Here is a 57,671-nt window from a genome sequence, read left to right as displayed (position 1 = left end):
TGCTCTAACTGTGCTTTGCCAAACTCGTCGGCAATATTACATACAAAGCAATACGATTTGATATGAATAATATCAAAGTCTTCTTTATACCAAGGGCGATACTCTTCATAGAGTCCAAAGGCTTTAACTACACTTATTTGTTGTGCACCGGTTTCTTCGCTTAGTTCGCGAATTAAGCCTTGTTCAATACTTTCGCCTTCATCTACTCCACCACCAGGTAAGCTGTAATCTTCATAGCGGCTTGTATACATTAAAAGTATTTTATTATTTTTAATAACAATGGCGCGAGCTGTTAAGCGCGTAAACTGACTACCGTGGTCAATATTAATACCTGAATGAATTAAGGTTTTTAATTGCTGCATTTCGTCTCCTTTTTTAGGTTTTTGATAATAACAGTTGCTACCATTCTATAAATAGAAACGATTTTAATTATTTTTATATTTTATGATCGATTTTTTTAAGCATACGTAAATATAAGGTTGTTAAAATAAATAGCATTGGATTAATTAGCTATTTAAGTAATTAGATTCTAGGCATGCCTTTAAATTAATATTTAGGATGCGTAGAATAAGAAAAAAAGCATAGGGATTTATCATGTTAGACATACTTTTAGTAGACGATGACGTTGAATTTAGTGACGTTGTTTGCCACATAGTCGAATTCCTCGGCCACAATATAAGTACCGCCACCAGTTTAAAAGAAGCACATCAATGGTTTGAAAATAATACCTTTGACCATGTGCTACTTGATTTTATGTTACCTGATGGTAGCGGTTTGCACTTACTTGATCATTTAAAAACGATTGGGCAATCCCCAAAAATTACACTTATATCGGGTCATCCTTCAGTTAAAGGCATTTTAGCTGAAATGTGTGAGCCAAATGTAGGGCATTTATTAAAACCATTACAACGCGAAGATTTAGAACTCGTTTTAAATGGCCCTAAAAAAACAGTTAAAAAAGCCAAGTCGAGCGGTATTACACGTCACTTTGGTGGGTTAATTGGTGAGTCTGAGCCAATGCAAAAACTATACAACATGATTGAACGCGTAGCTAAAACAAACGCTAACGTGATGCTTATGGGTGAAAGTGGTGCAGGTAAAGAAGTAGTGGCTCAAGCTATTCATAACGCAAGCCAGTGCGAAGGCCCATTAGTTGCTAGCAACTGTGGCGCACTTTCAAAAGAGTTAATTGGTAGTGAGTTATTTGGCCACGAAAAAGGCGCATTTACAGGCGCAATAGCACGTAAAGAAGGTGTGTTTGAGCAATCAAATAACGGTACTTTGTTTTTAGATGAAGTAACCGAAATGCCAATTGATATGCAGCCAAATTTACTGCGAGTGCTTGAAACTAAAAAAGTAACACGCGTAGGTGGTAACAGAGAAATACCAACCAATTGTCGTGTTATTTCAGCCACTAACCGCTCGCTTACTGATTTAGCGCAAAATAATATTATTCGTGAAGATATTTACTTTAGGTTGGCTGTTTTTCCTATTGATATACCGCCACTTCGCGATAGAAAAGAAGATATTCCTTTATTAGCTAAAGCATTTTTAGATCAACTTAATGATGAAAACGGTACCCCATTTAGTTGGACGCCAACGCAGCTCAAAGAACTGCAAAGCTATGAATGGCCCGGTAATGTGCGAGAGCTTCGCCACGCTATACACCGTGCATTTATTATGAGCGATCCGCAAACCAGCGACATTACTCTACCTGATAGCTTAGAGTCGCCTTTTTCGCGCGTTAATAACCAAGCGGCCGAAAAGCCAGTATCAGCAGGACAAACCATTGAAGAAGTTGAAAAAGAACTTATTCATGCAACGCTTGATAAGGTGCAAGGTAATAAAACGCTTGCTGCACAAATGCTGGGTATTAGCACCAAAACACTTTATAACCGCCTTAATGCATATGGCGGTATTGGCGAATATAAATAGATTTGAGGAAGGGCATGACATCCGATAACCAAACAGAGCAACTAAACAAATTAGTACACGATGCAAGAGCGCCGCTTAATCGTATATCGATGAATGCAGAGCTTATTAAGTTGGTACTTGAAAACGATATGCCAAAAGAAAAAGCGCTAGATGCACTTGATAAAATTATTAACAATTGCCAACAGTGTAGTGAAAGTTTACAAAAAATAACTGACTCTCAATAAATAGTAAGTGTTGTACAAACTCTAATTCGGGAAGCTAAATGAGCAAGCAAAAACAGCAAGGTAAAGCGAATGTTACTTGGGCAGCTTTTATAGTTGTTGTGTTAAGTATTATTGTAGGTAACGCAGTTTTAGCATTGAATACGATTCAAGGTTTAACGCAAACCCAAAAGAGTTTAGACAATACTAATATGCTGACAACGGGAATTGAGCAACTGCATTTATCAGTAGTTCAGGCTGAGTCGGGTCAGCGCGGTTATTTATTAACAGAAGAGACTGATTATTTAACGCCTTATTACGATGCTATTGGACAAATTGAAGCGCAAACAGATCATGTTAAGTCACTACACTCTGAGATTGACGGCCAAGCTGAGCGTATTGCTCAGTTGTTAGTACTAGTTGATAGCAAAATTAAAGAGCTAAAACAAACGGTTAATCTTGCTTTAGATGACAAAGAGCGACGTGCAATTTATGTGTTAAATACACATAAAGGTCGGGAGCTTTATAAGCAAATTAGAGAGTATGTTAATGAAATTCAAGACCGTGAATTACTCTTTAAAGTGAGCCATTTTTCAAAGTTAGCGCAAATTAAGAATGAAGCTAAAATCACGTTTGCTATTACAGCAATCACAAGCTTATTACTTATTATTGGTATGTTTGTAATGACACGTCTTAATTTAAGAAATGCAGCTAAGTATCGTTTTGAGCTTGAGAAACAAAACGAGACTTTAGCAACTAAAGTGTCTGAGCGTACGCAAGAATTAACGTTGTATTCTGACGAACTGAGCCGAAGTAACCGAGAGCTTGAAGAATTTGCTTTTGTAGCAAGTCATGACTTACAAGAACCGCTTAGAAAAATTCAAGCCTTTAGTGACCGCCTAGAAACAATGTTTAAAGATGAGCTGGGTGAAAAAGGGATTGATTACATTGGCCGCATGAAAAATGCAGCGCAACGCATGTCTAACTTAATTAATGACCTATTAGAGTTCTCGCGTATTACAACACGCGGTAAAGACTTCGATGATACAAATTTAAACGAAGTAGTAACCGATATATTAAGTGATTTAGAAATTGCGATAAAAGAGTCAGATGCACAAATTGATGTAGAAGACTTACCGGTTATTCAGGCTGATAAAAGCCAAATGCAGCAGCTGTTTTTAAACTTGTTGTCGAACGCTGTTAAATTTAGGCGCCCAGGTGTAAGTCCACATATAAAAATTAGTTATCAAGATAAAGATATTTTTAGTGAGGATCATAATACCAATTTGAGCTTTCAAGTTATTACTATAGAAGATAACGGTATTGGTTTTTCACAGGACTATGCCGATAAAATATTTGTACCGTTTCAACGTTTGCACGGTCGCTCACAATATAAAGGCACAGGTATTGGCCTTTCTGTATGTAGGCGTATTGTGGAGCGCCACGGCGGAACAATTACAGCAAAAAGTAAAGACGGTGAAGGTGCAACCTTCATTATAAAACTACCTGTGGAAGCTGCGCTTTTCACATTGCAAGGAGAGGCTTAAATGCCCTATTCAAAAGTAAAACCTATTACTATTTTAATGGCAGACGATGATGAAGATGATCGTTTGTTAACACAAGATGCCCTTGCCGAAAGCCGTGTACTTAACGAGCTTCATTTTGTTGAAGATGGCGTTGAGTTACTTGAATATTTAGAACGTAAAGGTAAGTTTGAAGACAAAACAGTGTCGCCACGACCAGGATTGATATTACTTGATTTAAACATGCCAAGAATGGATGGTCGTGAAGCGCTTGAAGCTATAAAAGGGAACCCTAACTTAAAGGGAATTCCGGTTGTTATTTTAACTACGTCTAAGCAAGAAGAAGACATGGTTAAAGGGTATAACTTAGGTGCTGCATCTTATATTACAAAGCCTGTGACGTTTGATGGTTTAGTTGATTTGATGAAAACGCTAGGAAAATACTGGGTAGAGTTTGTAGAGCTACCGACAACATTTAACGATTAATGGAGATTGTATGTTAGATAAAGTGACTCAGTTGCTGCTTGTAGAAGATGATGAAGATGATTACATACTCACCTGCGACTATCTGGACCAATTGGATTCACACACGTTTAACATTCAATGGATAAGTTCCCCAGAGCAGGCAATTGCAACGCTTAGCAAAAACGAGCATGACATTTGCCTGCTTGATTACCGCTTGGGTGCATCTAATGGTTTAGATGTACTAAAAGAAGCCATTGCTAATGGCTTTAGCGGCCCAATTATTATGCTTACCGGGCAGTCAAACGACGAGTTAGACTCGGCGGCGCTTGATGCCGGTGCAGTAGATTATTTAATAAAAACAGAAATGAGTTCGAGCCGCTTTGCGCGCGCTATTCGCTATGCACTTGCTCGTAAAGATGTTGAAGGTGAGCGAGTAGAGCGTTTAAAAGCCGAAGCCGAAAATCGCTCAAAAGACCGCTTTCTAGCTCATCTAAGCCACGAATTACGTACTCCTCTATCGTCTATTTTAGGTTACACCGAACTGTTAATGCAGAGCGACTTCAGTCAGCAAGCAGAAAATGAACTAGGTGTTATTTATCGAAACGGTAAACATTTATTGAGCCTGTTAAACGATGTGCTCGACTTATCTAAAATAGCCGCCGATAAACTGGAGCTGACCTTAAGCGAAGTTAACCTTGATAGCATGCTAGCCGATGTATACACGCTAATGCGCGTATCGGTGCTTGATAAGGGCCTTACGCTGCGCTTTGAATCTCATCAGCCATTACCTTTGGTTGCACGACTTGATGCAACAAGAGTTCGCCAAATTTTAATAAATCTAATAAATAATGCGGTTAAATTTACCGATAAAGGCGAAATTGTTGTTAATGCGTGGACGCAGTGGGTTGATGATCGTGAAATGCTATTTTTTAGCATTAAAGACTCAGGCATGGGCATTGCCCCTGAAAAACAAGAACTCATATTCAAGCCATTTGAACAAATAGCTGATGTAGAATCACGCTCTGTAGGTGGCGCAGGCTTAGGCTTGGCAATATGTGCTGAATTGTTAGCACGTATGCACGGTGATATTAGTTTGCATTCTGAAATTGGCAAAGGCTCTACGTTTACTATTTCGGTTTACCCAGGTGATATTAGCGAAGTAGAACGACAGGTACTTAATTTTAGCAGTGCGCCGCAACTACAAAGTAAATCGGCTCCATGCAAAGTGCATGGGCGAGTATTAGTAGTTGATGATTTACGTGATTTACGCATGCTAGTTGGTCATATGATCAGTACCTGTGGTGCGCGCGTAGATTATGCCGAACATGGCCAACAAGCGCTTGAAAAAGTGCGTATTGCAGATGCGTATAAAGCGCCTTACGACATTATTTTTATTGATATTCATATGCCTGTAATGGGCGGCAAGGAAGCTACCATAGAGCTTAGAAAAATGGGTTACAAAGGCCCAATAATCGCGCTCACTGCCGCTACTATGAAAGGCATACATGAGGAGCTTGCTGCACTTGGCTTTAACGATGTAATACCAAAACCTGTTGATAGCGCGGCATTATATCAATGTTTGCAAGATTATTTGGTAGCGCCAGAGCATGCACCGCAAGCTAAAGATATAAATTGTAGTAAGGGCTTAACCGAGAAAAAGCAGCGCTTTTTACTTGTTGAAGACGATCACGATGCTGCGCAAATTACGCAGCTACTTTTAGAAAGTCTAGGCGTTGAAACCGTCATTGCGTCTAGCTGCGCACAATGTTTGCAAATACTTAATCACGACCAGCAATTTAATAAGGTATTGTTAGACATGCATTTACCCGACGGGCGTGGCATTGATTTAGGCCAGCAAATTAATGAACGATACCCTGAATTACGTTTAGTAATTGTAAGTGGCGCAGAGCCAGACCCTAGAGAAATAAAAGATTTAAATATTGACCGAGTTTTACTTAAACCTATTAATTTGAGCTTACTTGAAACGCTTATTAGCTAGGGCCTGTTTATCTTTCGAGGTTAAATTTGCAGCAGTATGTTTGGTATTTAGGCAAGGCAGAGCCTGTGTAGTGTGGTTATTCCCCATAAATAGGCGATAACGTAGCACAAATGCCAAACATGCGCTGCCCGAAGGGTTCTGCCCAGGGGCTATTTACTCTTTGTTGCCTACATGGATTTAGGTAAGGGGCGTGAGCAGGACGCGGAAGCTTTACTCGGTTTTTACTTATTCTTACATGGATGTAAGCCAGTAGGGTAACGCAGGAGCAGTTATCGAGCCCACTAGGTTACAAACCTCGCGCCGCGATTAAATAGCCCCTAGATTGAACGAATTTTAATCCTGAAAGGTCAACAGGTCCAATAACTGAGACATTATTTATATGCATTCAATAAAGTTAGTATCTGAGAAATTAACACCATCAAAAGTAGTCTGTGTTGGTCGAAACTATACCGCACATATTGCAGAGCTAAACAACGAAACACCAGATCAAATGGTTTTATTTAACAAACCAAATAGCGCGATTACAAATACGTTATTTGCGGCTCATAACGGCGATACACTGCATTATGAAACCGAGCTATGTTTTGTAGTTAAAAATAAAAAATTTGTGGGGGTTGGACTCGGCCTTGATTTAACTAAGCGTACTGTGCAAAGTAAATTAAAAAATAAAGGGCTTCCATGGGAGCGCGCTAAAGCGTTCGACGGCTCTGTAATTTTAACTGATTTTGTAGCGCTAACAGATGCAATGAAGCACTTTAGCTTTGAACTTAAAATTAATAATAAAGTAATTCAGCAAGGCGATACTCATTTTATGCTGCATAACCCGGACTCAATTTTACAAGAAATTAGTGAATTTATGAGCTTAGAAGATGGTGACGTAGTAATGACAGGCACACCGTCGGGCGTAGGTGAGGTAACAGCTAAAAGTATTTTTGCTGTTGCGCTTTATGCTAATGATCAGTGCTTGCTTGAGCATCAGTGGCAAGTAAGTAAAAATTAATAACTTGCTGTTGGTAGTGTTGATCAAAGTCAGCAAAGGTAGTTTTAAGCCAATTATGCTGACTTTGTTGATACTCAGGCGATTGTAGTACATTATTTTTTAGCGCGCGGTTGATTTTTTTAAGCGCTTGCTGTGCAAAATTATTAGGTGCGTTAGCCGCACAACCTATTGCTCCTCGTATAAATTGAATGTCATTTTCTGCAATTGGTACACTCTCTATATTCGTATATTCCCCTTGTTTATTAAAGTAATCGGCCATAAACGGGTAATCAATTGAGTAGTCTAAAAAGCCATGACTCAAGCGTGCTATAACAGCCTGACTTTCATTTTCGCTACTCCAACTTAACGACGATTCTTTATCTTGTTTTGTGTTTTCAATAATTGTATTAATTTTAGTTGTAAATTTACGTGCAGCAGCTTGCCCGTATACGTATTGCGGGTCGGTTAATAAATTAATAAGGTGAATAGGCGAGCCGTGCTTTTCTTCTAATTTGGGCTTTAGCTCTTTAGTCGTGATAATTGAAAATGGGGGATATACCGTTGTTGGATTTGAGTAGTTAAGCAGTTGGTTATTATGTTTTTTATAAATAACACACGGGAAGCATACGCTTTTTCCTTCACTTAAATATTTATTTATACGCTGCTGAGGGACAATTAAGCGGGTATGTTTTACATCTGTTATGGTTTTAATGAGTTGCTCGGTTAGGTTGTCGCAAATACCGCCTTGTGGTGCACTTTCGCTTTTAGCTATATGAAAAGGGGGCGTGTAACTTTGCAGCCAAATAATTTCTTCTAGAGGCTGTAATTTTTGTTCAACAGCATGCGCGTTAAATACAATTAATAAGCAAAATGCATAGTATCCGTTTTTCAGCATTGATAAGTGTTCGTTGAATTAAGAAAACTTAATAAAAGTATAGTGTTGGTTGTAGTAGGGTCAAATATTTTAGTTAAAAGCAGCCTTGTTCAAGGCTGCTTTTAACTGGTACATGCTTAATAAGGCATAGGATAGTTTTTAAATATAGTGTTAATTTCACTAAGAATTTCGTCGCTTAACGTGATGTTAAATGCATCAATATCTTCTTTTAATTGGGCTATGCTTGTTGCACCAATAATTGAAGAGGTTACGCCATCTACTTGGTTACACCATGCGAGTGCTAGTTGTGCTGGAGTAATATTGTTTGCATGAGCCAGCTCAACATACTGCTTAGTGGCTTGCTCTGCATTGGGTGTATCTCTAAAAATACCGTTGCGCTGCATGAAGGTCCAACGAGATCCTTCTGGGCGCGCGCCGTTTAAGTATTTACCCGTTAATAAACCAGCTGCTAAAGGCGACCACGGTAAATACGCAATATCTTCATGAACACATTGTTCTATTAAATACGGCCAATCTTTAGCGTGCGCTAGGCTAAACTCATTTTGAATAGATACCATACGCGGTAAGTTATGCTCTTTGGCCAAACTTAAAAACTGGCTTATACCCCATGGCGTATCGTCAGATAAACCGCAGTGCTTAATTTTACCTGCTTTAACACATTCATTAAGGCCCTCTAGAATATCAAGCATACTAGCTTGCTGCTCTTGTGTATTTACGTCGGTAAATTTAAGAGTGCCGGGCCATTGTCTGCCAAAGTGCGGGGTAGAGCGGTTTGGCCAATGCAGCTGATATAAATCAATGTAGTCGGTTTTAAGGCGCTTAAGTGAATCGTCTACGGCTTCTATTACCGTTTGGCGCGTAATATTGCCACCATCACGTACCCACGATAATCCATTGCCTGCAATTTTTGTAGCAAGTACCACATCGCTGCGCTTTTGCTGATTACGCGATAGCCAATCGCCAATAATTTCCTCAGTTTTTCCATAGGTCTCTGGAGAGGGCGGTACTGCATACATTTCGGCTGTATCAATAAAGTTTACGCCTTGCTCTAGCGCATAGGCTATTTGTTCATCAGCATCGCTTTGAGTATTTTGTTTACCCCAAGTCATACTGCCTAAACATACTCTTGAAACGTTAATACCACTGCTGCCAAGTGGGCTGTATTGCATGAGAATTCCTTATTGCTCGTCTTGAGAGTAGCTAACTAACGCCGATAAAAGAGGCTCTGCAATGAGGGCTTTTTGGCCTGTTTCAAAATCAAACATAACCACTTTTGAAGTGCCTGTGGTTGTTATAGCGTTTTGTGCGTGACTAAATACGGTGTAATTCATAACAAACCGGTCTGTTTTTATATCAGAAATAGTAACACCGACTGTAAGCGTATCTGGGAATGTAACTGGGCGTTTATAACGAATGTTATTTTCGCTTATTACCGGGCCCACGCCATTAGGGCTTATTGTATCGAACAGATTTATTTTATTTAAGAAGTCGATTCGGGCTATTTCAAAGTAACGTAAATACACTACATTATTTACGTGTTGTAGTGCATCCATATCAGCCCACGCTACGGTGATGTCGGTATGGATAGGGTGCTGATCTTTAAACGTTTGCATTATTTATTGGCCCTTAATTTTAAAGTACTTAGATTATCAACATGGGGTTACGAGCTCAAGGAAATTAATGGCATGTTTTTTTATAAGATGATTGTACCTATTTAATTTTAGGTCTACAGTTAAATTACACAGACAAACACAAAAACACACAGAGGTAGAAATATGCAGAACATAATTAATTGGTCCTTAGCTTGTTTGGTTTTTATAGCCTCTTTTACCTGTTACGCAATGGGTAACGAATCAGGCGCTATTATTTTGATGTTAGCAGGGTTTTTTTTCGAGGTTATGTTTTGGTTGCGCGGTTATAAAGAGCAAGAAGGTAATAAGCGCTTTTTTTAATAGTTAACTAGGGCCTGTTGACCTTTCAGGATTAAAATTTGTTCAATCTAGGGGCTATTTAATCGCGGCGCGAGGTTTGTGACCTAGTGGGCTAAGTAAAAACCGAGCAACAAAGAGTAAATTGCCCCTAGGCAGAACCCTTCGGGCAGCGTATGTTTGGCATTTGTGCTACGTTATCGCCTATTTATGGGGAATAACCACACTACATAGGCTCTGCCTTGCCTAAATACCAAACATACTGCTGCAAATTTAACCTCGAAAGATAAACAGGCCCTAGGCTTGCTTATCACATTTGATTCTATAATAATGACTGTATAAATAACCAGTTATTGTTGTGGTGATGAAGAAGTTTATTCACATAGACATGGATTGCTTTTATGCAGCAGTAGAAATGCGAGATAATCCAAAACTTGCATGTGTACCGCTTGCTATTGGAGGCAATAGCCGACGAGGCGTGCTCTCAACCGCTAACTATATAGCGAGAGAATATGGCGTGCGATCGGCTATGTCGAACTATCATGCTAAACAATTATGCCCCGATTTAGTTATTGTCCCAGGGCGCATGGCTGTATACAAAGAAGCTTCAAATCAAATACGTGAAGTATTTAGCCGCTACACAGATTTAGTTGAACCTCTTTCTTTAGACGAAGCCTACCTAGATGTAACAGACAGCACCGCTTGTAAAGGCAGTGCCACACTTATTGCACAGCAAATAAGAGCCGATATTTACAATGCCACCGGGCTCACTGCATCAGCAGGCATTGCACCGATTAAATTTATTGCCAAAATAGCCAGCGACGAAAAAAAACCGAATGGTCAATTTGTCGTTTTGCCTCATGAGGTTGATGACTTTTTAGCGCAATTACCGCTGGGGAAAATTCCGGGGGTGGGTAAAGTAACGCTCGAAAAGCTAAATTTAAAAGGCTTATATACCGGCAAGGATGTACGTGAAAAAGGCGTTAACTGGATGCAGCAACATGTGGGTAATTTTGGTGTGTCGCTTTATCAAAAATGTGCAGGTGAATATGTTGGTAAAGTATCAACAGATCGCATCAGAAAGTCGCTGAGTGTTGAGCATACCTACGAATACAATAAAACAAGTTTGCAAGAGTGCTTAGATGAGCTGCCAAAATTGTTAGACGAATTAGTTTTAAGGCTTAATAAACAGCAATTACAAAACCGTATTAATAAGCTGAGTGTTAAAGTGAAGTTTGCAAATTTTGTAGTGACCTCAGCCGATCAGGCATACCACGAGCTAAACACAGAAATATTTATTCAACTCCTTACTAAGGCCTATCAACGAGGGCTACAACAACCTGTAAGGTTACTTGGCATAGGCGTTGGCATTAAAAGCGAGCCAGAACAAAACTTCCAACTGAGTATTCTCGATTAAGCTGTAAAGCCTGTAACCCCAAGTTGCCATTTATTGGCAAGTTGTATAATTAGCTCATCGCACCTTGCTGGTCTTCAATATTTAAATCGACGATAATAGGGGCTTATGTTTTCTAACAGGACTTTATTTATGGCATACCCTCAAGCGGTTAGTGCAAGCCTTGAATGCACATCTCATGATGCGCTTATTATTATTAGTGATGACTTTTCTTTATTACCAAATAACTCATTACGTGATGCTATTTTAGACCAAGCAAAAGTTGATTCTCGTATTGGTAAACAAGTTACTTTATTAGTGATTGAAAACAAACGCGTTGTACTTGCGCCAACGGGTCCGTTAAATAGAGATTACGACGATGTTCGCCGTTATTTTGATGCTGCTAAATTAGCAATTAACGAAGCAAAAGCGTCGGGTAGTGTTAACCCTGCATTATTTTTACCAAATTTAAATGGCGATAGCCGTTATCAGCATGCTTTAGAAGTTGCTTATTTAGGCGCTTGCCAAGCCTTATGGCAGCCATTAGAAGCACGTGAATATCACGGTGAAAGTATTGAACCTATTACTCAAATTGGTTTAGTTGGCGCAAGCGAGCAAACAATCAAAGCTGTTAATGCAATTGCTGCAGGCCAATATGCCGCGCGTGACTTGTGTGGCACCGAACCTGAGCGTATGGCTCCACCACGTTTTGCTGATTACTGCGTTGATTTATTTAAAGGCTCAAGCATTGCAGTTGACGTAATTGATGATATTGCAGCTATTGATAAAAACTACCCAATGCTAAGCACTGTTGCTCGTGCATCGTATGCAGTTGAGCGCCATCACCCACGTGTTGTTAAGCTTGAATATGTACCAGAGGGCGAAATTACTCGTACACTTATGTTTGTAGGTAAGGGTCTTGTATACGATACAGGCGGTGCAGATTTAAAAGTAGGTGGCCATATGGCAGGTATGAGTCGCGATAAAGGCGGCGCTGCTTCTGTTGCGGGCTTTATGAAAGCCGTTGCGGATTATCAGCCTAAAGGCGTTAAAGTAGTATCGTACTTGGCTGTTGTTCGTAACTCTATTGGCTCGGATTGTTTTGTGCCAGATGAAATTATTACTAGCCGCGAAGGTATCCGTGTACGCATTGGTAATACCGATGCAGAAGGGCGCTTAGCAATGGGCGACCTGCTTAGCGAAATGAAAGATTTAGCTAAAGGCGAAATAAACCCAACGTTGTTTACTGTTGCTACATTAACGGGTCACGCGGCACGTGCAATGGGTCCTTACGGTGCGTATGTTGAAAACGGTCCAGCTCGTAGCGCTGGTGTTTCACGTCAAATAGCTGACCTTGGAGATTTGTGGGCAGATGGCGCTGAAGTATCGCGCTCTCGCCGTGAAGATTACGACTTTATTAAACCACGCACGCTAGCAGACGATGTACTCTCTAGTAATAATGCGGCATCTGCAGTTACTGCGCGTGGACATCAGTTCCCTATGGCGTTTATGGCTATTGTTGGTGGGCTTGATAAGCACGGTAACGACTCTGCACAGCCTTTGCCTTATGTGCATATGGACATTGCAGGAAGCGGTGTTGAAGGCGGTGATTGGCAGCATGGCAAGCCAACGGCTGCATCAGTAACGAGCTTGTTTGCACGTTACTGTTTGTAAGCTAAAAACTTACATGCAATAAAAAAGCCCTGTTAATTCAGGGCTTTTTGCATTTTATGAGAACGGTATCGATTAATCTAATTTAAAACGATTAACTACGCTCGAAAGCTCTTGGCTACTTTGTTTAAGATTATCGCTGGCATCGGTAAGCTGTTTAGTATTATTTAATGATTGCTCAGTTGATTGAGATAGCTCATTAATACGCAAATTAACCTCGTCGGCAGCTTGAGTTTGCTGCTCTGTGGCGCGTGCGATTTGGCTGTTCATTTCGGTAATAATTGAAACAAGTCGTTCTATTTCATTAAGTGAAGTATTGGCTGATGACGCCTGATCTACGGTAGAAACTGAAAGTGCTTGGCTTGATTTAACTGCTTCTACTGCTGCTTTTGCACCTTCTTGAAGTTTAGTGATCATGGTTTGAATTTCGTCGGTACTTTGGCCTGTACGACTGGCCAGTGTTCTTACTTCATCTGCAACAACAGCAAATCCTCGGCCATGCTCTCCTGCGCGAGCAGCCTCAATGGCAGCATTTAATGCCAGTAAGTTTGTTTGCTCCGAGATGCTTCTTATTACATCAAGTACAGAGCCTATATTATGGCTCTCGTTGGCTAAATCTTCTGTTACACGACTGACTGTTTCTATGTTGCTTGAGAGTGTTTCTATTGCTGTAATTGTTTGCGCAACCACATTTTTACCCGTTGATGCGTTTTGTGCTGCATCTTTAGCTGCTTGCTCTGCGGCTTCGGCGTTACGGCTTACATCATGTATTTGGTGAGTCATTTGCTCCATGGCAGCTGCAACTTGGGTTGAGCTATCGTTTTGAAGCTCAATAAACGAGTGGCTTGTTCTACTTGAATCATCAACTGTATGCGCATGCTCGCTTACATCGTTTGCACTTTGTGATACATGAACAAGAGACTCTCGCATTTTTAAAACAAATAAATTAAATGAGTGTGATAGTTCAGATATTTCATCGTTACCGGATTCATTTAATGTACGAGTTAAATCGCCTTCACCTTGTGAAATATCTTTCATCATATCGGCTGCTAAACGAGTAGGTATTAAAATGCTCTTGCCTATAAAGTAACTAAGTAAAATAACAGCAATAATCATAATTGTTGCACTGACGACTATTAGATTACGTTGCTCGCTAAATGCTTCGTCAATTGAATCAAGATAAACACCTGAGCCAATAATCCATTGCCATTGATTAAAACCTTTAACAAATGCGATTTTTTCAACGGGTTTTTCTTTACCTGGTTTTGGCCATTTATAAGGAATAAATCCCTCGCCAGAGCGTTTAACTATATTAACCATATCAACAAACAATGCTTTGCCGTCAGGGTCTTTATTATTGGTTAAATCTTTTCCTTCAAGCGCAGGTTTTATAGGATGCATAACCATTTTTGGCTGGTAATTGTTAATCCAAAAGTAATTGGTTTTGTCGTAGCGCAGAGCTCTTATTGCATTAAGTGCTTGCGATTGAGCTTGTTGTTGAGTGAGAGTATTATTTTGCTCAAGGTCATAAAAGTGCTCGATTATACTGTACGCAGTTTCTACTACATTTTGTGTTTTAAGGTACTGCTCGTTTTTAAGAGAGCTATATTGGTGAGTTAGGCTGGCTACACTAAGCGCTATAAGCCCAAATACAACAATAGCTATGAGCAGCGAGAAACGTTGGAATATACTAAAACTACGTAGACTAGGCATACATTTATCCTCAAAAAGTGTGCGCTTTAGCGCATAGAATAAGCGTAGCTAAAAAAAGAGTTTAATATAGGCTTAACGCCCATTAATGCAAAAAAAAGGCTGATTTATCAATCAGCCTTTAGTCTGTTATTACTTTACTTGCTTATTTAACATCAAAATGACGATTAAAGAAGTTTGTAATTGTTTGATGTAAGTGTGTTTGCACTTGTTTACCACGTAGGCTGTGCTTAGAGCCTGGGTAGGTCATCATTTCAAACTGTTTTTCGTTATCTTGCAGTTGTTTAAACAATTTAGTTGAATGAGTAAACAGCACGTTGTCGTCAGCCATTCCATGGTAAATCATTAATGGGCCTTTTAAGCCATCAGCATATGGAAATACTGCGCTGTCTTCATACCCTTTAGCATTCGTATCAGGGTGACCTAAATAACGCTCTGTGTAATGCGTATCGTATAGAGCCCAATCGGTTACAGGAGCACCCGATACGCCGGCTTGAAAGTAATCGCCTGCTTTAAACATAGTCATAAGTGCCATGTAGCCGCCGTAGCTGTGGCCATAAACACCGATGCGTTGTGGGTCTACGTAATCAAGTGTACGTAAAAACTCTACGCCTTTAATTTGATCGGCAACTTCAACCACGCCTAGGTTTTTATAAATAGCATCTTCAAACTTTTTACCACGGTTGTACGAACCACGGTTATCTAGTTGAAAAATTACGTAACCTTGTTGCGCCATGTACTGAAAGTACAAGTTTTTACTGCGCCAGCTATTCGTCACTCGTTGAGCATGCGGGCCGCCGTATACGTTAACAATAACAGGGTGCTTTTTGCCATCACTAATGTTGCTAGGCTTAAATAAACGGTAATGCATAACTTGGCCATCTTCGGCTTTAATTGTGCCGTATTCTGGTTTTGTTAAGTCGCTTAAATAAGGAGTAAGCGGATGGTTACTATCTAGCTTATTTTCTTCAAGCCATGTAATAAATTCGCCGTTTACTTTACGAAGCGCTGCTGAGTTTGGTTTATTATCAGACGAGCTATTATCGATAAAGGTTTTGCTGTCTTTTGCTAGCACAACATTATGGTACTGACCTTTTTCGGTGATACGTTTGGCATCGCCTTTTTTAAATAAAGGCGCGCTGTATAAATGGCTTTCAAGCGGTGTATCTTTTCGACCGGCAAAGTAAACAATGCCTTTTTTCTCATCAATACCTTTTAAGCTATCAACAGCCCAATCACCAGAGGTGATTTGACGTACAAGTTGACCGTTTGTGCGATACAGATATAAGTGTTTAAAACCGTCGCGCTCAGATGCCCATACAAAATGTTTTTTGTCTTTTAAAAACTCAAGATCAAAATGTAAGTTAATCCACGTTTCGCTGTTTTCGATTAATGCTACTTTTTGGACTTTAGTTTCGCTGTTATAAAAACGAAGCTCTAATTTATGTTGCGAGCGATTTTGCCATTGGTAAGACAGTGTATTGCCGTCTTTTAGCCATTTAGCACGCGCGATATAAATGTCTTCATCTTTACCTAAATCAATCCAATCTACTTTTTGGTCATTTAGCTTAACCACACCGAGTTGAATTTTTACGTTATCAGTACCTGTAAACGGGTAGCGTTGGTTAAATAATTTAACTTCATCAGCGTAAATTTCGTTACGGATAGCTTCTTTTACTGGAGTTTCGTCAACGCGGGTATAAGCAATTTTAGTTTCATCACCTGACCACCAGTAACCCGTCATGCGGCTCATTTCTTCTTGAGCTACAAATTCGGCCATGCCGTTTTTAATTACGCCGCCGCCATCTTTACTAAGCTGAATCTCTTTACCTGATTCAAGCTCTAAAGCGAATAGGTTTTGCTCTCGAATAAACGATACGTAGTTACCTTTAGGTGAAAAGCGTGCATCGGTTTCAAATGCTTCAGTGTCGGTTAGTTTTTTACTTTTAGCAGAGGCTAAATCGTAATAGTAAAGGTCGCCGTTAAGTGGGAATAAAAGTGCTTTACCGTCTTTAGACCATTTGTATTCTAATATGCCTTTACCAAAAATACGTTGGCGTTCGCGGCGTGCTTTTTCTTCATCAGATAGGTTTTCTGGGCCTGAAAATAACTTTGCCGAATCAACTAGCACACGGTTGGTGTTATCTTTTAGATTGTATTCCCATAAATCGTAGCGGTTGTAGTCATCGCTTTTGCCTTGTAAATAAGTTACACGGCTGCCGTCAGGCGAAAATTTAAGTTGTACAGGTGATTTACCTGAAAGGCTCGGATCGTCAAAAATACGCTCCAACGATAAAGGTTTTGCTTGAACACTAATAGCGCCAACCATTAATGGGAGGGCTAGTGAGAGGTGTTTTATTTTTTTTAGCACAAGGTTGCCTTAGCTTATTATAAATATTGCTTTGATGGTAAAGCCAAGCGTGTGCAACTGCAACTAAATGCTATAAAGTGGCGATTATTAAAGACAAAGTAGGACATAACAATGACTAACCCTGAATTTAAACTAGCGCCAGAACTTAAACGCGACTGTATAGAGCTTGCCGATTGGCCACTGTGTAAAGTACTTTTATTGAACGACAGCCAATATCCGTGGTTTGTATTAGTGCCTAGGCAGGCTAACTTAAAAGAGATAATTGATTTATCTGAGGATGATCAAATTGTGTATTTAAAAGAGTCAGCCAAGCTAAGTAAATTATTAATGGATGTGTTTAGCCCTGATAAGTTAAATATAGCGGCTTTGGGTAATATGGTGCCGCAATTACATATTCACCATATTGCACGCTTTACTACTGATGCTGCTTGGCCTGCGCCAATTTGGGGTAAGTATCCAGCTGTGCCGTATACAGATGTACAAATTACAGCGTTAAAAAAAGCGCTGCAGTTTTAAGCTGCAACGCTTTTTTAGGGTTTAACTAAGTTTAACTAAACTTATTTAAGCCCTAGTACTTCTTTACCTTGCTTAAACGTTACATCTACAGGGATATTTGCTTTACTTAGTTTTTCTAAGTCTTCAGCAAGTTCTTCTTTTATATCGCCATGCGTTGCAATTAGTTGATCTACTTTTTCGTAATCGCCATCACCTTGTAAGGTTAAAATTAAGCGAGAAAGCTTGGCCATTGCAATGCTCATTTTTTCCATATTAACGCGGTACAGGCCTTCTTCATTTTTAGAAAAAGCGCCTTCTTGAGCAAAAAAGTTAAAGCGGATCATATTTGCTTTACCATGCGCACTTGATGCTCCAAAACGAACTGAGCGGAATATACCCGCCATGAAGGTCGTGTAATAATCTTCAATAGTTCCTTCTGTAATTTCGCCCTTTTTAAGTAATTGCTCAATCATGTACAAACCTAAAATATCGGCTTTACCTTCTTCAAGCGCACTCGCGTGCTCTTGTAATGATTGACGAACAGTACCTTTACCAGTAATTGTATTTTTAATACCTAAACCATGCGCTACTTCATGGAACATCGTATTGGCAAAAAAGGCATCAAAAGTAATGTGTTTACGCTGCTCAGGTACAATTAACTGCTCTGAAATTGGCACTAAAATTTTATCAAACTTAGCGCGCATCGCATTTTTAAGTTGCAGGCGACGAGTCCCTTTTTCTAGCTGTACTTGCTCATCGTTTGGTAAGTTAATTGCAATTGTTTTACTCCCCGCGTTTGAATGCCCAGCGTAGTAAACAACATCATATGCATTTAGGTCGGCGTCAGAGCCTGGTACTTCTTGTTTGTACTTAGCATCAACGGGTAAGCCTTTTTGAAGCTCCGGTAAAAATGCGGCAAACTTAGCTAAGCGTTCGCTCCATTTTAAATCTTTAATAAGTACGTAAGATTCATAAGCTGCGCGGTAACCAAATAATTGATCTTCATAAGTTTCAATTGGACCAATAACCACATCTACCGGGTTATTTTTCATGTCCATCCAAGCAAAGTCAGATACTTGGAAGTCATCCTTTTGTAGAGCATCAGCACGCAAGTTTAGATAGTTAGCAAACTCTTTATCGTCAGCAAGTTTACTTGCTTCGCGTAAAAGGTCAGCGGCTTTTGCAAGCTCATTAGCGTATTCTTTTGAATATGGCACGCTGTAAAGCTTACCTTGCTCATCACGCTTAATTACAGAGTAAAGGCCTGTTTTGTCCTCAACATCTGCATTGTTTAACTCTTCTTTGGTTATATCGGCAGGGTAAAACTGTGCGCCAAGAGGTTTTTCTTTATAGCTGGATAAAAACGCTTCATCGCCATTTAAACGATCCCATGGACCGTAGTTAATATCGGCAAATTTACGTACTTTGTCGTCGTTTAGTTTTGCTAAAAAAGCGTCTTTATTTTCGCCAAAAGATTGTTTCCAAAATAACTCGTCCATTATTTTTGAAGCATCAATAAGCTTTGCAACCATTGCTCGTTGGTTATCGCTTAAGTGCGATAAATCACTTTGTAAGCTAAAGTCGGTGTAAATATCTAAACGTTGGTTATTTGCATTAATAAGCTCAGGGCCTGATTGTGCACTGCTTTTTTGAGCAAGCTCTACGGCTGTATTGTCGGTAGAAGACGGTGCTTGTTCAGAACATGCACTAAGAAAAACGACACCAGAGAGCATAATTGCTTGGCTAATTTTATTTAAGATCATTATATTGCCTGTTAAAAAAGTAAGTTTAATAACTTGTACTGCTTAGTTAAATAACTAAATATGTACAAACGCTTCCTTATCGTGAGTGCATTAAAGCAAAACTAAATAGTAAATAGCAAGTATTTGGCGTTGTAAGGCAAGCATGAGCGGTAAAGCATTATAAATAAAAATAAACTTCTATAATTTCCTTAACTTTATCGGTAAGTTAGACAATACTAATTATATTACTAATACGAAAATTAACTGCCTGAGTTTGCAGTTAATTTACAGGCTGAACACAAAAGGACGGCAGCTTTATGTCTACAGAAAACGCTTTATTAACGATTCTAGTCGATAGAATAAATAACGATACGTTGGTTTTACCAACGCTACCTGAAGTAGCGATTAAGGTTCGCCAAGCTGCAGATAACCCTGATGTGAATTTAATGCAAATGTCAGATGTAATCTCACAAGACCCAGCGCTTTCAGCTCGTATGATAAAAGTAGCTAATAGTGCGATTATGGGACGTTCTGTAAAAGTATCTAATTTACAACAAGCAGTGACTCGCATTGGGTTGCGCCAAATTAAAAATATTGCAACGGCTATGGCTATGGAGCAATTATTTGTATCAAACAATGAGCTGATTAAAGGCTACATGGGCAAGGCTTGGCAAAAAACATTAACCGTTGCTAGCCATTCAATAACACTCATGGAGTTTTACTTAAAAAACAATAAACACACTTCATTAAATCGTGATTCAATTACATTAGCTGCGCTTGTTTATAATATTGGTGTATTACCAATTTTAACAGAAGCTGAGCGCCACCCTGAAGTGTTTGCTAACCCAAGCTTTTTAGCGCACGCAATTCAAAAGCTGAGTGGGAAAATTGGCTCGTCGATTATGCAAGCGTGGGAATTTCCTAAAGAGTTTGTTGATGTAGCTCTAAGCTGGGCAGATCCAAGTTACAAACCTGATAAAGTTAGTTACGTAGACTTTATTCGAGTAGGCGCTATTTTAGAGGGAACATTACAGGTTTCTGATAAGTCAGCAGCGCTGCAAACGTACATAGATAAAGGTGTAATACCGTCTATGCAATTATTCACAAGTGATGAATACAACGATATGCTAAAAGATGTGAAAAACATGTTTAGCTAAACATGTTTTATTACACAAATAAAAAGGGTTAACTTGCGTTAACCCTTTTTATTTATTTATCGATAGTATTTTCTGTTTTGGTTTTTTCGTACCGTTTTATTCCTGCTACCCATGTTTGCAATACGTTTGTTTTGTATATCTCGTCAACAGGTACTTTAAAGTAGTCTTTATCAAGTAAAATAAAGTCGGCCCATTTACCTTTTTCTAAACTACCCACCTTAAATTCTTGATGAGCTGAATAAGCGCCACCGAGAGTAAATGCACGTAATGCATCTTCGCGACTTAGTACTTCACTTGCGCGCCAGCCGTTTTCAGGTAGTTTGTTATGATCCATGCGTGTAATGGCTGAATACAAACCATCAAATGGATTTGCAAGCTCTACCGGGTAATCAGAGCCTGCTGCAACAACCGATCCTTGCTTTAAAAATGTTTGCCAAGCATAGGCACCGCTTAATTGTTTTTCAGTTAAGCGTTGCTCTGCCATATGCATATCAGATGTGGCATGTACTGGCTGCATTGAAGGGATTATTTTTAACGCTTTAAAGCGAGGGATATCCTCAGGCGTTACAATTTGTGCGTGCTCTATTCGGTTACGTAGTAATATACCGCCCGTTTTTTTAAACACATTTTGATAAGCATCAAGTACTACTTTATTTGCTTTATCGCCAATTGCGTGGGTATTTGCGCTAAAGCCGCTTTTAAAGCTTTGTGTAAAGAGCGCTTCGAGTTTTTCTTGTGTTTCAAGCATTAAACCATGGTGACCAGGTCTGTCTGCATATTCTTCAATCAGAGCGGCTCCGCGAGAGCCAAGTGCACCATCGGCGTAAACTTTAACACTGCGAATTTCCATAAAGTCATTTTTGTCGTGGTATCGGCCTGCCTTTAACATTGTGCCTAAATCAGGACTTGCACCACTTAGCATTGCCACAATACGTAATGGTAAATTACCAAGGTCGCCGCGCTCTTTGTAAACCTCCCATGTGGTTTTATCAATACCTGCATCGTGAGTAGAGGTAATGCCTAAACTTAATAAATGCTTACCTGCTGCATCAAGTGAGTCACTTATATCTTGTTTTGAGGGGGCTGGCATATGCTGGGTAATTAGCGATTCTGCTTTATCTACAAAAATACCTGTAGGATTACCAAATTCGTCTTTAATTATTTCACCGCCTTCAGGCGCTTTTGTTTTGGCTGTAATACCAGCAAGTTCGAGCGCTTTTGAATTAACCCAAATGGCGTGGCTGTCAACCCGAGAAAGCACCACAGGTCGATCGCTAACTATTTTGTCTAAATCTTTAGCTGTAGGAAAGCGTGTATCAGCCCAAAGCTCTTGGTTCCAACCACGCCCTATAATCCAACCTTGTTTGTTATCGGCAAATACTTTTAGTTTATTTGTTACTTCATCAACCGATGTTGCGCCGCGTACGTCAAGTTGCGATAAATTGTCGCCAAGGCCAATAACGTGCCCATGAGCATCAATTAAGCCAGGTAATAAGGTATTACCGTGCGCGTCAATTAGCTTGGCATCTGGGTAGCTATCTTTAAGTGTTTCGCTACCGAGCTTAACTACTTTGCCATTTTTAATAACGAGGGTAGAAAACTGCTGTACTTCACCTTTGTATAAAGGGGTATAACCATTGGCGTTATAAATTACTTTTGTTTGTGCGAGAGTGTAGCTAGAACTAGCGCAAAGGCTGGCTAGTATGAGTGGTTTGATTATTTTTTTGAGTGGCATAGTTACTTAATTTTTATTGTTAATTTACTTACACTAACAAACTTGATTTTATAATACCAATGAATTGATAGACCTCATTTTAATGTTTTTCTCTATATTAACTGTTTACAAAATAGGTAATTGATGTGATTATTTAGTATGTAAAACAATCAATAAAGCATAAGGAAACGCTATGAAAGCCCTCTATTTATTACTCCCATTAACTTCATTACTTGCGGCATGTGGATCGACACCTACTGTAGATAAGAGTGTAGAAAAGCTAAACCATACTGATGTATCAAATGCTGAAATACGCGATTATATAGATTTATCAAGTGTTGAACTGCGCGACAGGGTGAAAGACTATTGGAATATTTCCACAAGAACAGAACCACGATATCCAATAGCTGCTGCAAAAAAAGGTCTTGCAGGTTGTGTAGAACTCATGACTATTATTAATGCTGAGGGTAAGGCGCAGGGATATAAAGTAATTTCTTCATATCCTAAAGGGTTATTTGATGAAGCCGCAGCTCAATCTTTAAATACATGGGCCTGGCTGCCTACTAACGTAAATGTAACTAAACAACCTATACTTACTCATATTAGAATTGATTTTATGATTGATTCAATACCAGTAGGTAAAAAATATTTAAAAAATTGTCCGGCTGGCGAAACATTTCAAGTAACAGGAAAAACTAAAAAAATCTCCTACTGATGAAACATTTCAAGTAACGAGAAAATTACAAGGTTTGAAAAAAGTACTTATTTACCTCACTTTAAAATTACTTTCGGTGTGTGTAATATTTTAGCTCGAACCTTTATAAAATTAGATGGGTATTAATACTAATATTTATAAATAACTAAATAAGCATCAAGAATAAGGAAATGCTATGAAAGCTCTCTATTTATTACTCCCCTTGAGTATGATGCTAACAGCCTGTAGTTCAACGTCTGATAAACAAGTAAGCGATGAAATGCTGAGTTTTATTGATTTATCGAGTCCTGAACTGCGAAGTAAGGCAGGTGAATACTGGGATGTTGTTAAAAGAGTAGAGCCGCGATATCCGATAGAAGCTGCAAAGAAAAGTATTTCAGGCTGTGTTGAGTTATCTGTGCTAGTTAACTCACAAGGTAGGGCTCAAGGGTATAACATCATTTCGTCTTACCCCGAGGGCGTGTTTGATAATAATGCGGCAGCTGCTGTGGGTTTATGGCGCTGGAAAGCGACAACTGAAAATACGAGTAAGCAACCTATCCTAACTTATCTCAAAATGGATTTTATGGTGAGCCCAAAACCTACTGATGCAGAGTATTTGGCGCATTGTTCTAAAAATAAAGCCTGAACGTAATTAATAGATATAATAAGCTAGGTGTTTGTTTATCTAGCTATAAATCTACTTACTTGCATATAAGCCATATTCATTTAATGCTAATTTACCGTCTTTGTCACTATCGTAGCTTGAAAACCGTGACCACAAAGCCGGGTCTATAGCTGTTTCTGAACGTGATAAAAAACCGTCTTTATTCCTATCTAGCTTTTTAAATTGCTTTGCAATGTCGTTACTTGCGGCAAAACTAAATGCGCTAAAAATACTAAACGCCAGCAGCGTTATATAGCTAATACTTTTCATATAAATCACTTAGTAAAGGTTGTTAGTTAGATAACTTTTAAATTCGACTAGCGAAATTTGGTTATCTTGGTTTTTGTCCCATTTTACAAAGGTGTTTAAAAGTTGTGGTTGGGGATCAAGTTCGTCGTGTGTTAAATAGCCACTTTTGTCGCTATCTAGGTGATCAAAGCGTTGCTTTACATCAAGTGCCGCGGCATCAAAACTTAATAGCATTAAAATGCTTATAACAAGGGAAAGTATCTTCATGGTTTTCCTTCCAAAAGATGTATTAAAAGTTCGTGGCTAAAATAAAGTAAAAAGGAAAAAGCACTTGCCGTAATTTAACTCCCAACATTAAATCCTTTTACACACTCCCTCAGGGATTATGGCAAATGCTTTTAAATTCAGTTTACTTGTAACAAGCTTAAGTAAAGCTTAATCAGTAATTACTCATTAAGGCTTAAAGCTTTCAAATTCTTTTTTTGAGACTTTTTCATCACCGTCTTCATCTAAGTCGGCAAATTGTCTCATTACTTCTTTGTCTTCCTTTGCTTCTACAATTGATATTTGTCCATCCATATCTTTATCTAAATGAGCAAAGCGCACGTTTGTTGGCGATGCAATTACGGTGGCACTAATTGCTAAAAACATTAATGAAAAAGCGGCTATAAGTTGTTTCATAATCACGTTCCTTATTAAATGAGTTTATTGAATAAATTTTTTGAATTCATCTAGCGACAATTGCCCATCTTGATTAGTATCAATTTGTAAAAAATTTTCGTGTAAAACGGCATCCTCACCTGCTTCGGCTTCACTTAATGTACCGTTACTGTCTTTATCAAGCTCGTTAAAAGTCGCGTGAACGTCCATTGCGTGTGCGTTAGCGCCTAAAAAGCCTAAAGCTAGTAATGATGAAACTACTAAAATGCGTTTGTTCATAATTATTTCCTTATTGATTAAAGTTAGTAACAGCATTACAAAAATGATGCCAATAATAATTGTTATTAATTTTCAATTACTTAGCGTTTTAACTTGAGGAGAGTGAGAATTTTTTACGGGGTTTATTGTAATTTTTGTATGTCTTTTGCAACACTATGTAGCGAGATTAAAGAGATATCTTTAAAATCAATGATTTACGCTGTCTCTATTTGGCGACACATTGTTTTTGTAGCACTGGCTGTTAATTGTATTAAATATAATTGCTGGTTCAGCTAGTGTATAAGGTAAGCACTTAATAATAGAACGCTTAACTTAAAAGGACTAAACGAAATGCCAGCAACCATAGCTAAAAAATACCAAGCAATGCTTAACTGGCGGCCTAATTTAATCGGGCAATTTGCAATGAGTATGCTGCTTTCGTTGCTCCCGCTTTCTATAGTGGTGATTGTATTTTTAAATGCGCTTAACAAGCAATTAGCTATTACTCAAAGTCTTGTAAGTAACAATTACCAAGTTACTAAATCGTTTAATACTTTAAAACAAGAACTCAACAGTCTTGAGCGGGCCACTAGGCAAAACTGGGTATTAAAAAGTGAATCGCTCGACAAACTCATTGTTGATAAATGGCAATCATCCCTGCAAAGCATTGATGAGCTTAAATTTGTAAACATGAATAAAGATTATACCCACCAATGGCAACGCTTATATACCACCTTACAAACCGCGCATGTTGAATTGGTTGAGCAAAAACAACAACAAGCTGAGTTGTTTGTCCCAGTGAGCGATTTAGTCGCTGAACTTACTTTATGGTTACGTGATAAAAACGAAGCGCAAATTACCAATAACCAAAATGAGCTGACAAGCCTGCAAGCCTCATTTATAAACTGGCTGGTGGCACTTATTCCACTTACTTTAATTGTAGGTGGTGGTTTTTTATGGCGCATAAGTGGACGACTAAAAGGGTTAACCACGGTTATTGATAAGTTAGGACAGGGACATTGGCAGCAAAAAATATCAGTTAAAGGTTCCGCTGAGCTAGTTGAGCTAGGAGAAAAACTCCAATGGGTGCAAGAGCAACTACATATGCTTGAGCAGCAAAAAGATACCTTTTTACGCCATGTTACCCATGAGCTAAAAACGCCGCTTGCTTCAATGGTCGAAGGCACTGATTTACTAACTGATGAAATAGTAGGCCCAATTACTGCTGAGCAAAAAGCAGTGCTTGAGCTTATTAGCCAATCTATGGTGCGCCTTCGTACAATGATTGACAGCCTGCTGAGTTATAATGCAATTCGCACCAGTAAAGACAGCCTAAGCGAAGTTGAGTTTAGCTATCTTATTAATAAAATTAATAGCCATTTTGAACATCGCTTAAGTGCGCGTCAGCAAGCTCTGCAATGGCAAAATAACTTACCTAATAAAGAGCTTGCTTTACCTAGTGAGCTTATTGAGATGATTTTAATTCAGCTTATTTCAAATGGCTTAAAATTTTCACAAGATAAGCAAAGCGTTACTATTAATTTAGCACTTGAGCAAAACCAACTTTGCATTGCTGTGCTTGATAAAGGGTGCGGTATTAAAGAGCAAGAAAAAACTCAAATTTTCAGCGCATTTTATCAAGGTAAACACAGTAAAAATGTTACGCTGCAAGGCAGTGGGCTTGGCTTAACTATTGTGAAAGAATCTGTTGAACAGCTAAGAGGTACACTTACTGTTGAGCATAACGAGCCGCATGGTTGCCGGTTTTCAATTAAAATTCCCATAACAAAAAATCTAGGAGTTAATTAACATGCGCTTGCGTTTAATCGCTATTTTATGTGTGCTCAGTAGCAGCATGGTTATATCAGGTTGTGAAATTAATAATGGGCAAGAAGAGCGTGTGTCAATTACACCAGCACCTGTGGTCGATACTAAAATAAAAAACGACAAAAACAGCAAACCAAGCCCAAAACCCAGACCAAAAATAGAACCTAGCTACCCTCCAGCAGAGCAAGTTATTGCATGGCACGCTAATCAGTGTGGCGGATTTAAATTGGTGCCAAAAAAAGATATTTTTACAGGCGAAAACGATCTTAAACGCTTTTTTAAATTTATGTGCTTAAACATAAATGATGATCCAAATACAGTAATGACTAAGTTGCTAAAACTCGATCTTGCTTACTTTTGGCCAGATGATATAAAGCAATATTTATGGCTTCAAAAGCAGCAAGTGACTATGCAAATAAATGCTAAAAAAGAGCAGCAAGCACTTAACAATAAAATGCAAGAAACCCTCTCATCTTTAGCAACAATTGAGCAGCAGCTTTTACTACGAGAAGAAACTAAGGAGCAGTAACTATGGTAGCAACTAAAGTGCAAGGTGCAAAAGTATTACTCGTTGACGACGACGCTAGCTTATTAAAACTGCTCGCTATTCGTATCGAATCAAAAGGGTACGAAGTAACGACCTGTGAAAGCGGCTTAACCGCACTACAAATACTTAAAAGCCAAGTGTTTGACGCCGTAATAACCGACTTGCGTATGGATGAAATGGATGGCATGGCGCTGCATCGTCAGTTGCAAAGCCGCTACCCTGCATTACCTGTCATTATGATGACAGCGCACGGTTCAATTCCTGATGCAGTAGAGGCAACTAAGCAGGGCATTTTTGCATTTATAACTAAACCTGTAGATAAAGATGAGCTATTTGACAGCCTTGCTAAAGCGATAGAAATTCACGGTGTTAACGCTGATGAAGCAGCACCTAAAAGTAATATTGTTACGCGTAGCGGCACAATGCTTCACTTGCTCGAGCAAGTAAAACTACTTGGGCCAACACAAGTTAATGTACTAATTTCAGGGGCTAGTGGTACAGGTAAAGAGCTACTCGCACAGGCGATTCATCAACATAGCCATGTAAGTAACGGACCTTTTGTTGCAATTAACTGCGGCGCTGTACCAGGGGAGCTTTTAGAGTCCGAATTATTTGGTCATAAAAAAGGCTCTTTTACAGGCGCAATTAAAGATCACCAAGGGTTGTTTCAACAAGCTGAGGGCGGCACGTTATTTTTAGACGAGATAGGTGATATGCCACTTAACTTGCAGGTTAAGTTACTGCGCGTATTACAAGAAAAAACAATTCGCCCGGTGGGCTTTCAAGAAGAAATAGCAATTGATGTACGCATAGTGTCGGCTACACATAAAAATCTTCCTGAAGCTATTTTAAACCAACAATTTAGAGAAGATTTATACTATCGCTTAAACGTAGTTAATTTAAAATTACCGCCACTGTGTGAGCGCCGCGAAGATATAAGCTTATTAGCACAGCACTTTAGTGCAAGCATTGCTAAGCGCATGAAGCAAACTGAAAAACACTTTGCAAGCGATGCTATGCATGCGCTTGTGCGTTACGACTGGCCAGGTAATATCCGCCAACTACAAAACGTAGTAGAGCAGGTCGTAGCATTAACGCCAAGCGATGTTATTTCAGAGCACTTAGTGTTAGCAGCGCTAAATAGTAACGAAACAAATGTAGAACCATTATCACTAAACGACGCTAAAAAAGAGTTTGAGCGCGACTATGTAATTAACACTTTAAAAATGGCAGGTGGTAACGTAGCCGAAGGCGCTAAGCTTGCTAAACGTAACCGCTCAGATTTTTATAAGTTGATTAAAAAGCATAATATTGATGTTGATAATTTAGGTTAAGGAAAAGCATGCAGTTATTTATGGTTTATTTAGGTGGCCGGATTCGAGGTTGCCACATTGAAATGCATGATATTCGTTTTGTAGTTGGGGAGAATATAGAGCAAACCTACTCAAAGTTAAAAAGCCAGTGGGTAGGCGACAGAAGTAGTGTTCACATGGATAGTTACATGGCAATTAATCACATTGATGGCTTTAAAGTAGAAGTAGTCGATAGCTATGTGGAGCAAAATAAACAACTCTATTTTGTAAATTTAGGGGCTTATAGGAGTGACTCTATGGCTGAGCAACACGACTTTGCACTGTATGTTGCAAGTAGTAGCCATGAAGCTAAAGAGCGCGCTAAAAACGATTTACTTGCAGGCCTTAGCCATATTCATAAAGATGATTTACATGACGTAGACGATTGCTTTGCTATTGATTTACTCGACAGCCAGCTAAACATTAAACTCACGCCCAGCGGTATATCGCAGCCGATAAAGCCAGACTGGTTTGGCTACCACGTACTTTAAATCAGCCAAAAAGCAGGATTAAGAGTCCTGCTCGTTTTGTTCATCCTTTTCGCTTTTAGCCGCCATTTTAAACGCCACAATAACCAATCCAAACATAGCAAACGGCAGTGCTGCTAACATGTATTCAACCACATTACTGTCTTGAAAATTTGCTTGTAGTAAAAAGTGACCCGCCACACACATTAAAATAACCACTAATAAAATGGGTAGTAACATAAGTTCTTTTTTTGATGAATGGTTTTTCATTAATTGTGAGGCTATAGCTGAAAATAATGCGCCATTGTAATGAGCTTACTTGAGCTTGGCAAACACCGCAGAATTTTTTAATTAATGTTATGATTAACATCAAACAATTTTATTAATGTTTATGGGAATAAAGTGAAAAGTAACTTAAAACAAGTTTACCTCGTTGGTGGGGCAGTTCGCGACAAGCTGCTAAATATAAAATCAAAAGATAACGATTATGTAGTAATTGGCGAAACGCCAGAAACAATGCAGTCGCTAGGTTTTGTACCAATAGGTAGCGATTTTCCGGTTTACTTACACCCAAAAACAAAAGAAGAATATGCACTCGGGCGCACAGAGCGTAAAAGTGGCAAGGGCTATACAGGCTTTGTGGTTGATGCCAGCCCAACTGTAACGCTAGAAGAAGATTTAGCAAGGCGTGATTTAACCATAAATTCAATGGCGCTTGATGAACACGGTAATATTATTGACCCGTTTAATGGCCAAACTGACTTACAAAATAAAACACTGCGCCACACCACGGAGGCATTTGTAGAAGACCCTGTTCGAGTACTGCGTATTGCCCGTTTTTTAGCGCGCTATGGCAGTGATTGGCGTATTCACCCAAGTACTTATGCACTAATGCGCGAGCTTAAAAATAAAGGTGAGCTAAATCATTTAGTACCAGAGCGCGTGTGGCTTGAAACCGAAAAAGCACTGGGTGAAAAGTACCCTGAGCTTTATTTTGAAGCACTGCAAGGCTTAGGCATTTTTCCAGAGCTTGAGCGCATGGTTAACGTACCTCAACCAGCAACCCATCATCCTGAAGGGGATGTATTTGTACATACTATGCTGGTACTTAGGCGTGCTGCCGATTTAAATTTTAACTTGGAAGCACGTTTTGCTGCACTAACCCATGATTTTGGAAAAGCGCTTAGTTTTAAAAAGTATGGAAACCTACGTGGGCACGAACGCGAAGGTGTTGCAGTTATTGAGGCGTTTTGTGAGCGCTTAAAAGTGCCTAATCGTTTTCGCGATGTTGGTGTACTCACCAGTGATAATCATACCCTTTGCCACACGATTGATCAGTTAAGGCCGCAAACTATTCATAAGCTAATAGTGACTAACTTAAATGCGTTGGTACACCCAGAACGTTTTATAGCGTTTACCCAAGCATGCCAATGCGATGCACAAGGGCGTGGTGAAACACTGGTTGATAAGCCATACCCGCAAGCAGCTAAGCTGCGAGCAATTCATACTGAACTGCAAAAAATGGATAAGAAACTGGTAGTGCAAAATGCACTTAAAAATGGCAAAAAAGGCCCTGAAATAGGCGAAGAAGTAAAACTTGCAGAAATAAACTGCATTAAAGCATTTTTAGAACATGAGAAGTCCCAAGCGCAATAAAATTAGACTAAGTAGTGCGATACGCCTTGGTTTTTAGTCGCGTCGTGCTTTCTTAGTTCTTTGTAGTTTGTACTTTTAGGTTTTACATTTTCAGACTCCGGTTTTTTAGAGGGCCTGTATAAGTCAAAAATAAAGTCTAGTTCTTCACGCTCTAGTGATGGTTTCATGAGTATTCCTTCAATTTAATACTTTAATATGATGTAGGGTATGGTCATTCGACTGAATTAAAAGTGAATAGTTACATTTGAAGTTGTACTAAATTGTAACTGGCAGGTTTTGAGGGGTGGGAGGGGTTTGTTTGTTAATTTATATGGAGTTAAGGTAAATTAAAGTAACTGTTTTTAACGAAAAATATACAGCTGAATTTAATTTATTGCGTAATTACTATTTGCATATAATGCTGTAGCTATAAATATAACGGTACAAATATAATGGTAAAAATACAGCCTTAGCCAGTAACTAACGGCAGCGTTACGGTAAATACGACACCATCACCTTGCTCGTTATTTTGCGCTGTTACACTGCCTTTATGGTAGTCGCACACCAGCCTTACAATATAAAGACCTAACCCCAAATGTGGCTGTTGCTGCATTTGCTGGCTACGTACCGACACCATAGAGTCAAAAATATGCTCAGTTAATCCTTCGGGTAACGCGGGGCCTGTGTTACTCACTGTTAATATTGCTTTATTTTCGCTCTGCTTAAGGCCTACATTAATAGCCGTATTGGCTTCACTAAACTCCAGCGCGTTATTAATAAGCTTATCAAGTAGCTGAGCTATAAACTCCGGTGCACCTTGCATAGGTAATTTGTTTTGGCATACATCAAGCGTAAATAGCTGATGTTGGTAAGTAAGCTGATAGCCTTGCATGCAGCCATTTATTACTTTTTGTAAATCAAAAGGCTCAGGTTCGTTGCTTTGAATACTTTGTTCAAGGCGAGTGGCTTCGCTCATGATGGTTATTATTTTACCTAAGCGTTCAACGCCTTCGCTGGCGCGATCGAGATATTTTTGGCTCAGCTCGTTTTGCGGCAAGCTTTGTAAGTTCTCGAGTGACGAGCGTACTACGGCAACCGGCGTGCGCAGCTCGTGTGATAATCGCGACGACATATTTTCTAAGTAATCGGTATAGCCACCAAGTCGACTAACAATGTTTGAAAAACTACGAGACAGATCGCCAATTTCATCGTTAGCATCGCTGTAATTAATACTGCCGGTAACACGCCCTTGTGCATCAATTGCTTGTTCAGCTGTATCGCGCAGTCGCCTAATTCGGTTCGATATACGCGAGGCAAAAAAGAACAAGGTGACAGTACCAATTAGCATTACGGCTAAAATAACGTTGAACAGTTTTTCGAGCGATTTATTACGTAGCGTACGTACGCCGTTAGTGGTTTCCTCTGCTATTACTGCACCAATTACTTGGTCTTGGATCCAAATAGGGTAAGCGGCCGATAAAATAACAGCTTTGCTGTCGGGAGTTAAGCGCCAAGACGATGCTGGTTGCCCTTTTAATGCTTTAGCTAAATGTGTGCCCTGCATAGAAGCTACATCGTGCAGGGTATCTAAAAACTCATTTTCGGGACGCGTTAATATTTTATAGTAAATTGGGTGCAAGTAATTTTGCTCAAAGCGCTGCCACCAAGTTTTAGGTGCTTGGTTAGCAAGCCCATCAGCCCATACGCCATCTGCATTTTGAATAGTACCCGATTGTGCAAGTACGCGATGATGGTTATCAACTACCCAAATGCGGCTACCACTGTGGCCCATGCCTTTTAAAATACGGCTAATTTCTGGGGAAGGTACGAGTACCGAGCCTAAATCGTTTGGGTTATTTAAGTTTGAGGTCGACATTATTTTAGGCTCTAACAACGCCTCTTTATTATCAACATCAACAATGGCAAAGCCAAGTTTGTTGCCCAGCATGTTGATAGGAAAACGCAGCTCTACGTTATAACCAGATTCGGTACTTTCAAAATAGCCCTGGATTTTAGTAAAAGGGGCTTTGGTTTTTGCATCAAACGCATTAACCCAGCCGTTTTGGCGTGGCGCAATAATGTAAGTGTTAAACTGGCCGTCAGGCGTTTTTAGGCCAATTTGTAAATAATCGTTATTAGTAATGCTTAAGCTATTTTTAGCGCGATAAATAAGGGTATTGTCGGTGACTTTAAATACGGCGTATAAGTAGTTATCAAACTTTCCCACCATGTGATCAAATGATAAGTCACTGGCTTGATGTTTGTTATCTGCTTTTTGTAAGTAGCGTTTGTCGTAATGCCAAAATAACGGCTGGTAGCTGTCCCAATCGTTAAGTTTACCGTCGAGCTGAATAGGGTTTTTAAGATTATAAGCGTATAAATCGCGGCCTTTTACTACTTGGTCTAAAAAGTTGGTTTGCTCGTCAAATAATGCGGGGCGCTCATGTAATGCAGTAGCAAGTGCGCGAGTAGTGCCTACGAGGGTTTTTTCTTGGCCTTGGCGTAAAAACTTTTCCATTTCCCATACGTACTCGTAGCCAAGCCACGGCAGCAAAAACAAAAAACATGAAAGTAATATAAATTTACTGCGCAGACCAAATCGTAGCATTAGTGTTGTTCCCACCGATAGCCCATGCCATACACGGTATCTATGCAATCAAAGGAGCTGTCGAGTGCTATAAACTTTTTACGGATACGTTTTACGTGTGAAGTAATGGTGCTGTCGTCTACATAAATTTTAGCATCGCTCATTAATTCGTTACGGCTTTTAACATGGCCTGGTCGCTGGGCGAGTGAATGCAGCATCCAAAATTCGGTTACGGTTAAATCAGCTAATTGTTGTTGCCAAAATACCTGCATACGTTGTGTGTCGAGCGTTAATTGCCCGCGTGTTATGAGTGCGTTTGCATCAGCGGGTTGCTCAAGTGCTTCCATTCGGCGAAACAGCGCACCAATACGTGCAGCCAAGTGAGCCAAGCTTATGTCTTTTGTTAGGTAGTCGTCGGCGCCCATGCGCAGGCCGCATACGGTATCTATTTCGCTATCGCGGGCGGTTAAAAAAATAATAGGCAGTGTTTTAGAAAGCGCTCGCAATGTTTGGCACAGTAAAAAACCACCATCTATTTCATGGCCTAGGCCAATATCAACAATGGCTAAATCGGGCAGGGCATTTTTAAATTCAGCTTCTGCGCTGGCGCGATCTGCAAAGCCACTAACGTGATAGCCCTGTGCGCTCAGCATTTCTATGTAGTTTTCGCGGATTGCGGGTTCATCTTCAACGATGGCTATTTTTTTCATTCTAATCATTATCCTATTGCCTCTGTTGTGCACTATATCGAAGTTTTTAAGCTAAGTACGCTTAAAAAGGCAATTGCCATTTTTTTGCCACAATTGCTCAGCAGTTTGCCATTTTTGCTCCCCTTTATTGCCACTTGAACTTGTTTTAATACACCCATCAAAACAAAACATCACAAATTAAAAAGTAAGTTTAAGGATCAAATCATGAAGAAGACATTAATTGCGTTAACACTGATTGCTAGTTTTTGTACTCCAGCAATTGCCTCAACATCTAACACGCCATCAAAAGAAGCCCATAAAGAAACGGCTATTGGGCTAGGTGCAGGCGTTATTATTGGCGGCGTAGTAGGCGGGCCAATAGGTGCGTTTATTGGGGCATTTGCCGGTGGTTTAATAGGTGATTCAAAAGTAGCAGATAACAAAATTGCAGAGCAAGAGCGTGCAATTACGGTTATGAAAGAAAAAACCAGCGATTACCAACACGTGCTTAACCACAATAATATGTTAGAGCAACAGCTAGAAGTGCTTGCCAATCAAAATGAGCAGTTAACTCAAGTTCAAATTAATAACTTATTGGCGATGACGGTGCAATTTAAAACAGGTTCAAGTGTTATTGCCCCGCATTTTGCGCTGCAGTTAGATCAACTCGTTACCTTGTTAAACAACCAATCACAACTCGCACTTGATTTAAGTGGCTTTGCCGATCAACGCGGCGATGAGCAAGCTAACTTTTTACTTTCTAAAGCGCGTGTAAATGCCGTGCAAAGCTATTTAATAAAACACGGTGTGAGCCATAAACGTTTAAGCACGCAGGCATTTGGCGAGCAGCAAACATTGGCTAATAGCAACACGGTGGAAGATAACTTTTTTGATAGACGCGTAACGCTTACCACTCGCTCAATGAACCCAGCAAATGGCCAAACGGCGAGCAACTAAAACTATTTAAAACAAAGCGTTCGATGGAGTGATTTTATGTTGAGTAAACCAACCAAAATACTTACTAAAGTAAGTATTTTTATATTCATAGCGATTGTGCTGTTAGCGAGCTTTAAAAGCCATGCGCAATCACCCAAGTTAGAACTTTTTGATAGCAATGGTGCGCCAGCAGGCCCAGCAATAATATTAAAAAGCGACGCCAATATGACCTTAACCGGCCTAATTAATCATGTTGTAGTAACGCAAACCTATCAAAACGAAAACCCGTTTGCAGTTAACGCGCGCTACGTTTTTCCATTGCCAGATGAAAGCGCCGTACATGCCATGACGATGCGTATAGGTGAGCGAGTCATTAAAGGCCAAATTGATAAAAAAGTGGAAGCTGAAAAAAAATACGAGAAGGCTAAAAAAGGAGGTAAGCAAGCGGCCCTTGTACGTCAGCAACGCGCCAATATGTTTATTACTAATGTGGCAAATATTGGTCCTGGTGAGCGAGTAATTATTGAGCTTGAGTATCAAGAAATAATTGATTACAGCAGCGGCACATTTGCTATTAGATTTCCGACTACTATTACACCGCGTTATCACGCGATTAGTGGTGAAGTTAATACTCAAAATCAAGCGCATGTTAATCCGCTCCCAACGGGATGGTTAAGCCCTGTTTACAGTATTAAAAGCAGTACTCAAAATGATAACGTACCAAGCAGCCAATTTAGCTTAAACATTGATATAGACGTAGGCTTAGAGCTGGTGGATATCAATTCTAAATTTCATAATGTTGATGTACAAAACACTGCGTTTGGGCAATATAAAATAGCGTTAAATGAGACAAATGCAGTTAATCGCGACTTTGTACTTGAGTTTAAACCGCTGCAAAAAGAGCAAGCTCAAGCCGCATTTTTTACTCAGCAGTTTGAAAATGGTGACCGATACGGCCTTGCTATGCTAATGCCACCAGGGGATCACTTTACACAAACTCAGCGATTACCTCGCGAAATGGTATTTGTAGTTGATACGTCTGGCTCTATGCACGGGCAATCTATGGAGCAAGCTAAAAAAGCCTTGTTTTATGCGCTGTCATTACTCGATAGCGACGACAGCTTTAACATAATTGGTTTTGATAACATAGTGACTCCAATGAGCGATAAACCACTTATAGCCAGCGACTTTAATTTACGCCGTGCAGAGCGATTTATTTATAGCCTAGAAGCCGACGGCGGCACAGAAATACAAGGTGCGCTTAATGCCGTACTTGATGGCAGCGAGTTTGATGGTTTTGTACGCCAAGTTGTATTTTTAACTGATGGCAGCGTAAGCAACGAAGACGCATTGTTTAAAAATATTCAAAGTAAATTAGGTGATAGCCGCTTATTTACAGTGGGTATTGGCAGCGCACCTAACAGCTTTTTTATGCGCCGAGCGGCAGATGTCGGTAAGGGCTCATTTACGTTTATAGGCAGCACAAGTGAGGTGCAACCTAAAATGCAGCAGTTGTTTGATAAGCTTGCACATCCGGCTATTACTAATTTGGCACTAAGCGATGAAGGCGGTAACAGCTTAGGTTTTTGGCCGTCACCACTACCTGATTTATATTTTGGCGAGCCTATCATGGTCGCTATAAAACTTAATAATGCTAAAAGTGTGGTACTTGCTGGGCAAACAGCACAAGGGCCTTTAAGTATTAAATTAAGTACACAAAATAGCTCAAGCGCTCAAGGTATAGCAAAACTGTGGGCGCGCCAAAAAATCAAGTCATTACTTTTATACAACGAGCAAAGTACCGTTAAAGATGAAGTACAGGAGCTTGCGCTTACTCATCAATTACTTAGCCCGTTTACTGCTTTTATAGCGATTGAACAAACTCACATAAAAGAAGTGGCAGAGCAAACAGCGCAAGCTACTAATGCAGTACCACAAGGTATGGCAATGCGTTTACCGCAAACCGATGGGCAAAGCAGGTTACATATATTGCTAGGCTGTATTTTATTATTGGGATTTGGCGCGCTTAAAATAAACCGATCATTTAAATTAAGCAGGGCACGTAAATGAAAAGGTGGCTAAGCGCGGGCTTACTAATCGCTGGGCTTGGATTATTTGGTCACGGTGCTTATATGCAGGCAAAAGCGTGGCTTGCTCAAGTATTAATTGAACAAGCATGGCAAGAGGCGCTTAAATCACCCGGGATTAAAGTAAGGCCGTGGTATTACGCCGACAGCTACGTTACTGCAAAGCTTGATTGGCCAAGCCATAATAAAACATTAAGCGTATTGGCTGGAGCGAGTGGTCGTAATTTAGCATTTGCGCCTAGCCAATTTTTACCCGCAGGGGAGCTTGGCGGAAAAGAATTTGGAAACGAAAAAGGCGCGCTAATAGCTGGGCATAACGACACCCACTTTGCATTTTTACAAAACGCAAAAGTGGGGGAGGCGTTTAATTTGCAGCTGCAAAGTGGGGTGATACAAAATTATAAGGTAACGGGGATTGAGGTTATTCATCAATCCCAAAACTCATTTTTACAAACACCTGGGCTGTATTTGCTTACCTGTTATCCTTTTGATTCGCTTGCCTCGGGTACTGATTTAAGGCTGCTTGTATCTGCGCAAATGTCTTCGCCCGATTCGCTAAGCGGTATATCAACCACAAGTTCTTGATGGCGCTGGCTTACCATTACACCAATAAATACCACAAATATGCTCAGCCATTGCCAAACGTTGAGCACTTCGCCCAAAATAATAGCGGACAAAATAAGTGTAAAAATAGGAATTAAATTAGAGTATGCAGCAGCGGTTAATACCGATACTTTGCTAATAGCGTAGTTGTACATGCCGTAGCCGCCAAGGGTTACACACGAGCCTAAATACAAAATGCTCATAAGTGCGGTTAAGTCGTGTTGGTTTTCGCTTGGTAGGTCGATAAAAAATAAAAACGGTGCAAAAAACAAGCTGCCGCTAATACCTTGCAATGCAATTAAAGTCAGGGGCGAGTAGCGATTAGCTAAATGTTTAATACTTACGGTATAAAATGCAGCGCACACCATAGCCATAAGCTCTAAAAAGTTACCCAACAACGGATTAGGTGCCTGCTCAGAACTGGGTGAAAGAAGCGTAAGTAAAATACTGCCGCCAATACACAGCGTAAAACCGACCACGATGGATTTACTTATGTATTCTTTAAGCAATAAAAAGGCAAGCAGTGCAATAATAATAGGTAAGCACGACACAATAACCCCAGCCTGTGAGGCTGACGTGTATTCCATTGCATGGCCTTCAAATAAAAAGTACAAGCAAGGCTCAGCAAGCGACATACCCACTAAATACTTCCAGTCACCTTTTAAATACTCAAACCGAATAACGTAGCGCCATAAACAAAGCGACAAAACTAACGTGGTGAGCATGCGTAAAAATATCACCAAGGCAGGGTCGTAAATGGCAATGGCATATTTGAGCGCAATAAAAGAGCTGCCCCATAAAAAGGTGGCAATAATTAGACATAAACTGGCAGGCATAGAGAGTAATTTACATAATTTAATAAAATCAGATCCTAGCATGAATATTTTTAACTTGTTCAAAAATACCGAGCTGGTATAAATTAATTCATCTTTAATTAATCAGTAGTAAAAAGCACATGCAAAGGGAACAGGTAATAGTTGTAAAGCTTGGTACAAGCGTACTTACTGGCGGCACCGATAAACTAGATAAAGCACATATGGTTGAATTAGTACGCCAATGTTGCGAGCTTAAAAAACAAGGTCATCACGTTATTTTAGTATCGAGCGGTGCAGTTGCTGCTGGGCGCGAACAACTATTAAAACCCTGTGGCAGAAGCTTAATTGATAAACAAATGCTTGCTGCAATTGGACAAGGTCAACTTATTCATATTTGGCAGAGCTTGTTTGGTTTATACGGTGTAAATGTAGGGCAAATGCTGCTAACTCGCGCTGATGTAGACGACAGAGAGCGCTACCTTAATGCCCGCGATACACTCAATGCGTTATTAAATTACGACGTTGTACCCATCATTAACGAAAATGACGCAGTCGCTACCAGCGAAATAAAAGTAGGCGACAACGATAATTTATCGGCACTTGTCGCTATTTTGGCTAATGCTAATAAGTTACTGCTACTTACCGATCAAGAAGGGCTATTTACCAGCGATCCGCGCACAAACGCCGATGCCACCCTCATTGGTGAAGTAACACATATAAACGATGAACTGCGACAACTTGCTGGTGGCAGTGGTACAAATTTAGGCACCGGCGGTATGGCGACTAAACTGCAAGCCGCCGACATTGCAAGGCGCGCAGGTGTTGAAGTTATTATTGCTAAAGGCGCAGGTAAAAACGTTATTTTAAAATGCATGAGTGACGAGTTACCAGGCACGCGTTTTTTAAAACTCACCGCTCCAAAAGATGGCCGTAAAAAATGGTTACTAGCCGGGCCTAAAAGTACCGGCCAAATTGTTATAGATGCAGGTGCTATTGGCGCCCTTCAAAATAAAGGCGCAAGCTTACTTGCTAAAGGCGTTACTAATGCATTTGGACGTTTTGAACGCGGTGATTTAATTGATTTAATAGATAATAAAAATCAAGTAATTGCACGGGGCTTAACGCGCTTTAGTAGCACCGAGGTAAATAAAATAAAGGGTGCGCATTCTAGTCAAATAGGCCAGTTACTCGATTACGATAGTGGCGCAGAAGTACTTCATAGGGATGATATGGTCTTGCTATAGAAGCACTTTTAGTAAATTAAATTACTTGAGTGTAATTCTCGCAGTATTACACTTTTTTGATTGTAAATTTGTGCTAAAATCTGGCTCCTTAAATTGTTGTAAGCAGAGCACAGAACATGAAATTAGTTCGTTGGTTTTTAGGTTGTATAATCTTATTCTTTAATTTTGTATTTACTCCTCGCAGTAAAAAGCGTGCAAGCGACGAGCAAGCACAGCTTGATCAGCAAACCTCACAATTTAAACTGTATCAATTTAAAGCATGCCCGTTTTGTGTAAAAGTACGTCGCGCCATTAAACGCGAAGGCTTAAACATAGAAACGCGTGATGCAAAAGACAATGAGCAATATCGTCAAGAGCTACTAGAACAAGGCGGCAAAGTTAAAGTGCCTTGCCTGCGTATAGAGCAAAACGGCCAAGTACAATGGCTGTACGAATCAAACGATATTATTGCTTACTTAAACAAAGTAGCTGCATAAACCACTTTTATTATCTCACTTATTTAAAGAGAATATACCATGACAATTCGCACCCGTGTTGCCCCGTCGCCAACTGGTGACCCGCATCTTGGCACCGCTTATATCGCCTTATTTAACTACTGTTTTGCTAAACAACAAGGCGGTGAATTTGTACTTCGTATAGAAGATACAGACCAAGTACGTAGCACGCCAGAGTCTGAACTTGCGATTATGGATAGCCTACGTTGGTTAGGGCTTGAGTGGGATCATGGTCCTGATGTGGGTGGCGAATTTGGTCCTTACCGTCAATCTGAGCGTAGCGATTTATATAAAAAATACGCGCATCAGTTAGTTGATGATGGTAAAGCGTTTTACTGCTTTGCAACAAGCGAAGAGCTTGATCAAATGCGTGAAGAGCAAATGGCAGAAGGCCTACGCCCTAAATACGACGGTCGTGGTTTAAATCATACAGATGAAGAAATTAAAGCAAACTTAGCTGAAGGCAAACCTTACGTTATACGTATGAAAATCCCAAGCGAAGGCACATTTAAGTTTAACGACTACCTACGTGATGAAATTGAGATCCCGTGGGAAAACGTAGACATGCAAGTGCTTTTAAAAGCAGATGGTTTTCCAACGTACTTTTTAGCGAACGTAGTTGACGACCACCATATGGAAATTAGCCATATTTTTCGTGGTGAAGAGTGGATTAACTCAGCACCTAAGCTATTAAAGCTTTATGAAGATTTTGGTTGGGAAGCGCCAGTACTTGGTCACTTACCGTTATTACGTAACCCAGATAAATCAAAGCTGTCTAAGCGTAAAAACCCAACGTCTATTAACTACTATAAAGAAATGGGCTACCTGCCAGAAGCCGTGCTTAACTACTTAGGCCGTATGGGTTGGTCAATGCCTGATGAGCGTGAAAAGTTCACGTTAAATGAGATGATTGAAAACTTCGACATGAAGCGCGTATCGCTTGGTGGTCCAGTATTCGACGTAGATAAATTAAGCTGGTTAAACGGCATGTGGATCCGCGAGAATCTAACCGACGAGCAGTTAATTCAGCGCTTTGTTGATTGGAAGTTTAATGGCGAAATGTTAGCTAAAATATTGCCAGAAGTTAAAACACGTATTAATACGCTGTCGGATATGGTTGAGCTTGCAGGGCACTTTGTAGGTGGTATTCCAACTTACGATCCTGCGCTATTAACAGCCGGCAAAGCAGACGAAAACGTGATTCGCCAAGCGCTACAATTTTTTGTATGGCAGCTTGAAGGTTTACGTGGCTTTGAAAAGCCCGCTATTTTTGCAATTGCAAAAGAAGTGGCTACATTCCACGAGCTTAAGATTAAAGACTTTTTAGAGCCAATATTTGTCGCAATTACTGGAAAAACGTCAAGTACGTCAGTGCTTGATGCAATGGAAATATTGGGGTCTGACTTATCACGTGCTCGTTTACGTGTAGCACTTGCTCATTTAGGTATTTCTAAAAAGCAGGCTAAAAATATAGAGCGTGCGTACCGCGAATACCCAAGTGCATAATTACTAAAATGCACTTATAAAAGCCGAGCTTATTAAGCTCGGCTTTTTTGTTTCAGGCCGTTTAGCTATATGACATCGTATTTTGATATTGTTTAGCCTAAGCATTCATAATTTACTAAATGCTACAATGCGGCATATAAACTCATAGGAGGCAGTATGATTGCAACCGTTAAAAACAAAGCTATTTTTAGCAGTAATACATTTTCGATAAACCTTGTTACTTACCCAACTAATCATAGCGTAATGAACCATATTGACCCTGTGCAGCAAGGGCGCTATTACAAGCTCAATTTTGTATTAGAGAAACCTAAAGCGGGTGGGGTATTTAAATGCTCAAAATGCATTATAAATTTATTTAATCGCGTGTATTTATTCAGACCCGATAAATACGAACACAGCGTATCTAAAATCGAGTCTGGAAAGCGCGTACTACTTAGCTTTGCGCTTAATATATAATTTGCACTTTTACTTATTAATAGTCGTAGGCCTGTCCGGTGCATAAAACAGATAGGTCGCAATACGATACAGACGTTTCACTACAAGAATTAATAGTAAAAGCATTTCCGCCTCTGCGCATGGCATCAGCTTTAAGTAAATCAATTGCGTTTGATTTAGAGCGGTTATAGCTTACATTATTGTTACCCATACCGTCGCCATCACAGCTTTCACCTTCTATTCGGCCTAGGAGTGTAGCGCCACTTTCGTGTGCTTCTTGGTCGCTATAAAATTGCTGTAAATCTCTTTTATTAACGTAGGTGCCAATTTCTTGAGATAAAACGCCGTTGTCTATATCTGTATGATAAGTCATGCTTGAACAACCCGTTATTGTGGCGAGCACTGTTATTGCCGTTATAAAACGTAGCATATTTATTAGTCCCTTAATTTATTATTTGAAATAGTAAATTACTAACAAAATCAAATGCGGGCAATGTTTACTACTAAGTAAATTGTTAGCATTTGTAAATGTATTTAGATTTTATTGAGCATAGGGTAAGTAAACAAAAAGAAGTGGCAAACATTAACCAACCAATGGCATAAAATAGCCCACTCTAAGCGCTGCGTTTTATAAAAAACATAGCCATACCCCAAGCCGGCAATAAACGAAACCAATACATAGTTAATTCCTCCAGCAAAATGTGCCAAAGCAAAAATACCTGCAGTAATTACAGGGGCAAGTATTGCTAAACGGGTAGGTGTAATTATTTTGCTAAGCTTAGTTTGTAGTAAACCTCGAAATAAAGCTTCCTCGGCAACACAGGTAAATAAAAGATTAATAGCAATAAAGGCTAACCAAAAGCCAGGAACCTTAGGGTTAAAGCTTACAAGTCCAAGCATTAAAGCCGCAGTGAGCGCAGCTAAAACAGTAGTAATAATTATTAAACTGGCTTGTTTAACGTTTAATGGGCCCGCTTTATTAGAGTCTGCTTTTAAAGTTTTTTTATTCGAATAAAAGTAAGCACAAAGAAATAACCCAGCCATAGCTTTATCAAAATTAGCATAAAGGGTAAAAGTAATCGCATCGCTGGTAATACGCTCGTTTATAACAATGGGGAGGTTATTAAAACCAGGCACCCAATGAAGTGCTAATGCTAATGAGGAAACTATAAACACAGTACTTAATATAGCGCGTATTATTGCCCGCTTTGTATTTAGCACACAGTAGTATAAAACAACGTAAAGCCCAATGAACAGCAGAGCATATAAATTTATATAACCTTGAAAATATGCACTTACAACACTTAAAGCTAGTAAGTAGTGCCAAAGGGGTTGCCGCATTATTGATATTTTGCAGTACGGAAATACACATATAATTGATAGCGCTAATAAATAAAAGGTCATTGTTTTTTATTGCTCTGTTTTATTTAGCAACTAATCTAACAGATTCGACCTCTCAGTATTTTTTTTCTGGTAATATAGATAGGTTATAAGCAGTTTAAGCAGTGAACAAACTATGTTAAGTCCTTTTTTTCAGCAGCATGCTGATTATGTTTCTATCTCTCGTGAGCAAGGTTGTCGATTCGCTAAATGCGTTGCTGACGATTACAATCCACTTCACGACAAAGATGCCAAAAAGTTTTGCGCGCCAGGAGACTTACTTTTTTCATTGGTACTAGACCGCTACGGTATTAGTGAACAAATGGAATTTACTTTTGCCGGTATGGTTGATGAAAACACCAAACTTAACTTCCCTGAAGGGGCTGATGAGTTTGATGTAACCAATGGCGAAAAAGTTATTTTAAAGGTAAAGCGCAAAGGTAAAACCAGCCAATGCCCAGCACTGACTAATAGCCTAATAAAAAATTATGTTGAGTTTTCTGGTACTACTTTCCCGCATGTAATTATTCCATTAATGGGTAAGCAAGAGGTAATGATTAACCCTGCTCGCCCAATGATTATTTACGAATCAATGCTTATCAACCTTGATAATCTTGATATTACAGCACCAGAACTTGAGTTTGCAGAGCCTAGTTTTGAGTACGCCGGTAAGCGCGGAAAAATTACACTACGTTTTAACCTGTTAGAAAACGGCGTTAAAGTGGGTAGTGGTGAAAAGCATATGGTAGTTTCGGGTATACGCGAATACTGCCAAGCAACAGTTGACGATTTAATAGCGTTTTACAACGAGCGTAAAGCGACACTAAAGCCAGCTTAAAGCTACAGCAAATTATAAAAGGCGCTAAATACAGCTGTTATTTAGCGCCTTTTTTATTGTTTTTAGCGCTAAAGCGAAAGTGAGCAACCACGATTAAATACTTTTCTGGACTGGTTAATTTACGCAGTACAGTAATATGCGTACAATAGCGCTCTTTGTTATTTTAAAGCTAAGCCTATGTCTGCTACTACGTTCTCATCACTTAATCTCGACCCGTTATTATTAACAGCGATTGAGCAAAATAATTACACTCAACCAACCGCAATTCAGATTAAAACTATTCCGCCTATTTTAGCCGGAAGTGATGTAATGGGCAGCGCGCAAACAGGTACGGGTAAAACTGCCGCCTTTGTTTTACCTTTATTACATAAGCTTTTAAATACCCCTAAAAAAGATGAGCAAGGCCTTGCACGTGTAGTCATTTTAACGCCAACCCGTGAGCTTGCTCAGCAAGTATTTGCAAGCTTTGAAAAGTACGCACAAGGCACTAATATCAATGGCGCTTTAGCCTATGGTGGCGCAAGTATTGGCCCTCAAATAAAAGCCCTTAAAACAGCGCAAGTTATAGTGGCAACACCTGGGCGTTTGCTTGATCATATAGTTAAAGGCAGTGTGGTACTTTCAAGCGTAGACTCCTTAGTGTTTGACGAAGCTGACCGCATGCTTGATATGGGGTTTATTGATGAAATTAGACGTATATTGCGACATGTCCCGGGCGATCGCCAAACTTTACTATTTTCAGCTACGTTTGATGACAGCGTGTTTGAACTCAGTAAAAAGTTACTTAAAAACCCAGAGCTAATTGAAGTTGATAAACGTAACTCAGCCGCGGTTGAAGTAGAGCAAGTTATTTACGCTGTAGATGAGGATCGTAAGCGCGAACTTGTATCGCACATGATTGGTATGAAAAACTGGCGCCAAGTGCTTATTTTTACTCGCACAAAACAAATGGCTGATCAGCTTGCTAAAGAAATGTGTAAAGACGGTTTAAAAACCGAATCAATCCATGGCGACAAATCGCAAGGCGCACGCGACCGTGCATTGCAAAACTTTAAAGAAGGTATTACACGCGTACTTGTTGCAACCGATGTAGCTGCGCGTGGTTTAGATATTTCTACACTTAGATACGTAATTAACTTTGAACTACCGTACATTGCCGAGGATTACGTGCACCGTATTGGCCGTACAGGTCGTGCTGGCGAACAAGGACTTGCTATGTCGCTGGTAAGTCTTGATGAGCAATGGCTGCTAGAAGAAATTGAAGTACTACTCGATACGCGTTTAACGCCGCAGTGGTTAGAAGGTTACGAGCCAGATCCTAATAAAAAGCCAAAAGATAATCGTAAAAATACTAACAAGTCGCGAAAAGATCGCGATAAAAAACGCATCACTGGTAAAAGAGAGCCAAGTAGACGTCGTAAATAATAGCTTTTACTTTGCTTTTTTGCCTATACTGGAGCTACTAAATAGCCGAGGTAAAGCAATGTTTGAAATTGATCAATGGGCATTTTCTGGTATTGATGGCCAAATATCTTTGCATAAATGGCAAAAAACAATCGACCTTATAACGGGGCTTTTTTCAGCCCCGTCTGGTTATATAGTTCAGGCAACAAGCAAAGGCTATCGCGTTGTTATTAGAAGTAACGAGGGTGGATCTAACTTTGAGACCAACCCTATACTCCCTCCTCAAACACCTCTGTTTTGTCGGTACGTTGCTGAAACTAAAAATATTTTATATGTTAATGATGCAAGCAATAACGATACATGGAACACCCTACCAGAAGTAGTTGAAGATGGTGTTGAATCCTACCTAGGTTTACCTATTCATTGGCCTGAAGGCGAAGTATTTGGCACGCTATGCTTAAAAGACACTAAAAAAACAAGCTATACCGATGAATATTTTGAACTCATAGAACAACTACGTGATTTGATTGAAGACGACCTAGCGCTTGTGTATAGCTATGAGCAAATGCGCGAAATAGCCATGTTAGACTCATTAACGAATATTTATAATCGCCGAGCACTTAACTTATTAGCCCAGCAAAAACTTAACTTAGCGCTACGTTTAGGCTTTGACGTGTGTTGTTTGTTTATTGATATAAACGACTTTAAAAAATTAAACGACACCTGCGGACATGAAGTGGGCGACAAAGCCTTAATTATATTGGCAGATACGCTAAAAACGCATTTAAGAGATGCTGATATAGTAGGGCGCTTAGGTGGCGATGAGTTTGTTGCAGTAATGCAAGTAAGCGATAAAAGCAAGATTAACTACATCATGGATAAAATTTCGACTGAGTATTCAAAAGCCTTACTCAAAGAAGACGTTTGCGATTTATCGCTTAGTATTGGTTATAGTTTTACTAATAAACAAAAGCAGCCCTTTGAAGCGCTATTAAATGATGCAGACCACGCAATGTATAAAAATAAACAAGCGTATAAGCTCGCTAAAAAGGCACAATAATAAAAGGAGGTTCGTCATGACTCATGCCACACAAACTTGGCTGGTTTTTTCTGCGATAGGTTTTATTTTTTCCTTAGCAATAATAAGCTTATTTGAAACGTTTCCTAGCATTAGATTTATATCTAATGAGGGAATAATTTTTGGTGTTATGTGCTCCTCTATGGGGTTTGCCTTAAAAAGGCTTGAGAGTAATAACCAAAAACAGCTTCAATAAATAGCTTAAGCTGCAAATTTTTACTTGTATTTATTAACAAAGTACGGACATAAAAAAGCAAGCCATTAGGCTTGCCAAGAAGGGTGTTAATTAGCTCTTACCTAGCCTTTAAGCTATTAGCTTTTCCGCAAGGTTCAATTCCATAATGGCTTTTAATAAACGGTATAAGTTAATTGACGCGTCAATTTCTTCTTTACGGTTTGTTAAGCTTTCAATATTTAGGCCCAGCGGTACATCTAAATGCGCACAGCTTTTAAGTATTAAGTCGAGGTTTTCGCGGCAAATACGGACTGATTCGCTTAATGTATTGTCTGCATCAAGCATGCGCCATTTAGTTGCCTCTGGCACTGAGATACCCAACCATTGCATAAAGTCTAAGGTTTTTTCGCCGCCGCACGGGGTAAACGTTAATATAATACGTTGAGGTGTAATCCCTTGTGCTTTACATGTACGTGCGTAGCTAGTAATTAGCTCTATAGTAGCTTGTGCGTCGTAAACAGCTTGCGATATAAAAAACTGACAACCTTGTGCTGTTTTTTCTATTAATCGTTCGTGCTCATTTCGTTTACTTGAATGGCGCTCGGCAATCGTAACGCCACCTAAAAAGAAATCATCTGATTGCTCAGCCATCGCTTTATACGCATCTGGCAGGCTTAGCTTTATATCGCCTATCGATGATGGGCTACCTACTAAAACAACATTTTGTAAATCGTAGTCGTTTTTAGTTTCACTTAGCCAATCTTTAAATTCGCCTACGCCACGCTGCGCCACACTTTTATAAGTAATCACATCTTGTGCAGATAAATTACGAAGTAAATGGCTGTATTCACGCGGATCAACGGTTTGTTTAAACGCAAATGGGCGGTCTTGATTGGTTCGGCTGCTTTCGTCTTGAATGTCGTAAATTATTACGCCGTCGTATTCAATTTCGTGTAAGCGACCTAATAGCTTTTCTGCAATGGTTTTTAATTGCGCTTTATCGGTGCCAATTTTAGGCGGGGTAGTACCAATAAGATAAACACCTTGGTTGGTGTCCACTATCTTCTCTTTTAGTGATAAAGCCATAATCCTCATTCCAGCTAAGTTTGTTTTGATGGATTTAATATAGCAGCCATTTAGACGTCTAGATAGATTTATTTAGTGAAAGTTTTTCAACTAACATGATGTTTATTCATAGTGCTTGTTCCCATAATTTATAATTGACACAGTTGTTTACATAATAAATTCCCTTTGGGCTCTTATATTTATTGGCTTTGGGGCATAATTAAAGAGTTAAATCTGACAACAAATTTGCTCAATTTAAAAAGGGACAACAATGAAATTTAAATTATTAGCAACCAGCTTAGCGGTATCGCTGGCGTTAACGGGTTGCGCCATGCAACAAAACCAAAGCACGGAAGCAACAGCACAACAAGAACAAGTAAATAAAGCTGATGACCGTGTTTTCTCGCAAGATTATTTAATTGAAGAGCTAGAAAACGGCTTACGTGTCATGGTTGTTAAAACCGACTACCCTGATGTAGTGTCGCTGCAAATTCCGGTATCGGTTGGGTCGCGTAACGAAGTTGAAGAGGGCAAAACAGGCTTTGCTCACTTTTTTGAACACATGATGTTTAAAGGCTCACAAAAATACCCTGAAGATGTGTACTCAGACATATTAAAAAATTCAGGTGTTGATAACCGCGCTTATACAACAAACGATTTTACAAACTACCATTTAAACTTTTCAAAACAGCATCTTGATAAAGTGCTTGAGCTTGAAGCTGATATTTTTCAAAATTTAACCTACACCGAAGAGCAATTTAGAACAGAAGCACAAACGGTAAAAGGTGAGTACTTAAAAAACAACGCGAGTCCAATTCGTAAATTATTAAGCGCTGTACGCGAAGAAGCGTTTGATAAGCACACGTATAAACACACCACTATGGGCTTTTTTAAAGACATAGAAGCCATGCCAGATCAAATGGCGTACGGGAAAGAGTTTTTTGCTAAATTTTATAAACCTGAGTATGTGTCACTTGTTATTGTGGGCGATGTAGATCCACAAGCAACAATGGCAATGGTTAAAAAGCATTGGGGTAGCTGGAAAAAGGGTAACTATGTTGCTGACATTAAAGCAGAGCCTGTTCAACAAGCACCAAAATATTTGCACCAGCAAGATGAAGCGCTACCAGGGCATTGGTTACTTGTATCCTACAAAGGCGCTGCGTGGGAGCCTGCTAAAAAAGACAGAGCGGCGCTTGATTTAATCTCACAGCTTTATTTTTCAAGTAATTCAGATTTATATCAAGAGCTAGTGGTCGACAAACAAATTGCCAGCCAAATGTTTACCTATAACCCAGAGACCAAAGATCCGGGTTTATTACACGTATTTGTTAAAGTAGAAAACGCAGATGATTTAGCCACTGCACGCGATGCAATTAACCGAACTTATGCAAAAGCACGCACAGAGTTTGTTGATGAGCAAAAGCTGAGTGATTTAAAATCGAACCTTAAATACGGCTTTATTAATGGCTTAGATTCATCGCAATCAATAGCTTCAACCCTTGCCAGCTACATGCATTTTGAGCGCGATCCTGAGGTTATAAACCAGCTGTATAAATCGGCAGATAACATTACCAGCGCAGATATTAAAGCCGTTGCTAATAAATACTTTACCGATAACGCACGTACCACATTAACAATGTCGGCACTTGATAAAGCCCCAGGTTTTGAGCAAGAAGTTGATTTAAATGCGCTTACTGCAAAGCTTGAACAAGCACCTGCGGCACCTGTATTTAAAGTACTTGATAAAACCAATAGCTCGCCATTAATTGATGTTAACTTTTTATTCAATACCGGTGCGGCTGCCGACCCACAAGGCAAAAAAGGTGTTGCTGCGTTAACTGCGGCTATGCTTGCACAAGGTGGCTCAGAGGCGACAAGCTATAAAGATATTCAAAAAGCACTTTATCCGCTTGCGGGTAGCTTTGGTTATCAAATAGATAAAGAAATGCTGTCGTTCCAAGGACGTATTCATAAAGATAATGCGGCGCAGTGGTATTCACTTGTGAGCGATCAATTACTAAATCCAGGTTTTAGAGACGATGACTTTAAGCGCCTTAAAAAAGAAATGATCGATGGAATTAAGTCAGGCTTAAAAGCATCTAATGATGAAGAGCTAGGTAAAGAAGTGCTATACAGTGCGCTTTACAAAAATCACCCTTACGAAAGCTACAACTATGGTGATATTTCGGATTTAGAAGCACTGACCCTTGATGATGTTAAAGCGTTTTATCACAGCGAGCTTACGCAATCTAAACTCACGGTTGGTTTAATTGGGGCTGTGCCTGCAAAACTTAAAGCTAAAATGATGAGCGATTTTGCAACGCTACCAAAAGGTGATCAAAGCCGTTTAAGTATTCCTGATGCACCAGTGCTTAAAGGTCATCATGCAACGATTGTAGAAAAATCGGCACAATCGACTGCGGTATCGTTTGGTTTTCCTATTGATACAATAAGAAGTAGCGAAGACTGGACAGCCCTTTGGCTTGTGCGTTCGTACTTCGGTGAGCACCGTAGTTCTAACAGCTTTTTATATGAGCGCATTCGTGAAACTCGCGGTATGAACTATGGCGATTACGCATACATTGAATACTTTCCACGTGGTATGTTTCAAACCAAGCCTGATGCAAATCTAGGGCGCTCTGAGCAAATATTTCAAGTGTGGTTACGCCCACTTCGCTCTAATAACGATGCGCACTTTGCAACACGTACCGCCTTGTTTGAGCTAGATAAGCTAATTAAAAATGGTATGAGCGAAGATGACTTTGAAGCAACGCGTAACTTTTTAATTAACTTTGTGCCGCAAATGGTTGCAAGTCAAAACCGCCAATTAGGTTACGCACTTGATAGCGAATTTTACAACATAGATAGCTTTGTAAGTTACGTAACTAACAAACTTAAAACGCTAACGCTTGCTGATGTAAATCGCGTTATTAAAGAAAACTTACAAACAGACAATGTTCACTATGTGTTTATTACTGGCGACGGCGCTGATATGCAAAAACGTTTAGCATATCAGCAAACATCGCCAATGATTTACAACACTAATAAACCTGCTGAGTTGGTTGCTGAGGATAAAGTGATTGCCGATTATAAATTAGCAATTCCTGCAAAAAATATTGAAGTAGTAAAAGTTGAAAAAGTATTTCAATAATTTAAGTGTTTTTTAAGCGTTAAAATAATGCCTCGGTGCTATAAGCACCGAGGCATTTTTATTATTTAATAATGAAACTTAATAAACAGTTATACCTAATAACCAGAACAAATAACTAAGGGATTAACACCTTAGGCTTTAAATCCGTTAGACTTGGGAAAAGGCTATTTTATATCAACTTAAGGCAGTGCAGTATTATGCGTCATGCAATTTGGCAACAGCTTCGCGACGAAGCTAACGATGTAGTAAAACGTGAACCATTATTAGCAAGTCATGTTTATTCATGCATTTTGAATCATGATTGTTTAGGTTCGGCATTGAGCTTTATTGTTGCTAATAAGTTGGCTGATGCGGTGGTATCTGCATTCACTATCCGAGAGCTGTTCGATCAAGCATTTGTAAAATGTGACCGTATGCTATCTTTTGTTGCTGAGGATATTAAAGCGGTAAAAGACCGCGATCCTGCATCAGAAACCTATCTTACGGTTATATTAAATCTAAAAGGTTTTCATGCTATTCAGGCGCACCGTTTGGCTAATTGCTTGTGGCAACAAAACCGCAAAGAGCTAGCGCGCTTTATTCAAAGCCGTAACTCTGAAGTGTTTGGGGTCGATATTCACCCAGCATGTAAAGTGGGTAAAGGCATTATGTTTGACCACGCAACCGGTATTGTTATTGGTGAAACAGCAGTAATTGAAGATAACGTATCAATTTTGCAATCTGTAACGCTTGGCGGTACAGGCAATGAGCAGGGCGATCGTCATCCTAAAATTAGAGCGGGCGTATTAATTGGCGCTGGCGCTAAAGTACTTGGTAATATTGAAGTAGGTGAGGGCGCACGAATTGGTGCGGGCTCAGTTGTACTTAGCAATGTTCCACCACACACAACCGCTGTTGGCGTACCCGCTAAAATTATTGGTCGACCGGATTGTGAGTGTCCGGCGCAAAGTATGAACCAAAACTTTTTAGCAAATCCTGAGCCTGAAAACGAATCGCACACGAGTGCAATGCTATAGGTAATTAAAAATAATAAAACTTAAAAGGAATTAACATGAACAAAAATAGTTTATTGACTCTAGGGATTGGGTTTATTGCGGGTGTAGGTTTAACTTGGAGCTACTTTAATACAGCTTCAAGTCATCCAGAACCTATTAAGTCGCAGCCAAGTTATGAAAAACAGCAAAAGCTTCATACTGAACAACAAAGTAATGAGGTATTAAGTAATGCAGACTCTGCAGTACCTGAGCAAGTCGCTAGTATAGAGCCCGCTGAAGATACGCCTCCAACCTATTCAGAAACCCAAATGCTTGATGAACTACCTTTAGAAGAGCAAGTAACTCAGCTTAAGCAGCAACTCGCCGAACAGAAAGCGACAGTTAAAAGCATTTTAAAGCAAATGAGAGGTCCTTCAGATTTTGAGAAGATTTTACGTGATAAATTTGAAAAGCAAACGCGTGACGAAGAATGGGCTTATCGTACTGAAATGGCATTACAAGATTTTTTATTAACAGCTGATTTAGCGATTATACCCGATGTTGTTAGCGCAAAATGTAAAACGACGATATGTGAATTTGAACTTGCCGCACCCGCTGATAACGACACATTTGATAATTCTCAATGGCGAGAGCTAAACGACAAGTTGATGAAGCAAGAGTTTTGGCAACAATTTAAAAGCACTACCTCCACATCAAGCGATAGCGAGCTTAAATTGTTGCTAAGTACAGAGTTTTAAGTAATACCAACTTTATGTAATAGGTATAACCTGTGATTCTATAGAGCCATCAACGAGCTCTGTAATCAAAACATCGCCTGTTTTAATTTGCCCCACAGATTTAACCACTTTGCCTTGTTGTGTTTTAGTGATGCTATAGCCGCGCGCTAAAACATTAAGCGGACTTACTGAATCTAACCTGCTTGCTTGCAGTGCTAAGCTATTATTCGCTTGCTGTAACTGATGTTGTATAGCTTGGTTTAGCCTAGCTTGTAATTGCGAAAGTTGATGGCTTGCTGTAGCGAGTTTTTTATCGGGTGATTGGCGCATTAAACGCGGCGTTAAGTTATTGAGTGTACGTTCTTGTTGGTATAAACGATTACGCATCGCCTGTTGCAGCGCAATGCTTAGCTCATCCAAACGTTGTGATTTTTGATTAAGCTGATTACGCGGATGACATAAATTAAGGCGGTGTTGTAACTGCGTTGCTAGTGCGCGCTTGTCGGCAATGCCGTGCTTAAACGCGTTAGATAAACGATTAACTAATTGCGTTACTTTGTTGTGTAACTCTTGCGTATTTGGGCTTACAAGCTCAGCTGCGGCTGATGGGGTCGCTGCACGAACATCAGCAACGTAATCGCTAATAGTGGTATCTATTTCGTGGCCTACCGCACTTACTATCGGTAATTCACTTTTGAAAATAGCGCGGGCGAGCTGTTCGTGATTAAAACACCATAAATCTTCAAGTGATCCGCCGCCTCGCCCTAAAATAAGTACGTCTACTTCATCACGTGTGTTGGCTAATTCAATTTGGTTAATTAAATGCACGTGCGCTTCTTTGCCTTGTACCATAGCAGGGTAAATGATGACTTCTAGCTGCGGTGCACGGCGTTTGAGTACCGTTAAAATATCTTTTATAGCAGCGCCGGTTGCTGAGGTAATAACACCAATGCGATTAATATTTTGGGGTAATGGCTGTTTGTGAGCAGAGCTAAATAATCCTTCGGCGGCTAAACGCATTTTAAGCGCATCAAATTCTTGTTTTAGCTGACCTTCGCCTGCGGGTTCCATATGCTCAACAATAAGCTGGTAGTCACCGCGAGGTTCATAAAGCGATACACGCGCTTTTACTGTAACTTGTGCGCCATTTACAGGGCGGTAGCTTTGGTTGCGATTATTGCCTCGCCACATTGCGGCTTTAATTTGTGCTTTATCGTCTTTTAACGAAAAGTACCAATGTCCAGATGCAGGGGTAATAAAGTTAGAAATTTCGCCCGTGAGCACTAAAGATGCAAAACCTTGCTCAAGGATTGTGCGAATTTCTCTATTAAGGCGTGAAACGGTGTAAACCGCCTGCGAAGGCTTCGAAAACATAAAAAACAACCTAAAACTATTTATTGCACTACTTTATCATAAATATTTGCGAAATATTATTTACTCATGCCAACAACGCTGTTAAAATTTGGCCGCAATTCCTTATCTTAGATCCACATGTGAGAAGTTGCCAAAATGCTTAGAATCGCTAAAGAAGCTCTTACCTTTGATGACGTACTTTTAGTACCTGGTCATTCTACTGTTTTGCCACACACGGCAAATATTTCAACTCGCTTAACGCGTGGTATCAAACTTAACTTGCCGCTTATTTCAGCATCTATGGATACTGTTACAGAAGCTCGTTTAGCTATTGCCCTTGCGCAAGAAGGTGGTCTTGGTTTTATTCATAAAAACATGACTATTGAAGAACAAGCGAAAAACGTACGTAAAGTTAAAACCTACGAAGCAGGTATTGTTTCATACCCTGTAACGGTTACTGCCGATTTAACAATTGCAGATGCAATTGAGCTTTCGCACGAAAAAGGTTTTTCAGGCTTTCCGGTTACCGATAGCAATAATGTGCTTGTAGGCATTGTTACTAGTCGTGATATGCGTTTTGAAACTAAGCTTGAACAGCCTGTTTCTACCGTTATGACTAAAAAAGAAAAGCTTGTTACCGTTAAAGAAGGCGCAGCACGCGAAGAAATTTTAGGCTTAATGCACGAACACCGCATTGAAAAAATCCTTGTTGTTGATGATGAATTTAAACTTAAAGGCATGATCACAGTAAAAGATTACCAAAAAGCCCAAGACAAACCTGACGCATGTAAAGACGACCAAGGTCGTTTACGTGTAGGTGCTGCTGTAAGTGTTGGTGCAGGTACTGATGAGCGTATTGCTGCATTAGTAGAAGCGGGTATTGATGTTTTACTTATCGATACATCGCATGGTCACTCTCAAGGTGTTATTGACCGTGTTACTAAAACGCGTAAAGAGTACCCAGACTTACAAATTATTGCAGGCAACATAGCAACAGCTGAAGGTGCGATTGCACTTGCTGATGCGGGAGCGGATGCAGTTAAAGTAGGTATCGGCCCAGGTTCTATTTGTACTACACGTATTGTTACCGGTTGTGGCGTTCCACAAATTACCGCTATTTCAGATGCTGTTGAAGGCTTAAAAGGTCGCGACATTCCTGTTATTGCTGATGGTGGTATTCGTTTTTCTGGTGATATTGTTAAAGCACTTGTTGCTGGTGCATCGTGTGTAATGGTGGGTTCACTTCTTGCCGGTACTGAAGAAGCACCAGGTGAAGTTGAATTATACCAAGGCCGTTATTACAAATCTTACCGTGGTATGGGCTCATTGGGCGCGATGGATCAAAAAGAAGGTTCATCAGATCGTTACTTCCAAAAATCAAACGAAGCAGACAAGTTAGTACCTGAAGGTATTGAAGGTCGTGTAGCTTACAAAGGCCCTATTGCAACGATTATTCATCAGCAAGTGGGCGGCCTGCGAAGTGCTATGGGCTTAACGGGTTGTGCAACAATTGAAGAGCTAAATACAAAACCACAATTTGTACGTGTTACTTCAGCCGGTATGGGTGAGTCGCACGTTCATGATGTGCAAATCACTAAAGAAGCACCAAATTACCGCTTAGGTTAAGCAGCGTAATTAATTTAATATACTGGGCTTGCTTTGCAAGCCCTCTTTTTAGTCGTTTATATAAATACCAATTGCATTAATAAAGTGGTCAATTATTGCGACAGATAAATGGCTCAATAACGAGGCAAAAATTTCGATTTTTAGTTTCTTCTAAATAAGAAGTTTTTAACGTGGTTAGAGAGTTATTTAGCCTGCAAAAATTAGTAATGTTTAATAAAATTGGTATTCAAAGCGGCATTTAGCATCAGACTTTACGAGATACTCCATGAGCAAAGATATTCACGATTCACGAATTCTCATTTTAGACTTTGGTTCACAATACACTCAATTAATCGCCCGTCGTGTGCGTGAAATTGGTGTTTACTGTGAACTTTGGGCATGGGATGTGACTGAAGAGCAAATCCGCGAGTTCAACCCACAAGGTATTATTCTTTCTGGTGGTCCAGAATCAACAACACTTGAAAACAGCCCGCGCGCTCCTGAGTATGTATTTAATGCAGGCGTGCCTGTGCTAGGTATTTGCTACGGTATGCAAACAATGGCAGCTCAACTTGGCGGAAGTGTACACAGCTCTGATAAAAAAGAGTTTGGTTACGCACAAGTAGAAAAAGTAGGCAGCTGTGCATTATTTGATGCAATTGAAGACAGCATTACCGATGGCGGCAACGGCATACTCGACGTATGGATGAGCCATGGCGACAAAGTAATGGATATTCCAGCTGGTTTTGCAACAACAGCTAAAACATCTACTTGTCCACATGCTGCAATGTCTAACGAAGAAAAACGTTTTTACGGTGTACAGTTTCACCCAGAAGTAACACACACGCATCAAGGTCAGCGCTTATTAGAGCGTTTTGCTATTGATATTTGTGGCTGTGAAAAATTGTGGACTGCTGCAAAAATTATCGATGATGCTATCGAGCGTATTAAAGAAACAGTTGGCGATGACGAAGTTATTTTAGGCCTCTCTGGTGGTGTTGATTCATCGGTTGTGGCTATGCTTATTCACCGTGCAATTGGCGAAAGGCTAACATGTGTATTTGTTGATAATGGTTTACTTCGTTTAAACGAAGGCCAACAAGTAATGGACATGTTTGGTAATAAATTTGGCTTAAATATTGTTAAAGTTGAAGCTGAAGAGCAGTTTTTAAATGATCTAGCGGGTAAGTCAGACCCAGAAGATAAACGTAAAGCCATTGGTCATACGTTTATTAATGTATTTGATGAGCAAGCCAAAAAGCTTAAAAATGCAAAATGGTTAGCGCAAGGTACAATTTACCCAGATGTAATTGAATCAGCGGCATCTGCAACTGGTAAAGCGCATGTTATTAAATCTCACCACAATGTGGGTGGATTACCAGATGACATGAAAATGGGCCTTGTTGAGCCATTACGTGAATTATTCAAAGATGAAGTACGTAAAATTGGCCTAGAGCTAGGTTTACCGTACGACATGCTTTACCGCCATCCTTTTCCTGGACCTGGTTTAGGTGTGCGTGTACTTGGCGAAATCAAAAAAGAATACTGTGATTTATTACGCCGCGCCGATGCGATTTTCATCGAAGAACTTCACAAAGCTGAGCTTTACCATAAAGTAAGCCAAGCGTTTACTGTATTCTTACCTGTTAAATCGGTAGGGGTTATGGGCGATGCACGTAAGTACGATTGGGTTGTATCACTTCGTTGTGTAGAAACAATCGACTTTATGACAGCGCGCTGGTCACATTTACCTTATGAGTTTTTAGGTGTGGTTTCAAACCGTATTATTAACGAAATAGATGGTATTTCTCGTGTTGTTTACGATATTTCGGGTAAACCACCAGCCACTATTGAGTGGGAATAAAACCCAGCGTATAAGCTTAGTTTAGTAATTTTATAGTTTGTCCCGTCCTAAAATACGTTGACGGTTTTAATTGAAGGCCAGTAGCTTTTGCTCCTGGCTTTTTTTGTGCACTTGG

General features: G+C 39.8%; 54 protein-coding genes (1 of these 54 running past the window's edge). 33 read left to right on the top strand and 21 right to left on the bottom strand.

Annotated elements, in window-relative coordinates; all coding sequences use genetic code 11:
* Positions 1–362: the 5' portion of an NUDIX hydrolase gene (locus AAEY68_RS12120; RefSeq protein WP_197116562.1), read on the bottom strand. It extends 154 nt beyond the left edge of the window; only the first 362 of its 516 coding nucleotides appear in the window; it begins with the start codon at positions 360–362; its stop codon lies beyond the left edge, outside the window.
* A gap of 232 nt (positions 363–594) precedes the next feature.
* Here AAEY68_RS12120 and AAEY68_RS12115 point away from each other — a divergent pair, with 232 nt between their 5' ends.
* From AAEY68_RS12115 to AAEY68_RS12090, 6 genes are all read left to right on the top strand, one after another.
* Positions 595–1,935 (top strand): sigma-54-dependent transcriptional regulator, encoded by a 1,341-nt coding sequence (locus tag AAEY68_RS12115; protein WP_024593308.1) that lies wholly within the window; start codon positions 595–597, stop codon positions 1,933–1,935.
* A 14-nt stretch (positions 1,936–1,949) separates the two neighbouring features.
* Positions 1,950–2,159 (top strand): histidine kinase dimerization/phospho-acceptor domain-containing protein, encoded by a 210-nt coding sequence (locus tag AAEY68_RS12110; protein ID WP_007581523.1) that lies wholly within the window; start codon positions 1,950–1,952, stop codon positions 2,157–2,159.
* 38 nt (positions 2,160–2,197) lie between these two features.
* Complete coding sequence (locus AAEY68_RS12105; protein ID WP_024593307.1) at positions 2,198–3,682, top strand: sensor histidine kinase; 1,485 nt, start codon at positions 2,198–2,200, stop codon at positions 3,680–3,682.
* The gene (locus tag AAEY68_RS12100; RefSeq protein ID WP_002958089.1) at positions 3,683–4,144 is read left to right on the top strand and encodes a response regulator; all 462 of its coding nucleotides are present in this window, start codon (positions 3,683–3,685) and stop codon (positions 4,142–4,144) included.
* 10 nt (positions 4,145–4,154) lie between these two features.
* The gene (locus tag AAEY68_RS12095; RefSeq protein WP_169059790.1) at positions 4,155–6,122 is read left to right on the top strand and encodes a hybrid sensor histidine kinase/response regulator; all 1,968 of its coding nucleotides are present in this window, start codon (positions 4,155–4,157) and stop codon (positions 6,120–6,122) included.
* Between the two features lie 379 nt (positions 6,123–6,501).
* On the top strand, positions 6,502–7,122 hold the full coding sequence (locus AAEY68_RS12090) for a fumarylacetoacetate hydrolase family protein (RefSeq protein WP_024593305.1): 621 nt from the start codon (positions 6,502–6,504) through the stop codon (positions 7,120–7,122).
* On the opposite strand, the gene AAEY68_RS12085 is transcribed toward AAEY68_RS12090, so the two are convergent.
* From AAEY68_RS12085 to AAEY68_RS12075, 3 genes are all read right to left on the bottom strand, one after another.
* Positions 7,073–7,996, bottom strand: coding sequence for an ABC transporter substrate-binding protein (locus AAEY68_RS12085; RefSeq protein ID WP_024593304.1), 924 nt, complete (start codon positions 7,994–7,996; stop codon positions 7,073–7,075). The genes AAEY68_RS12090 and AAEY68_RS12085 overlap by 50 nt on opposite strands.
* A 116-nt stretch (positions 7,997–8,112) precedes the next feature.
* Entirely contained in the window at positions 8,113–9,165 is a 1,053-nt protein-coding gene (locus AAEY68_RS12080) for an aldo/keto reductase (protein ID WP_024593303.1), read from the bottom strand.
* A gap of 9 nt (positions 9,166–9,174) precedes the next feature.
* A complete protein-coding gene (locus tag AAEY68_RS12075) occupies positions 9,175–9,609 on the bottom strand; it encodes an acyl-CoA thioesterase (protein ID WP_010553137.1) in 435 nt (144 codons plus the stop codon).
* A gap of 679 nt (positions 9,610–10,288) precedes the next feature.
* Between AAEY68_RS12075 and dinB the strand changes: the two genes are divergently transcribed.
* A complete protein-coding gene (gene dinB / locus AAEY68_RS12070) occupies positions 10,289–11,341 on the top strand; it encodes a DNA polymerase IV (protein WP_024590076.1) in 1,053 nt (350 codons plus the stop codon).
* 129 nt (positions 11,342–11,470) lie between these two features.
* Positions 11,471–12,991, top strand: coding sequence for a M17 family metallopeptidase (locus tag AAEY68_RS12065; RefSeq protein WP_197112398.1), 1,521 nt, complete (start codon positions 11,471–11,473; stop codon positions 12,989–12,991).
* 72 nt (positions 12,992–13,063) lie between these two features.
* On the opposite strand, the gene AAEY68_RS12060 is transcribed toward AAEY68_RS12065, so the two are convergent.
* Positions 13,064–14,701 (bottom strand): methyl-accepting chemotaxis protein, encoded by a 1,638-nt coding sequence (locus AAEY68_RS12060; protein WP_007581540.1) that lies wholly within the window; start codon positions 14,699–14,701, stop codon positions 13,064–13,066.
* Between the two features lie 142 nt (positions 14,702–14,843).
* Entirely contained in the window at positions 14,844–17,069 is a 2,226-nt protein-coding gene (locus AAEY68_RS12055; protein WP_350585992.1) for a S9 family peptidase, read from the bottom strand.
* Positions 17,070–17,180: 111 nt separating this feature from the next.
* Here AAEY68_RS12055 and AAEY68_RS12050 point away from each other — a divergent pair, with 111 nt between their 5' ends.
* Entirely contained in the window at positions 17,181–17,585 is a 405-nt protein-coding gene (locus AAEY68_RS12050; protein ID WP_007581544.1) for an HIT domain-containing protein, read from the top strand.
* 41 nt (positions 17,586–17,626) lie between these two features.
* Here the strand turns inward: AAEY68_RS12050 and AAEY68_RS12045 are convergent, their stop codons facing one another.
* On the bottom strand, positions 17,627–19,327 hold the full coding sequence (locus AAEY68_RS12045) for a DUF8614 domain-containing protein (protein WP_350585990.1): 1,701 nt from the start codon (positions 19,325–19,327) through the stop codon (positions 17,627–17,629).
* A 296-nt stretch (positions 19,328–19,623) separates the two neighbouring features.
* Here AAEY68_RS12045 and AAEY68_RS12040 point away from each other — a divergent pair, with 296 nt between their 5' ends.
* Positions 19,624–20,463, top strand: a complete 840-nt coding sequence (locus AAEY68_RS12040) for an HDOD domain-containing protein (RefSeq protein ID WP_024590070.1) — start codon at positions 19,624–19,626, stop codon at positions 20,461–20,463.
* Positions 20,464–20,515: 52 nt separating this feature from the next.
* Here AAEY68_RS12040 and AAEY68_RS12035 read toward each other — a convergent pair whose 3' ends face one another.
* A complete protein-coding gene (locus AAEY68_RS12035) occupies positions 20,516–22,198 on the bottom strand; it encodes an amidohydrolase (protein ID WP_350585989.1) in 1,683 nt (560 codons plus the stop codon).
* 172 nt (positions 22,199–22,370) lie between these two features.
* Here AAEY68_RS12035 and AAEY68_RS12030 point away from each other — a divergent pair, with 172 nt between their 5' ends.
* Together AAEY68_RS12030 and AAEY68_RS12025 are read left to right on the top strand one after the other, a co-directional pair.
* On the top strand, positions 22,371–22,892 hold the full coding sequence (locus tag AAEY68_RS12030; RefSeq protein WP_350585988.1) for an energy transducer TonB: 522 nt from the start codon (positions 22,371–22,373) through the stop codon (positions 22,890–22,892).
* Between the two features lie 175 nt (positions 22,893–23,067).
* Positions 23,068–23,520: an energy transducer TonB gene (locus AAEY68_RS12025; protein ID WP_350585987.1), complete on the top strand. Its 453-nt coding sequence runs from the start codon at positions 23,068–23,070 to the stop codon at positions 23,518–23,520.
* Between the two features lie 51 nt (positions 23,521–23,571).
* On the opposite strand, the gene AAEY68_RS12020 is transcribed toward AAEY68_RS12025, so the two are convergent.
* From AAEY68_RS12020 to AAEY68_RS12005, 4 genes are all read right to left on the bottom strand, one after another.
* A complete protein-coding gene (locus AAEY68_RS12020; RefSeq protein ID WP_007581557.1) occupies positions 23,572–23,808 on the bottom strand; it encodes an EF-hand domain-containing protein in 237 nt (78 codons plus the stop codon).
* A gap of 9 nt (positions 23,809–23,817) precedes the next feature.
* A complete protein-coding gene (locus tag AAEY68_RS12015) occupies positions 23,818–24,054 on the bottom strand; it encodes an EF-hand domain-containing protein (RefSeq protein ID WP_007581558.1) in 237 nt (78 codons plus the stop codon).
* A 186-nt stretch (positions 24,055–24,240) separates the two neighbouring features.
* Positions 24,241–24,468, bottom strand: coding sequence for an EF-hand domain-containing protein (locus AAEY68_RS12010; RefSeq protein WP_007581559.1), 228 nt, complete (start codon positions 24,466–24,468; stop codon positions 24,241–24,243).
* A 24-nt stretch (positions 24,469–24,492) separates the two neighbouring features.
* On the bottom strand, positions 24,493–24,726 hold the full coding sequence (locus AAEY68_RS12005; protein WP_350585986.1) for an EF-hand domain-containing protein: 234 nt from the start codon (positions 24,724–24,726) through the stop codon (positions 24,493–24,495).
* Positions 24,727–25,056: 330 nt separating this feature from the next.
* Here AAEY68_RS12005 and AAEY68_RS12000 point away from each other — a divergent pair, with 330 nt between their 5' ends.
* Genes AAEY68_RS12000 through AAEY68_RS11985 form a run of 4 tightly spaced genes read left to right on the top strand, consistent with a single transcriptional unit; the run spans position 25,057 to position 28,922 of the window.
* The gene (locus AAEY68_RS12000) at positions 25,057–26,514 is read left to right on the top strand and encodes a sensor histidine kinase (RefSeq protein WP_350585985.1); all 1,458 of its coding nucleotides are present in this window, start codon (positions 25,057–25,059) and stop codon (positions 26,512–26,514) included.
* A gap of 1 nt (position 26,515) precedes the next feature.
* Positions 26,516–27,061 (top strand): hypothetical protein, encoded by a 546-nt coding sequence (locus AAEY68_RS11995; protein ID WP_024598655.1) that lies wholly within the window; start codon positions 26,516–26,518, stop codon positions 27,059–27,061.
* A 2-nt stretch (positions 27,062–27,063) separates the two neighbouring features.
* Positions 27,064–28,413, top strand: coding sequence for a sigma 54-interacting transcriptional regulator (locus AAEY68_RS11990; RefSeq protein ID WP_350585984.1), 1,350 nt, complete (start codon positions 27,064–27,066; stop codon positions 28,411–28,413).
* Positions 28,414–28,421: 8 nt separating this feature from the next.
* The gene (locus AAEY68_RS11985) at positions 28,422–28,922 is read left to right on the top strand and encodes a DUF1543 domain-containing protein (protein ID WP_076923624.1); all 501 of its coding nucleotides are present in this window, start codon (positions 28,422–28,424) and stop codon (positions 28,920–28,922) included.
* Positions 28,923–28,940: 18 nt separating this feature from the next.
* Here AAEY68_RS11985 and AAEY68_RS11980 read toward each other — a convergent pair whose 3' ends face one another.
* Positions 28,941–29,168: a hypothetical protein gene (locus AAEY68_RS11980; RefSeq protein ID WP_007581571.1), complete on the bottom strand. Its 228-nt coding sequence runs from the start codon at positions 29,166–29,168 to the stop codon at positions 28,941–28,943.
* Positions 29,169–29,300: 132 nt separating this feature from the next.
* On the opposite strand from AAEY68_RS11980, the gene AAEY68_RS11975 reads away from it, so the two are divergent.
* A complete protein-coding gene (locus AAEY68_RS11975; RefSeq protein ID WP_350585983.1) occupies positions 29,301–30,554 on the top strand; it encodes a multifunctional CCA addition/repair protein in 1,254 nt (417 codons plus the stop codon).
* A gap of 2 nt (positions 30,555–30,556) precedes the next feature.
* Here AAEY68_RS11975 and AAEY68_RS11970 read toward each other — a convergent pair whose 3' ends face one another.
* The 3 genes from AAEY68_RS11970 to pdsR all read right to left on the bottom strand — a co-directional run bounded on the left by AAEY68_RS11970 (position 30,557) and on the right by pdsR (position 33,830).
* A complete protein-coding gene (locus tag AAEY68_RS11970; protein ID WP_007581574.1) occupies positions 30,557–30,721 on the bottom strand; it encodes a hypothetical protein in 165 nt (54 codons plus the stop codon).
* A gap of 281 nt (positions 30,722–31,002) precedes the next feature.
* Complete coding sequence (gene pdsS, locus AAEY68_RS11965) at positions 31,003–33,141, bottom strand: proteobacterial dedicated sortase system histidine kinase (RefSeq protein WP_350585981.1); 2,139 nt, start codon at positions 33,139–33,141, stop codon at positions 31,003–31,005.
* Complete coding sequence (pdsR, locus tag AAEY68_RS11960; RefSeq protein WP_350585980.1) at positions 33,141–33,830, bottom strand: proteobacterial dedicated sortase system response regulator; 690 nt, start codon at positions 33,828–33,830, stop codon at positions 33,141–33,143. Before pdsR ends, pdsS begins: the two co-directional genes overlap by 1 nt.
* Positions 33,831–34,034: 204 nt before the next feature.
* Here pdsR and pdsO point away from each other — a divergent pair, with 204 nt between their 5' ends.
* The 3 genes from pdsO to AAEY68_RS11945 are packed head-to-tail and all read left to right on the top strand — an operon-like array spanning position 34,035 to position 37,417.
* The gene (gene pdsO / locus AAEY68_RS11955) at positions 34,035–34,766 is read left to right on the top strand and encodes a sortase-associated OmpA-like protein PdsO (RefSeq protein ID WP_350585979.1); all 732 of its coding nucleotides are present in this window, start codon (positions 34,035–34,037) and stop codon (positions 34,764–34,766) included.
* A gap of 36 nt (positions 34,767–34,802) precedes the next feature.
* Positions 34,803–36,815, top strand: a complete 2,013-nt coding sequence (locus tag AAEY68_RS11950) for a marine proteobacterial sortase target protein (RefSeq protein WP_350585978.1) — start codon at positions 34,803–34,805, stop codon at positions 36,813–36,815.
* A complete protein-coding gene (locus tag AAEY68_RS11945) occupies positions 36,812–37,417 on the top strand; it encodes a class GN sortase (protein ID WP_350585977.1) in 606 nt (201 codons plus the stop codon). Before AAEY68_RS11950 ends, AAEY68_RS11945 begins: the two co-directional genes overlap by 4 nt.
* On the opposite strand, the gene AAEY68_RS11940 is transcribed toward AAEY68_RS11945, so the two are convergent.
* Positions 37,312–38,271: a DMT family transporter gene (locus tag AAEY68_RS11940; protein WP_350585999.1), complete on the bottom strand. Its 960-nt coding sequence runs from the start codon at positions 38,269–38,271 to the stop codon at positions 37,312–37,314. The two genes, AAEY68_RS11945 and AAEY68_RS11940, sit on opposite strands and share 106 nt — an antisense overlap.
* 119 nt (positions 38,272–38,390) lie before the next feature.
* Between AAEY68_RS11940 and proB the strand changes: the two genes are divergently transcribed.
* From proB to AAEY68_RS11920, 4 genes are all read left to right on the top strand, one after another.
* A complete protein-coding gene (gene proB / locus AAEY68_RS11935) occupies positions 38,391–39,494 on the top strand; it encodes a glutamate 5-kinase (protein WP_165721072.1) in 1,104 nt (367 codons plus the stop codon).
* 116 nt (positions 39,495–39,610) lie between these two features.
* A complete protein-coding gene (locus AAEY68_RS11930) occupies positions 39,611–39,970 on the top strand; it encodes a glutaredoxin family protein (RefSeq protein ID WP_007581591.1) in 360 nt (119 codons plus the stop codon).
* Positions 39,971–40,009: 39 nt separating this feature from the next.
* Entirely contained in the window at positions 40,010–41,494 is a 1,485-nt protein-coding gene (gene gltX / locus AAEY68_RS11925; protein ID WP_350585976.1) for a glutamate--tRNA ligase, read from the top strand.
* A gap of 156 nt (positions 41,495–41,650) precedes the next feature.
* A complete protein-coding gene (locus AAEY68_RS11920) occupies positions 41,651–41,950 on the top strand; it encodes a hypothetical protein (protein WP_021032137.1) in 300 nt (99 codons plus the stop codon).
* Between the two features lie 16 nt (positions 41,951–41,966).
* On the opposite strand, the gene AAEY68_RS11915 is transcribed toward AAEY68_RS11920, so the two are convergent.
* Together AAEY68_RS11915 and AAEY68_RS11910 are read right to left on the bottom strand one after the other, a co-directional pair.
* Complete coding sequence (locus tag AAEY68_RS11915; protein WP_024593283.1) at positions 41,967–42,359, bottom strand: hypothetical protein; 393 nt, start codon at positions 42,357–42,359, stop codon at positions 41,967–41,969.
* A 104-nt stretch (positions 42,360–42,463) separates the two neighbouring features.
* Complete coding sequence (locus AAEY68_RS11910) at positions 42,464–43,105, bottom strand: CPBP family intramembrane glutamic endopeptidase (RefSeq protein ID WP_350585975.1); 642 nt, start codon at positions 43,103–43,105, stop codon at positions 42,464–42,466.
* Positions 43,106–43,445: 340 nt separating this feature from the next.
* Between AAEY68_RS11910 and AAEY68_RS11905 the strand changes: the two genes are divergently transcribed.
* The 4 genes from AAEY68_RS11905 (at position 43,446) to AAEY68_RS11890 (ending at position 46,825) form a co-directional block, all read left to right on the top strand.
* Positions 43,446–44,147, top strand: a complete 702-nt coding sequence (locus AAEY68_RS11905; protein WP_007581602.1) for a DUF3581 domain-containing protein — start codon at positions 43,446–43,448, stop codon at positions 44,145–44,147.
* 177 nt (positions 44,148–44,324) lie between these two features.
* A complete protein-coding gene (locus AAEY68_RS11900) occupies positions 44,325–45,572 on the top strand; it encodes a DEAD/DEAH box helicase (protein ID WP_350585974.1) in 1,248 nt (415 codons plus the stop codon).
* Between the two features lie 58 nt (positions 45,573–45,630).
* Complete coding sequence (locus AAEY68_RS11895; RefSeq protein ID WP_350585972.1) at positions 45,631–46,611, top strand: sensor domain-containing diguanylate cyclase; 981 nt, start codon at positions 45,631–45,633, stop codon at positions 46,609–46,611.
* Positions 46,612–46,627: 16 nt separating this feature from the next.
* A complete protein-coding gene (locus AAEY68_RS11890; protein ID WP_197101146.1) occupies positions 46,628–46,825 on the top strand; it encodes a hypothetical protein in 198 nt (65 codons plus the stop codon).
* A 108-nt stretch (positions 46,826–46,933) separates the two neighbouring features.
* On the opposite strand, the gene AAEY68_RS11885 is transcribed toward AAEY68_RS11890, so the two are convergent.
* Complete coding sequence (locus tag AAEY68_RS11885) at positions 46,934–47,890, bottom strand: methylenetetrahydrofolate reductase (RefSeq protein WP_024593278.1); 957 nt, start codon at positions 47,888–47,890, stop codon at positions 46,934–46,936.
* A gap of 250 nt (positions 47,891–48,140) precedes the next feature.
* Here AAEY68_RS11885 and AAEY68_RS11880 point away from each other — a divergent pair, with 250 nt between their 5' ends.
* The 3 genes from AAEY68_RS11880 (at position 48,141) to AAEY68_RS11870 (ending at position 52,755) form a co-directional block, all read left to right on the top strand.
* Positions 48,141–51,023, top strand: a complete 2,883-nt coding sequence (locus AAEY68_RS11880) for a M16 family metallopeptidase (protein ID WP_350585969.1) — start codon at positions 48,141–48,143, stop codon at positions 51,021–51,023.
* A gap of 197 nt (positions 51,024–51,220) precedes the next feature.
* Entirely contained in the window at positions 51,221–52,039 is an 819-nt protein-coding gene (cysE, locus tag AAEY68_RS11875; RefSeq protein ID WP_024606056.1) for a serine O-acetyltransferase, read from the top strand.
* A 35-nt stretch (positions 52,040–52,074) separates the two neighbouring features.
* Positions 52,075–52,755 carry a hypothetical protein gene (locus AAEY68_RS11870; RefSeq protein WP_350585967.1) on the top strand — a complete coding sequence of 227 codons (681 nt, stop codon included), beginning with the start codon at positions 52,075–52,077 and terminating at the stop codon, positions 52,753–52,755.
* Positions 52,756–52,767: 12 nt separating this feature from the next.
* Here the strand turns inward: AAEY68_RS11870 and xseA are convergent, their stop codons facing one another.
* Positions 52,768–54,108 (bottom strand): exodeoxyribonuclease VII large subunit, encoded by a 1,341-nt coding sequence (xseA, locus tag AAEY68_RS11865; RefSeq protein WP_024590047.1) that lies wholly within the window; start codon positions 54,106–54,108, stop codon positions 52,768–52,770.
* 135 nt (positions 54,109–54,243) lie between these two features.
* Between xseA and guaB the strand changes: the two genes are divergently transcribed.
* Both guaB and guaA read left to right on the top strand, forming a co-directional pair.
* Positions 54,244–55,713, top strand: coding sequence for an IMP dehydrogenase (gene guaB, locus AAEY68_RS11860; protein WP_002958783.1), 1,470 nt, complete (start codon positions 54,244–54,246; stop codon positions 55,711–55,713).
* A 265-nt stretch (positions 55,714–55,978) separates the two neighbouring features.
* Complete coding sequence (gene guaA, locus AAEY68_RS11855; protein ID WP_024606053.1) at positions 55,979–57,556, top strand: glutamine-hydrolyzing GMP synthase; 1,578 nt, start codon at positions 55,979–55,981, stop codon at positions 57,554–57,556.
* Positions 57,557–57,671: the final 115 nt, after the last annotated feature.

It is taken from the genome of Pseudoalteromonas sp. RB2-MNA-CIBAN-0110 (assembly GCF_040309305.1).
GTDB classification, from domain to species: Bacteria; Pseudomonadota; Gammaproteobacteria; order Enterobacterales; family Alteromonadaceae; genus Pseudoalteromonas; species Pseudoalteromonas arctica.
Note: the sequence above shows the minus strand (reverse complement) of the source record. Positions and strands in the feature narration are given on the sequence as shown.

What these genes read in the sequence shown, in the direction of transcription:
- AAEY68_RS12115 (WP_024593308.1), top strand. Translation starts at nt 595, where the DNA reads ATGTTAGACATACTTTTAGTAGACGATGACGTTGAATTTAGTGACGTT.
- AAEY68_RS12110 (WP_007581523.1), top strand. Translation starts at nt 1,950, where the DNA reads ATGACATCCGATAACCAAACAGAGCAACTAAACAAATTAGTACACGAT.
- AAEY68_RS12105 (WP_024593307.1), top strand. Translation starts at nt 2,198, where the DNA reads ATGAGCAAGCAAAAACAGCAAGGTAAAGCGAATGTTACTTGGGCAGCT.
- AAEY68_RS12100 (WP_002958089.1), top strand. Translation starts at nt 3,683, where the DNA reads ATGCCCTATTCAAAAGTAAAACCTATTACTATTTTAATGGCAGACGAT.
- AAEY68_RS12095 (WP_169059790.1), top strand. Translation starts at nt 4,155, where the DNA reads ATGTTAGATAAAGTGACTCAGTTGCTGCTTGTAGAAGATGATGAAGAT.
- AAEY68_RS12090 (WP_024593305.1), top strand. Translation starts at nt 6,502, where the DNA reads ATGCATTCAATAAAGTTAGTATCTGAGAAATTAACACCATCAAAAGTA.
- AAEY68_RS12085 (WP_024593304.1), bottom strand. Translation starts at nt 7,996, where the DNA reads ATGCTGAAAAACGGATACTATGCATTTTGCTTATTAATTGTATTTAAC.
- AAEY68_RS12080 (WP_024593303.1), bottom strand. Translation starts at nt 9,165, where the DNA reads ATGCAATACAGCCCACTTGGCAGCAGTGGTATTAACGTTTCAAGAGTA.
- AAEY68_RS12075 (WP_010553137.1), bottom strand. Translation starts at nt 9,609, where the DNA reads ATGCAAACGTTTAAAGATCAGCACCCTATCCATACCGACATCACCGTA.
- dinB (WP_024590076.1), top strand. Translation starts at nt 10,289, where the DNA reads ATGAAGAAGTTTATTCACATAGACATGGATTGCTTTTATGCAGCAGTA.
- AAEY68_RS12065 (WP_197112398.1), top strand. Translation starts at nt 11,471, where the DNA reads ATGGCATACCCTCAAGCGGTTAGTGCAAGCCTTGAATGCACATCTCAT.
- AAEY68_RS12060 (WP_007581540.1), bottom strand. Translation starts at nt 14,701, where the DNA reads ATGCCTAGTCTACGTAGTTTTAGTATATTCCAACGTTTCTCGCTGCTC.
- AAEY68_RS12050 (WP_007581544.1), top strand. Translation starts at nt 17,181, where the DNA reads ATGACTAACCCTGAATTTAAACTAGCGCCAGAACTTAAACGCGACTGT.
- AAEY68_RS12045 (WP_350585990.1), bottom strand. Translation starts at nt 19,327, where the DNA reads ATGATCTTAAATAAAATTAGCCAAGCAATTATGCTCTCTGGTGTCGTT.
- AAEY68_RS12040 (WP_024590070.1), top strand. Translation starts at nt 19,624, where the DNA reads ATGTCTACAGAAAACGCTTTATTAACGATTCTAGTCGATAGAATAAAT.
- AAEY68_RS12035 (WP_350585989.1), bottom strand. Translation starts at nt 22,198, where the DNA reads ATGCCACTCAAAAAAATAATCAAACCACTCATACTAGCCAGCCTTTGC.
- AAEY68_RS12030 (WP_350585988.1), top strand. Translation starts at nt 22,371, where the DNA reads ATGAAAGCCCTCTATTTATTACTCCCATTAACTTCATTACTTGCGGCA.
- AAEY68_RS12025 (WP_350585987.1), top strand. Translation starts at nt 23,068, where the DNA reads ATGAAAGCTCTCTATTTATTACTCCCCTTGAGTATGATGCTAACAGCC.
- AAEY68_RS12020 (WP_007581557.1), bottom strand. Translation starts at nt 23,808, where the DNA reads ATGAAAAGTATTAGCTATATAACGCTGCTGGCGTTTAGTATTTTTAGC.
- AAEY68_RS12015 (WP_007581558.1), bottom strand. Translation starts at nt 24,054, where the DNA reads ATGAAGATACTTTCCCTTGTTATAAGCATTTTAATGCTATTAAGTTTT.
- AAEY68_RS12010 (WP_007581559.1), bottom strand. Translation starts at nt 24,468, where the DNA reads ATGAAACAACTTATAGCCGCTTTTTCATTAATGTTTTTAGCAATTAGT.
- AAEY68_RS12005 (WP_350585986.1), bottom strand. Translation starts at nt 24,726, where the DNA reads ATGAACAAACGCATTTTAGTAGTTTCATCATTACTAGCTTTAGGCTTT.
- AAEY68_RS12000 (WP_350585985.1), top strand. Translation starts at nt 25,057, where the DNA reads ATGCCAGCAACCATAGCTAAAAAATACCAAGCAATGCTTAACTGGCGG.
- AAEY68_RS11995 (WP_024598655.1), top strand. Translation starts at nt 26,516, where the DNA reads ATGCGCTTGCGTTTAATCGCTATTTTATGTGTGCTCAGTAGCAGCATG.
- AAEY68_RS11990 (WP_350585984.1), top strand. Translation starts at nt 27,064, where the DNA reads ATGGTAGCAACTAAAGTGCAAGGTGCAAAAGTATTACTCGTTGACGAC.
- AAEY68_RS11985 (WP_076923624.1), top strand. Translation starts at nt 28,422, where the DNA reads ATGCAGTTATTTATGGTTTATTTAGGTGGCCGGATTCGAGGTTGCCAC.
- AAEY68_RS11980 (WP_007581571.1), bottom strand. Translation starts at nt 29,168, where the DNA reads ATGAAAAACCATTCATCAAAAAAAGAACTTATGTTACTACCCATTTTA.
- AAEY68_RS11970 (WP_007581574.1), bottom strand. Translation starts at nt 30,721, where the DNA reads ATGAAACCATCACTAGAGCGTGAAGAACTAGACTTTATTTTTGACTTA.
- pdsS (WP_350585981.1), bottom strand. Translation starts at nt 33,141, where the DNA reads ATGCTACGATTTGGTCTGCGCAGTAAATTTATATTACTTTCATGTTTT.
- pdsR (WP_350585980.1), bottom strand. Translation starts at nt 33,830, where the DNA reads ATGAAAAAAATAGCCATCGTTGAAGATGAACCCGCAATCCGCGAAAAC.
- pdsO (WP_350585979.1), top strand. Translation starts at nt 34,035, where the DNA reads ATGAAGAAGACATTAATTGCGTTAACACTGATTGCTAGTTTTTGTACT.
- AAEY68_RS11950 (WP_350585978.1), top strand. Translation starts at nt 34,803, where the DNA reads ATGTTGAGTAAACCAACCAAAATACTTACTAAAGTAAGTATTTTTATA.
- AAEY68_RS11945 (WP_350585977.1), top strand. Translation starts at nt 36,812, where the DNA reads ATGAAAAGGTGGCTAAGCGCGGGCTTACTAATCGCTGGGCTTGGATTA.
- AAEY68_RS11940 (WP_350585999.1), bottom strand. Translation starts at nt 38,271, where the DNA reads ATGCCTGCCAGTTTATGTCTAATTATTGCCACCTTTTTATGGGGCAGC.
- proB (WP_165721072.1), top strand. Translation starts at nt 38,391, where the DNA reads ATGCAAAGGGAACAGGTAATAGTTGTAAAGCTTGGTACAAGCGTACTT.
- AAEY68_RS11930 (WP_007581591.1), top strand. Translation starts at nt 39,611, where the DNA reads ATGAAATTAGTTCGTTGGTTTTTAGGTTGTATAATCTTATTCTTTAAT.
- gltX (WP_350585976.1), top strand. Translation starts at nt 40,010, where the DNA reads ATGACAATTCGCACCCGTGTTGCCCCGTCGCCAACTGGTGACCCGCAT.
- AAEY68_RS11920 (WP_021032137.1), top strand. Translation starts at nt 41,651, where the DNA reads ATGATTGCAACCGTTAAAAACAAAGCTATTTTTAGCAGTAATACATTT.
- AAEY68_RS11915 (WP_024593283.1), bottom strand. Translation starts at nt 42,359, where the DNA reads ATGCTACGTTTTATAACGGCAATAACAGTGCTCGCCACAATAACGGGT.
- AAEY68_RS11905 (WP_007581602.1), top strand. Translation starts at nt 43,446, where the DNA reads ATGTTAAGTCCTTTTTTTCAGCAGCATGCTGATTATGTTTCTATCTCT.
- AAEY68_RS11900 (WP_350585974.1), top strand. Translation starts at nt 44,325, where the DNA reads ATGTCTGCTACTACGTTCTCATCACTTAATCTCGACCCGTTATTATTA.
- AAEY68_RS11895 (WP_350585972.1), top strand. Translation starts at nt 45,631, where the DNA reads ATGTTTGAAATTGATCAATGGGCATTTTCTGGTATTGATGGCCAAATA.
- AAEY68_RS11890 (WP_197101146.1), top strand. Translation starts at nt 46,628, where the DNA reads ATGACTCATGCCACACAAACTTGGCTGGTTTTTTCTGCGATAGGTTTT.
- AAEY68_RS11885 (WP_024593278.1), bottom strand. Translation starts at nt 47,890, where the DNA reads ATGGCTTTATCACTAAAAGAGAAGATAGTGGACACCAACCAAGGTGTT.
- AAEY68_RS11880 (WP_350585969.1), top strand. Translation starts at nt 48,141, where the DNA reads ATGAAATTTAAATTATTAGCAACCAGCTTAGCGGTATCGCTGGCGTTA.
- cysE (WP_024606056.1), top strand. Translation starts at nt 51,221, where the DNA reads ATGCGTCATGCAATTTGGCAACAGCTTCGCGACGAAGCTAACGATGTA.
- AAEY68_RS11870 (WP_350585967.1), top strand. Translation starts at nt 52,075, where the DNA reads ATGAACAAAAATAGTTTATTGACTCTAGGGATTGGGTTTATTGCGGGT.
- xseA (WP_024590047.1), bottom strand. Translation starts at nt 54,108, where the DNA reads ATGTTTTCGAAGCCTTCGCAGGCGGTTTACACCGTTTCACGCCTTAAT.
- guaB (WP_002958783.1), top strand. Translation starts at nt 54,244, where the DNA reads ATGCTTAGAATCGCTAAAGAAGCTCTTACCTTTGATGACGTACTTTTA.
- guaA (WP_024606053.1), top strand. Translation starts at nt 55,979, where the DNA reads ATGAGCAAAGATATTCACGATTCACGAATTCTCATTTTAGACTTTGGT.